46 protein-coding genes (2 of these 46 running past the window's edge) are annotated in these 56,765 nt (G+C 72.6%); 23 read left to right on the top strand and 23 right to left on the bottom strand.

Annotated elements, in window-relative coordinates; genetic code table 11:
- Positions 1-319, bottom strand: the 5' end (the start) of a protein-coding gene (locus tag WMF29_RS15430; protein ID WP_437329557.1) for a polyamine aminopropyltransferase. Its footprint begins 1,286 nt before the window's first position; only the first 319 of its 1,605 coding nucleotides appear in the window; its start codon is at positions 317-319; its stop codon lies beyond the left edge, outside the window.
- On the opposite strand from WMF29_RS15430, the gene WMF29_RS15435 reads away from it, so the two are divergent.
- The 7 genes from WMF29_RS15435 (at position 309) to WMF29_RS15465 (ending at position 10,052) form a co-directional block, all read left to right on the top strand.
- Complete coding sequence (locus WMF29_RS15435) at positions 309-506, top strand: hypothetical protein (protein WP_437329558.1); 198 nt, start codon at positions 309-311, stop codon at positions 504-506. The two genes, WMF29_RS15430 and WMF29_RS15435, sit on opposite strands and share 11 nt — an antisense overlap.
- Before the next feature lie 44 nt (positions 507-550).
- Entirely contained in the window at positions 551-2,023 is a 1,473-nt protein-coding gene (locus WMF29_RS15440; RefSeq protein ID WP_437329559.1) for a DUF4178 domain-containing protein, read from the top strand.
- Between the two features lie 310 nt (positions 2,024-2,333).
- Entirely contained in the window at positions 2,334-2,642 is a 309-nt protein-coding gene (locus tag WMF29_RS15445; protein WP_272097998.1) for a hypothetical protein, read from the top strand.
- A gap of 156 nt (positions 2,643-2,798) precedes the next feature.
- Positions 2,799-3,911: a hypothetical protein gene (locus WMF29_RS15450; RefSeq protein ID WP_437329560.1), complete on the top strand. Its 1,113-nt coding sequence runs from the start codon at positions 2,799-2,801 to the stop codon at positions 3,909-3,911.
- Positions 3,908-5,878 carry a S8/S53 family peptidase gene (locus WMF29_RS15455; RefSeq protein WP_437329561.1) on the top strand — a complete coding sequence of 657 codons (1,971 nt, stop codon included), beginning with the start codon at positions 3,908-3,910 and terminating at the stop codon, positions 5,876-5,878. The genes WMF29_RS15450 and WMF29_RS15455 overlap by 4 nt, the downstream gene beginning before the upstream one ends.
- Before the next feature lie 209 nt (positions 5,879-6,087).
- Entirely contained in the window at positions 6,088-8,445 is a 2,358-nt protein-coding gene (locus tag WMF29_RS15460; protein WP_437329562.1) for an ATP-binding protein, read from the top strand.
- Entirely contained in the window at positions 8,442-10,052 is a 1,611-nt protein-coding gene (locus tag WMF29_RS15465; protein WP_437329563.1) for a sigma-54-dependent transcriptional regulator, read from the top strand. Before WMF29_RS15460 ends, WMF29_RS15465 begins: the two co-directional genes overlap by 4 nt.
- Before the next feature lie 44 nt (positions 10,053-10,096).
- Here the strand turns inward: WMF29_RS15465 and WMF29_RS15470 are convergent, their stop codons facing one another.
- The 6 genes from WMF29_RS15470 to WMF29_RS15495 form a co-directional block, all read right to left on the bottom strand.
- Positions 10,097-11,398 carry a UDP-glucose dehydrogenase family protein gene (locus WMF29_RS15470; RefSeq protein WP_437329564.1) on the bottom strand — a complete coding sequence of 434 codons (1,302 nt, stop codon included), beginning with the start codon at positions 11,396-11,398 and terminating at the stop codon, positions 10,097-10,099.
- A 179-nt stretch (positions 11,399-11,577) separates the two neighbouring features.
- Positions 11,578-13,269 carry a L,D-transpeptidase gene (locus WMF29_RS15475; protein ID WP_437329565.1) on the bottom strand — a complete coding sequence of 564 codons (1,692 nt, stop codon included), beginning with the start codon at positions 13,267-13,269 and terminating at the stop codon, positions 11,578-11,580.
- 77 nt (positions 13,270-13,346) lie between these two features.
- Entirely contained in the window at positions 13,347-14,744 is a 1,398-nt protein-coding gene (locus tag WMF29_RS15480; protein ID WP_437329566.1) for a hypothetical protein, read from the bottom strand.
- Between the two features lie 144 nt (positions 14,745-14,888).
- Positions 14,889-15,293 carry a hypothetical protein gene (locus tag WMF29_RS15485; protein ID WP_437329567.1) on the bottom strand — a complete coding sequence of 135 codons (405 nt, stop codon included), beginning with the start codon at positions 15,291-15,293 and terminating at the stop codon, positions 14,889-14,891.
- A 153-nt stretch (positions 15,294-15,446) separates the two neighbouring features.
- The gene (locus WMF29_RS15490; protein WP_437329568.1) at positions 15,447-16,205 is read right to left on the bottom strand and encodes a CDP-alcohol phosphatidyltransferase family protein; all 759 of its coding nucleotides are present in this window, start codon (positions 16,203-16,205) and stop codon (positions 15,447-15,449) included.
- Between the two features lie 85 nt (positions 16,206-16,290).
- Entirely contained in the window at positions 16,291-17,478 is a 1,188-nt protein-coding gene (locus WMF29_RS15495; RefSeq protein WP_437329569.1) for a serine/threonine-protein kinase, read from the bottom strand.
- A gap of 75 nt (positions 17,479-17,553) precedes the next feature.
- On the opposite strand from WMF29_RS15495, the gene WMF29_RS15500 reads away from it, so the two are divergent.
- Positions 17,554-18,291, top strand: a complete 738-nt coding sequence (locus WMF29_RS15500) for a 2TM domain-containing protein (RefSeq protein WP_437329570.1) — start codon at positions 17,554-17,556, stop codon at positions 18,289-18,291.
- 33 nt (positions 18,292-18,324) lie between these two features.
- Here WMF29_RS15500 and WMF29_RS15505 read toward each other — a convergent pair whose 3' ends face one another.
- Positions 18,325-19,455 carry a helix-turn-helix transcriptional regulator gene (locus tag WMF29_RS15505; protein WP_437329571.1) on the bottom strand — a complete coding sequence of 377 codons (1,131 nt, stop codon included), beginning with the start codon at positions 19,453-19,455 and terminating at the stop codon, positions 18,325-18,327.
- Here WMF29_RS15505 and WMF29_RS15510 point away from each other — a divergent pair.
- Positions 19,439-19,861 (top strand): hypothetical protein, encoded by a 423-nt coding sequence (locus WMF29_RS15510; RefSeq protein ID WP_437329572.1) that lies wholly within the window; start codon positions 19,439-19,441, stop codon positions 19,859-19,861. The two genes, WMF29_RS15505 and WMF29_RS15510, sit on opposite strands and share 17 nt — an antisense overlap.
- Positions 19,862-19,940: 79 nt before the next feature.
- Here WMF29_RS15510 and WMF29_RS15515 read toward each other — a convergent pair whose 3' ends face one another.
- Positions 19,941-20,342, bottom strand: coding sequence for a LysR family transcriptional regulator (locus tag WMF29_RS15515; protein ID WP_437329573.1), 402 nt, complete (start codon positions 20,340-20,342; stop codon positions 19,941-19,943).
- 13 nt (positions 20,343-20,355) lie between these two features.
- Complete coding sequence (locus WMF29_RS15520; protein WP_437329574.1) at positions 20,356-21,597, bottom strand: hypothetical protein; 1,242 nt, start codon at positions 21,595-21,597, stop codon at positions 20,356-20,358.
- A 267-nt stretch (positions 21,598-21,864) separates the two neighbouring features.
- Here WMF29_RS15520 and WMF29_RS15525 point away from each other — a divergent pair, with 267 nt between their 5' ends.
- The 4 genes from WMF29_RS15525 to WMF29_RS15540 all read left to right on the top strand — a co-directional run bounded on the left by WMF29_RS15525 (position 21,865) and on the right by WMF29_RS15540 (position 32,533).
- On the top strand, positions 21,865-26,325 hold the full coding sequence (locus tag WMF29_RS15525; RefSeq protein ID WP_437329575.1) for a DEAD/DEAH box helicase: 4,461 nt from the start codon (positions 21,865-21,867) through the stop codon (positions 26,323-26,325).
- Between the two features lie 375 nt (positions 26,326-26,700).
- Positions 26,701-27,579, top strand: coding sequence for a hypothetical protein (locus WMF29_RS15530; RefSeq protein ID WP_437329576.1), 879 nt, complete (start codon positions 26,701-26,703; stop codon positions 27,577-27,579).
- 372 nt (positions 27,580-27,951) lie between these two features.
- Positions 27,952-29,220, top strand: a complete 1,269-nt coding sequence (locus tag WMF29_RS15535; protein WP_437329577.1) for an efflux RND transporter periplasmic adaptor subunit — start codon at positions 27,952-27,954, stop codon at positions 29,218-29,220.
- A 1-nt stretch (position 29,221) separates the two neighbouring features.
- Positions 29,222-32,533, top strand: a complete 3,312-nt coding sequence (locus WMF29_RS15540) for an efflux RND transporter permease subunit (protein WP_437329578.1) — start codon at positions 29,222-29,224, stop codon at positions 32,531-32,533.
- A gap of 27 nt (positions 32,534-32,560) precedes the next feature.
- Here the strand turns inward: WMF29_RS15540 and WMF29_RS15545 are convergent, their stop codons facing one another.
- From WMF29_RS15545 to epmA, 3 genes are all read right to left on the bottom strand, one after another.
- Positions 32,561-32,953 carry a DUF423 domain-containing protein gene (locus WMF29_RS15545; RefSeq protein WP_437329579.1) on the bottom strand — a complete coding sequence of 131 codons (393 nt, stop codon included), beginning with the start codon at positions 32,951-32,953 and terminating at the stop codon, positions 32,561-32,563.
- 68 nt (positions 32,954-33,021) lie between these two features.
- A complete protein-coding gene (locus WMF29_RS15550; protein WP_437329580.1) occupies positions 33,022-33,573 on the bottom strand; it encodes a hypothetical protein in 552 nt (183 codons plus the stop codon).
- The gene (gene epmA, locus WMF29_RS15555) at positions 33,570-34,751 is read right to left on the bottom strand and encodes an EF-P lysine aminoacylase EpmA (RefSeq protein WP_437329581.1); all 1,182 of its coding nucleotides are present in this window, start codon (positions 34,749-34,751) and stop codon (positions 33,570-33,572) included. The genes WMF29_RS15550 and epmA overlap by 4 nt, the downstream gene beginning before the upstream one ends.
- Before the next feature lie 391 nt (positions 34,752-35,142).
- On the opposite strand from epmA, the gene WMF29_RS15560 reads away from it, so the two are divergent.
- Positions 35,143-37,374 (top strand): MYXO-CTERM sorting domain-containing protein, encoded by a 2,232-nt coding sequence (locus WMF29_RS15560; RefSeq protein ID WP_437329582.1) that lies wholly within the window; start codon positions 35,143-35,145, stop codon positions 37,372-37,374.
- A 164-nt stretch (positions 37,375-37,538) separates the two neighbouring features.
- Here WMF29_RS15560 and WMF29_RS15565 read toward each other — a convergent pair whose 3' ends face one another.
- From WMF29_RS15565 to WMF29_RS15595, 7 genes are all read right to left on the bottom strand, one after another.
- The gene (locus tag WMF29_RS15565) at positions 37,539-38,003 is read right to left on the bottom strand and encodes a hypothetical protein (protein ID WP_437329583.1); all 465 of its coding nucleotides are present in this window, start codon (positions 38,001-38,003) and stop codon (positions 37,539-37,541) included.
- A 44-nt stretch (positions 38,004-38,047) separates the two neighbouring features.
- Positions 38,048-38,704, bottom strand: coding sequence for a CDP-diacylglycerol--glycerol-3-phosphate 3-phosphatidyltransferase (pgsA, locus tag WMF29_RS15570; protein WP_437299845.1), 657 nt, complete (start codon positions 38,702-38,704; stop codon positions 38,048-38,050).
- Positions 38,694-40,376 (bottom strand): tetratricopeptide repeat protein, encoded by a 1,683-nt coding sequence (locus WMF29_RS15575; RefSeq protein ID WP_437329584.1) that lies wholly within the window; start codon positions 40,374-40,376, stop codon positions 38,694-38,696. The genes pgsA and WMF29_RS15575 overlap by 11 nt, the downstream gene beginning before the upstream one ends.
- 37 nt (positions 40,377-40,413) lie before the next feature.
- Positions 40,414-41,139, bottom strand: a complete 726-nt coding sequence (gene hisA, locus WMF29_RS15580) for a 1-(5-phosphoribosyl)-5-[(5-phosphoribosylamino)methylideneamino]imidazole-4-carboxamide isomerase (protein ID WP_437329585.1) — start codon at positions 41,137-41,139, stop codon at positions 40,414-40,416.
- Between the two features lie 74 nt (positions 41,140-41,213).
- Positions 41,214-42,209: a hypothetical protein gene (locus tag WMF29_RS15585; RefSeq protein WP_437329586.1), complete on the bottom strand. Its 996-nt coding sequence runs from the start codon at positions 42,207-42,209 to the stop codon at positions 41,214-41,216.
- Positions 42,210-42,285: 76 nt separating this feature from the next.
- Entirely contained in the window at positions 42,286-43,833 is a 1,548-nt protein-coding gene (locus WMF29_RS15590) for a protein kinase domain-containing protein (RefSeq protein WP_437329587.1), read from the bottom strand.
- 113 nt (positions 43,834-43,946) lie between these two features.
- Positions 43,947-45,065 (bottom strand): formylglycine-generating enzyme family protein, encoded by a 1,119-nt coding sequence (locus WMF29_RS15595; protein WP_437329588.1) that lies wholly within the window; start codon positions 45,063-45,065, stop codon positions 43,947-43,949.
- 323 nt (positions 45,066-45,388) lie between these two features.
- Here WMF29_RS15595 and WMF29_RS15600 point away from each other — a divergent pair, with 323 nt between their 5' ends.
- The 4 genes from WMF29_RS15600 to WMF29_RS15615 all read left to right on the top strand — a co-directional run bounded on the left by WMF29_RS15600 (position 45,389) and on the right by WMF29_RS15615 (position 48,960).
- Entirely contained in the window at positions 45,389-46,231 is an 843-nt protein-coding gene (locus tag WMF29_RS15600) for an SIR2 family NAD-dependent protein deacylase (RefSeq protein ID WP_437329589.1), read from the top strand.
- Between the two features lie 11 nt (positions 46,232-46,242).
- Entirely contained in the window at positions 46,243-46,785 is a 543-nt protein-coding gene (locus WMF29_RS15605) for a non-canonical purine NTP pyrophosphatase (RefSeq protein ID WP_272098028.1), read from the top strand.
- 288 nt (positions 46,786-47,073) lie between these two features.
- Positions 47,074-48,111, top strand: a complete 1,038-nt coding sequence (locus WMF29_RS15610; RefSeq protein ID WP_437329590.1) for an aldo/keto reductase — start codon at positions 47,074-47,076, stop codon at positions 48,109-48,111.
- 96 nt (positions 48,112-48,207) lie between these two features.
- On the top strand, positions 48,208-48,960 hold the full coding sequence (locus WMF29_RS15615; protein WP_437329591.1) for an HAD-IB family phosphatase: 753 nt from the start codon (positions 48,208-48,210) through the stop codon (positions 48,958-48,960).
- A gap of 81 nt (positions 48,961-49,041) precedes the next feature.
- Here the strand turns inward: WMF29_RS15615 and WMF29_RS15620 are convergent, their stop codons facing one another.
- On the bottom strand, positions 49,042-49,518 hold the full coding sequence (locus tag WMF29_RS15620; RefSeq protein ID WP_437329592.1) for a pyridoxamine 5'-phosphate oxidase family protein: 477 nt from the start codon (positions 49,516-49,518) through the stop codon (positions 49,042-49,044).
- Between the two features lie 380 nt (positions 49,519-49,898).
- On the opposite strand from WMF29_RS15620, the gene WMF29_RS15625 reads away from it, so the two are divergent.
- A complete protein-coding gene (locus WMF29_RS15625; protein WP_437329593.1) occupies positions 49,899-50,828 on the top strand; it encodes a sensor histidine kinase in 930 nt (309 codons plus the stop codon).
- A 10-nt stretch (positions 50,829-50,838) separates the two neighbouring features.
- Here the strand turns inward: WMF29_RS15625 and hisH are convergent, their stop codons facing one another.
- Both hisH and hisB read right to left on the bottom strand, forming a co-directional pair.
- On the bottom strand, positions 50,839-51,516 hold the full coding sequence (gene hisH, locus WMF29_RS15630; RefSeq protein WP_437329594.1) for an imidazole glycerol phosphate synthase subunit HisH: 678 nt from the start codon (positions 51,514-51,516) through the stop codon (positions 50,839-50,841).
- Between the two features lie 3 nt (positions 51,517-51,519).
- A complete protein-coding gene (hisB, locus tag WMF29_RS15635; protein ID WP_044964903.1) occupies positions 51,520-52,107 on the bottom strand; it encodes an imidazoleglycerol-phosphate dehydratase HisB in 588 nt (195 codons plus the stop codon).
- A gap of 178 nt (positions 52,108-52,285) precedes the next feature.
- Between hisB and WMF29_RS15640 the strand changes: the two genes are divergently transcribed.
- The 4 genes from WMF29_RS15640 to WMF29_RS15655 form a co-directional block, all read left to right on the top strand.
- Entirely contained in the window at positions 52,286-53,893 is a 1,608-nt protein-coding gene (locus tag WMF29_RS15640; RefSeq protein WP_437329595.1) for a serine/threonine-protein kinase, read from the top strand.
- Entirely contained in the window at positions 53,890-55,041 is a 1,152-nt protein-coding gene (locus WMF29_RS15645; RefSeq protein ID WP_437329596.1) for a PEGA domain-containing protein, read from the top strand. Before WMF29_RS15640 ends, WMF29_RS15645 begins: the two co-directional genes overlap by 4 nt.
- Positions 55,038-55,946, top strand: a complete 909-nt coding sequence (locus WMF29_RS15650; protein WP_437329597.1) for a hypothetical protein — start codon at positions 55,038-55,040, stop codon at positions 55,944-55,946. Before WMF29_RS15645 ends, WMF29_RS15650 begins: the two co-directional genes overlap by 4 nt.
- A 625-nt stretch (positions 55,947-56,571) precedes the next feature.
- On the top strand, positions 56,572-56,765 hold the 5' portion of the coding sequence (locus WMF29_RS15655; RefSeq protein WP_437329598.1) for a transcriptional regulator. 145 nt of this gene lie beyond the right edge of the window; the window shows 194 of its 339 coding nt (coding positions 1-194); its start codon is at positions 56,572-56,574; its stop codon lies off the right edge, out of view.

Consider the following 56,765-nt stretch of genomic DNA (forward strand, 5'->3'; position numbering starts at 1 on the left):
CGAGGCCGAGCTCGATCTCGACGAAGCGCTCGAGGAGCCGGCTCTCGATGTACTGCGAGAGGTACGAGCCGATCCCCATCGCGAACAGGTAAAGGCCGATGACGAAGCTGAACTGCGTCACCGAGTCGCCGAGGACGTAGCTCGCGAGCGTGCCGGTGATGAGCTCGTAGACGAGCCCCGACGTGGCGATGACGAACACGCTCGCGAGGAGCGCCGGGTGCACGAGCCGGGGCAGCGGCTGCGCCGCAGGAAAGGGCGCCGGAGCGTCCCCGGGAGGGGCGCCCCGAGCTCCCGCAGGGCTCTCCTCGGTGGCCGGCATCGGCGCGGTCCTAGCACCGCTCGCGCTGGACCACAGCCTGTTCGGGCTCGCCGGCGCGCCGGTGAGCTCTGGCGAGCGTCCGCGCGCTGACGAGCTGCCGTGTGCGGCGTGCGGCGTGCGGCGCGCGGCCACGCGCGGCATGCACGACGTGCTGCGTGCGACGTGCCACGTCGACGAGTGCACCTGAAACGCTTCCTCTTCCGTCGTCGAGGCTTCTAGTATGGTGCTCGCGTGAGCACGCCCTTCGACCGAGCAGCCGCGTGCCCCTCCTGCGGCGCGCCGATCACGTTTCGCTTCGCGGGCGCGATGGCGCAGGTGTGCAAGCACTGCAAGTTCGTCATCGCGCGCACCGATCGGGACCTCCGCGCCGTCGGGCGCGTCGCCGACTTGGTCGAGATCCCCACGCCCCTCCAGCTCGGGGTCACCGGGCGCTGGGGCAACGAGCCGTTCGTCGTCGACGGCCGCGTCCAGCTCGATCGGGCCAGCGCGCCGGGCGCGCCCTGGCAGGAGATCTTCATCGCGTTCCCGGCCAGCGGCCGCTGGACGTGGGTCGCCTTCGCTCAGGGGCGCTGGTACGCCACCACCGAGGCGCCGCTCCCGCTGAACGGGCTGCCGCAGTGGAGCTCCCTCCAGCCGGGCGGCCGTGTCCACCTCGAGGGGCACGGCATGTTCACCGTCGTCGAGGTCGGCAGCCGGCGCGTGATCTCGGCCGAAGGAGAGATGCCCCACGTCGCCGCGCCGGGCGTGGTGACCGGCTTCGTCGACATCGCGGGGCCGAGGGGCGAGTTCGGGACGCTCGACTACGGCGACGGGCGGATGATCCCGCCCAAGCTCTACCTGGGCCGGCAGATCGACCCGGCCGTGATGAAGCTCGACACCGGCGCCCCTGTGGACCAGCCCACAGCGCAGGTGTCGGCCGTCGCGTGCCCGAACTGCGGCGGCAACCTTCCGCTCGCCGCGCCTGGCACCACGGAGCGCATCGTCTGCCGGTACTGCGGCACGGCGAGCGACCTCACGAAGGGCGCGCTCGTCGCGCTCGGCCAGGTCCCACGGCCGCCCATGGAGCCGTACGTCCCGCTCGGCGCCGAGGGCCAGCTCCGCGGCACGCGCGTGCTCTGCATCGGCTTCGTCATCCGGGGCTGCACGGTGGAGGGCGAGCGCTACCGCTGGCGGGAGTACCTGCTCTACGGCGGGCCGAGCGTCGGCTACCTGTGGCTCATGGAAGAGGACGGCGCGTGGCAGCTCGTGACGCCTCTCTCACCCGGCGAGGTCCAGCCGATGGGCTCGACGGCGAGCTATCAAGGGCGGACGTATGCGCTCAAGCAGAGCGTCCACGCCGAGGTGGAATACGTCATCGGCGAGTTCTACTGGAAGGTCGAGATCGGCGAGGCGGTGCAGGCCACGGAGTACGAGGGCGAAGGCGGCAAGGTCAGCATCGAGCAGGCCCCGACCGAGGTGAGCGTGTCATTCTGCTCACCGCTTCCAGGGAAGGAGCTCGCCGCCGCCTTCCACCTGCCGCCACCGCCGAGCCCCTCGTTCGGCGGCGGGACGGGCGCCAGCGCCGGCACGGTCGTCGTCATCGTCGTGGTCCTGATCGTCGTCCTCCTCATTCTCATCGCGCTCAGCGACTGCGGTGGGGGCGGCGGCGGCGTCATCTTCATTCCGAGCGGTGGGGGCAGCCCGAGCTTCGGCGGTGGGAAGTGATCCAGCTTCACTGATCGATTCGGTTGTGTATGAAATAAACGGCCTGCGCCGGAGCGTCTTTTGCGATCCCGGCTGGTGTCGTGTCGGGCACGAGCAGCACTGGACATGTCTATGTCCACCTCCGTGGAAAGGCGACATCGCGTCGAGCGGAGCGGTCGGATTCGGGCAGATGATGGTCGGTTTCGGGTATCGACCGCCGCCGGCCGCCGCTGGCGATCGAATGATTTCAATGGCTTACGCGCTGGTCACCGGCGGCCCGTGACGTGCAATGTGCCGTCCGACGCCGGCGGTGGGCCGGCGGCGGAGGCCCATGCAAACCGTGAATTCGATCGACCCGCACGCACAGCTGCGTGCGCTCTACATCTCGCTGCTCCGAAACCAGGAGTACTTCGACGAGTTCAAGCAGCTGCTCGCCCTCTACGTCGTCGCGCCCGAGGCAGACGAGGAGCCGGTGGACGCGGCCAGGATCCGCGCGCAGCTCAACGGCCGCATCCGCTCCTGGATCGGCGGCTTCTTTGATGGGCTGAGCGCCTCCCAGGTGCTCCAGTGGCGCGCGATCGTGGTCGAGGAGCGCTTCAACGTGTGCCTGTCGCCCTGGAAGGAGTCGAACGTCTATTGATGCTGCGGCGCAGGCGACAGGCGGGGTTGCACCGCCATCGGCGTACGTCTCACCGGCGCGGCTCTGCCCCGGTGCCATCTACCGGCGCCCGGAGCGCGCCGCGCACCGCGAGCGCCGAGCCCGGCGCGGCGCGCCGGGCGATGGAGGTGCCCGCGCATGGATGACGCCCTCTGGGTGGACGAGCTCTACAAGGCGTTCTGGCGGACCCTCCCCGGGATGCTGCACGCCGACGCGCAGGGGCTGGCCTACACGCTCGGCCTGTCCCCGTCGCGCGACGTGCCCTGGAGCGCCGTGTTCAGCAACGAGATCACGCTGGCCGCGCCCGCGCTGCTCGCGGAGGCCATGCCGGGCGTCCGCGGGGCCACGGTGCAGGACGCGCTGCTGGCGCACCTGCTCGCCGTCATCGAGGCGTTCGGCACCGATCGCATCAAGGACAAGCAGGTCCGCCCGACGTGGCAGCTCGAGGCCATCCTGGCGCACGCTCGGCGGGCGCGCGACGACGCGCTCCGCCGCGTCGCGCCAGGCGTCGACGACCCGGCCATCGATTTCGCGCGCGCGGACGACGCGACGCTGTTCGCGATCGAGACCGAGCGCAGCCTCCTGGCGAGCGGCGGGCCCGCCGGCTTCAGCCGCTATTACGCGCTCTCCCTCGGCAAGCAGAGCGTCGGCTTCCCGGCGTCGATCGCCCTCGCGCACGCCGCCGGCTGGAACGCCGAGCGGCGCGAGGTGCTCGCGCGGCTGCTGTCGTCGGTGTGGCTCGGGCTGCAGCTCCACGACGACGTCATGGACTGGCAGGACGACTACCAGCGAGGCGGCGCCTGGGCCGTCGTCCTGGCCTCGGAGCTCCGATCGCGCGCGCACGGAGAGCCCCGGGCCGAAGAGCGCGAAGAGCGCGATCGGGAGCGCGCCTCGGAGCCGCGCCACCGCGGCGCCGCCGCGTACGGGCCGCTCGGCACGCCGCCCTGGGGGATCGCGGTGACGCCGAAGGCGCAGAGCGAGCCGCCGATCCCCGACGCGCCCTCGTCCCTGCTCCCCGTCCGCCGGATCGTCCTCGAGTCCGGCGTCCTCGCGGCGATGCTCGACGGTGAGCGCCGGTGCTTCCGCGCCGCGCGGCGGCGGGCCGCCGTGCTCGGTGCTCGCCGCGTCGCGGCCTGGGCGGAGGGGAGGGAGGGGCAAGCCCAGGAGCTCGCGCGGTGCGAGGCCGAGAGCCCCGGCTTCGCCAACCGCGCCCACGCGCTCAACGCCTGGGCCAAGGCCGTGCTGGCATGAGCCGCGGCCGCGGCGCGGCCGCGCGAGGGGGGGCGGGCTCTCCGGAGGAGGGGTCCGCGCGCGCGCGTCCGGCGCCCGGCCGCAAGAGCGCGCCGCCCCCCGCGTCGTCGGCCGCGCCCAGGACGCGCCCGCGGCGCCCGCCGTGGGACTTCGGCTATGCCCCGGTCCCCACCGCCGCCGGCGACGACGACGGTGGTCCCCTCGACATCGTCGTCGCCTCGCGGTGCCCCGTCGCGCCCGACGCGGTCGCCGAGGCGCTCGGGGAGCGCTGGTCTGGCGTCGCGGTCGAGCGCGTCATCGAGCGGACGCCCATCTTCTGGCTCCGCGTCCGATCCCCCGATCGCGGGCGGCGCGCGGACGTCGCCGCGGCGCTCTCGGCCGCGGCGCTGCCGGTGCGCTACGTCGCGTCGGCCCGGCGCCCGAGCGCCGCCGTCGCCCCGCGCTTCGACGCGGCCGCCGGCGCCGCGGCGCGCCCCGAGGGGTGGAAAGCGCGCGGCGCGTCGGTCGAGGACGAGCCCGTCACCCCTGGCCGCTGGTTCCTGCGCGACGAGGGCGGCGGGATCGGCGTCGATCGCCGCCGCTGCGGGGGCGGCGCCGGGATGCGCCTCGGGGTCATCGACGACGACGCCTGGACGGCCGACGAGCTCGGCCTCGAGCGCGAGGTGCTCGTCATGATGGAGCAGCCGCCGCGCAGCCAGGCGCACGGCGCGTTCATGGTCGCGTGGGCCGTCGGGGGCCGTCGCCCCGGCGGGTTCCGCGGCGTCGCGCCGGACGCGTCGCCCCGGCTCTACCTGATCCCGAAGCCTGGATCGTGCGTCCTCGCCCTGCCGGTCGCGATCGTCCAGGCGGTCAGCGACGGCGCCGACGTCGTGGTGTGCGCCGCGTACGTCGAGGGCTCGACGACGCCCATGCTCGACGACGCGCTCGAGTTCGCCGCCCGCCTCGGGCGCCGCGGCCGGGGCTGCCCCGTCGTGTTTCCCACCGGCCGCGAGGCCTCGAGCCCTCCCGAGTCGCTGCACGCGAGCTTCTCGCTCGGGTTCGGCGAGCCCGCGAGCGACCCGCGCGTGTTCTGCGTCGGCCCGGGCGCCCGCGGCGAGGGGTGGTTCCTCTGGCGGGACCGCCGGGGGCGGAGCCGCCCTTTCGCCAACCGCGGCCCGGCGGTGCGGTGGCTCGCGCCAGGGGACGATCTCGCCTGCCCGCTGCCGTCCGCGTCCAGCGCGACCCCCGCGCTCGAGCGGCTCTGCCACGCCGAGTCGAGCGGGGCCTCGGCGCTAGCCGCGGGCTCGCTGCTCCTCATCCTGTCGCAGAACCCGTCGCTCCGCCTGCCCGAGCTCGACGCCCTTGTGATGCGCACGCTCGCCCCGGTGCCTCCCGCGGCGCCCGCGTCGGCCGAGCCGATCGCCGACCCGTGGGACGTGCTCCCCGACGGGCGCGATCGCGACGGCCACAACGCCAAGCACGGCTACGGCCGCATCGACGCCGGTCGAGCTTGCCTCGCCGCCGGAGATCCGATCGCGCTCGCGCTGGTGCTCATCGGCGAGGACGGCGCCGCGCGCATCTGGCACGACGCCCGCGCCGAGGGCCCGCTCCTCCGCCGCCTGTACTCGCGCCGCCTCGCGCGCTGGGCCGTCCGGGCGCTGCTCGCCGACCCGAGCCTCTGCCACGGCGTCTGCGCGCTGGTGCGCCACGCCCGCCTCACCGCGGGCGACCCCCGGCGCCGGCGCGCCCACGGCGCCGGCGCCGTGCTGCGGCAGCTCTCGCTCCTCGTCCGCGCCCTCGCCGCGAGCCGCGCGGCGCCGCCGCCCTCGCCGCGCGTGCGGGACGAGATCACCGCCGTGCTCGACCGGCTCGAGCGATCGGCGACCGACGCCGCCGCGGTAGCCGAGGTCGAGTCGCGCTTCGGGGCGCTGGCCGACGTCGTGTTCGCGGATGCCACGGACGGCGACGCGCACGAGGGCGCCGCCTGAGCGCGTTGCCGTCCCGCCGTGGGGTGATCCCGCTCTCATCTCCGCGGGAAAACGTAATAATAATTGCGTAGTAGCGCTGCTGGGGCGCCAGGATCGCGGGTGCCGGGCGCGTTGCACGCCGTCCGGCGCGCGAGGCCCGTTGGTTCACCCGGAGTTCCAGCGTATCGTGAGTGGCTGGCGGCGCAATTTGCGCGCCGTCGGCTCTCCCGATGCCCGCTATCGAGAATCGGCGTTGGCTCCTCGCGGTGGTCGTCCTCGCGGCGCTCGTGCTGGGCGGCTCGGGGATGAGGAGCGCTCTGAGCTGGTACGAGCGCCCGTTCCCCGGCGTGCTCGTCGATCCGGACGGCGTGGTCTCGAGCGTGGGCCTGCCGTCCTGGGAGGGCTTCCAGAAGGGCCTCCGGTACCCGGATCGCGTCGTCGAGGTCGACGGCTGGCGCCTCGAGAGCACCGCGGGGCGCTACCGCGCCGGCGCCTGGGATGCGGCGGTCGAGAGGGCGGCGCGCGAGGGGCATCGCTCGGTGCAGGCCCGCGTCGAGACGGCGGAGGGGCTGCGCGACGTCGAGCTCTCCCTCGTCCCCTTCGACGCGCTCGCCTGGTGGTTCTACGCCGGCGGGCTGATGGTCGTCGCCTCGCTCTACGTGGGCGCCGCGCTCATCGCCCTCAGCGCGAGCCCTCACGGCAAGCTCGCCCGCGCCTTCGCGAGCGCCGCGCTGTTCGCCGCGCTCTTCCAGTTCGCGCTGTTCGACTACCACAGCTCGCGCCACCTCGTCCCGTTCTTCCACGTCGCCTACGCGCTCGTCCCGATGAGCTTCTTCACGCTGGCGCTGCGGCTGCCGGACGACGTCCCGCTCATCGCGCGCTACCCCGTCTTCGCGCGGATCGCGCACGGGCTCGGCGGCCTGCTCGCCGCCGCCCTGCTCGCCTCGCACGCCATGGGCTGGACCACCGTCGCGCTCCGGAGCGTCTGCGCGATCCTGTTCGTGGCGTCGTTCTTCTTCTTCGCGACCACGCTGATCCTCCGCTTCGCCGCGGCGGAGGGCGACCGCCGCCGCACGCTGCGCGCGCTGCTCCTCGCGATGGCGCCGCCGCACGTGGTGATCGCCCTGGGCTTCATGCTGGCCATGCTCGGCGCCCCGGCGTCGACGCTCGCGTGGTTCGCGATCCCCGCGCTCGCCCTCACGCCCGTCTCGAGCGTCGTCGCGTTCATCCGCTACGACCTCTGGGGGAGCCGCGCGCTCCTGTCGCGCCCGCTCACGCGCGTCATCATCGCCTGCATGATGGTCGCGCTCACGGTGATCCTCTGCTCCGCGTGCGCGGGGTACGCCGGCCTCCCGCTGCTCGGCGCGATCAAGGTCGCGGCGCCGGCGGCCGTCGTCAGCGCGGCGCTCGTCGTGTTCGCGCTCGGCGCCGGCGATCGGAAGCTCTTCCCGGCGCGCGCGGAGTACAAGCCCACCGTCGAGCAGCTCAGCGAGGAGCTGACGCTCGTCGCCGATCCCGACGAGGTCGCCTTCGCGGTCGAGCGCACGGTGGCGCGCTGGCTCTCCTGCGAGCGGGTCACCTTCCGTCGCATCGCGGTCGACGCGGCCGACGGCGCGAGCGCTGGCAACGCCGGCGCCGCGCCGGGCGAGCCGGCGCCGAGGGCGGACGAGTCGAGCGGCGAGCGGGTCATCGAGGTCGAGCCGCCCGACGCGAGCGCGAGCGAGCTCTCGCTGACGGTCATGTTCCGCGGCCGGCTGCTCGGCGTCCTCGAGGTGGGCAAGAAGCGCGGCGGCGCCCTGTTCACGAGCGAGGATCTCGACCTGCTCCGCACGATCGGCAACCAGGCCGCGCTCGCCATGGCGCACGCCCACAGCTACGCGGAGCTGGAGCGGCGGCGGCGGGAGCAGGCCGCCGCGTGGCGCGACGAGCGCGCGGCGCTCATCGAGACGCTCGCGGCCGAGATCACCCACGAGGTGCGCTACCCGATCAACTTCTTCCGCTCCGTGTTCAAGCGCGGATCGAGCAACCAGAGCCTGGACGCCGAGGAGGTCGAGATCGGCTGCGAGGAGGTCGAGCGCCTCGAGCGCCTCGTGATGGGGCTGCGCCGGGTGACGCACAGGAAGCTCGAGCGCCGCCGCCTCGCGGTCGAGGAGCTCGTCAGCCGGGCGGAGATGCTCCTGCGCGATCAGCTCGGCAAGCGGCGGATCGAGGCGCGCGTGAGCGCCGGATCGAGGCTCCGCTGCGATCCCGATCAGGCCACGCAGGTGCTCGTGAACCTCCTCTCGAACGGCCTCGACGCGGCCGGCGACAAGGGGACGATCGGCGTCGTCTGGCAGACCACCGAGAGCGGCGCCGAGCTCGTCGTGTGGGACACGGGGCCCGGCATCTCGGGGGACGCGTCGCGCCTCTTCGCGCCCTGGTACACGACGAAGCCGCGCGGGACCGGGCTCGGGCTCGCCATCACGCACCGCATCGTCCGGGCCCACGGGTGGTTGATCGAGCCGGAGCGGCGCGACGGCACGACGCGGTTCGTGATCTCGATCCCCGCCGCCGACGTCTCCATGACCGCGGAGGACGAGGTCGCGTGAAGATCCTGATCGTCGATGATCAGCGGAGCGGCCGCCGCACGCTCCGGCAGATCCTGGCCACGCTCGACGAGGTCGAGGTGATCGAGGCGGTCGGCCTGGACGACGCGATGGCCGCCGTGGAGCGGAGCGCGCCGGACCTCCTGCTCCTCGACGTGCGCCTGTCGGACGATCCGCGCGACCGCGGCGGCCTGGAGATCCTGCGGCGCGTGCGGGCCTCGGGGCGGAGCACGCCCGCGCTGATGGTCACGTCGGTCAGCGAGCTCTCCGAGATCCGGGAGGCCATGCGGCTCGGCGCGCAGGACTACGTGCTGAAGGACGAGCTCTGCCCGGAGATGCTCCTGCCGATCATCGAGGGCCAGCGCGAGCGGCTGCTCCTGAAGGGCGAGGTGGTGCGGCTCCGCGAGCGGGTCGACCGCACGTTCGGCACGAAGGCGCTCCTCGGCTCGTCCGCGGGGATGGAGCGCGTCCGCCGGATCATCGAGCGGGTCGCCGAGTCGAACAAGACGGTGCTCATCCGCGGCGAGACCGGCAGCGGCAAGGAGATGGTCGCCCGCGCGCTGCACGAGATGAGCTCGCGCCGCGGCGAGCCGTTCGTCGCGGTCAACTGCTCTGCGCTGCCGGGGACGCTCATCGAGTCGCTCATCTTCGGGCACGAGCGCGGCGCCTTCACCGGCGCCGAGAAGCGCATGCGCGGCCAGCTCGAGCTCGCGGGCGCCGGCACCATCCTGCTCGACGAGATCGCCGAGATGCCCGGCGAGCTGCAGGCGAAGCTCCTCCGCGTCGTCGAGGATCGCCGCTTCCGCCCCCTCGGCGCCGAGTCGGAGATCCCGCTGCGCGCCCGCGTCCTCGCCGCGACCCACGTCGACCTGGAGAAGCGCATCAGCGAGGGGCGCTTCCGGGAGGACCTCTTCTACAGGCTCAACGTCGTCACGGTGCACGTCCCGTCGCTCGCCGAGCGCGACGCCGATCTCATCGAGCTCCTGCTCGCGTTCAGCGCGGAGCTCCCGCGCAAGCTGCGCTACACCGACGACGCGATCGCGTGGCTTGTCCGGCGGCCCTGGCCCGGCAACGTGCGCGAGCTCCGGAACGTCGTCGAGCGGCTCGGGCTGCTCGCGGACGACGACCTCATCGACGTCCCCACGCTCGAGGAGCTCGCGCGCGAGCGGCCGGTCGTGGACGCCACCGCGGAGATCGATCGGCTGGCGCGCGCCCTGCTCGCGCTGCCCGAGCGGCTGGGATCGAAGCTCCGCGTGATCGAGCGCGCCGTCCTGCACCACGCGATCGAGAGCTGCGGCGGCAACAAGGCGGCCGCGGCGCGCCTCATCGGCGTCGATCGGAAGATGCTCGAGCGGCGCTGGGACCGGCACACCGGCGAGGAGCCGCCGAGCAGCCGGCGGATGTCGATGCCGACGCCGCTCGCCGCGCGGCACCTCGGCGAGGAGCCGCCGAGCAGCCGGCGGCACACGCCCGCCAACGGGACGCGGCACCTGGGCGAGGAGCTGTCGGGCAACCGCAACCAGACGCCCGCGAACTTGCCGCGGTACGTCGGCGAGGAAGCGCCGACCACCCGCCGCCAGGTGCTGCCGCCAGGCCACGACGACGCCTGAGCGGCGCGGCGCCGCCGGCGCGCCGCGCTATCGGTTTGGGCGCGCTACTTCCTGCCGATGCCCGTGTAAACGAACCCCATGCCGCGGAGCTCGTCCGGCTCCCAGATGTTGCGCCCGTCGAAGAGCGTCGGGGAGCTCAGGATGCGCTTCAGCCGATGGAAGTCCGGGCGCCGGTACTCGTGCCACTCGGTGACGACGACCAGCGCGTCCGCGCCCTCGGCCGCGCCGTACATGCCGTCGCTCAGGAGGATGCGGCTCCCGTAGATGGCGCGCACGTTCGGCATCGCCTGCGGGTCGTGCGCCTGGACCGTCGCGCCCGCCTCGAGCAGCGCGTCGATGAGCGTGAGCGCCGGCGCCTCGCGGATGTCGTCCGTCTGCGGCTTGAACGCGAGCCCCCAGACCGCGATCGTCTTCCCCTTCAGCGCGCCGTCGAAGTGGGCGCTCACCTTGCTGGCGAGCAGCCGCTTCTGCCGCGCGTTGATCCGCTCCGTCGCCCGGACGATCTCCAGATCGTGCCCGACGGTGCCCGCGGTGTAGAGGATGGCCGAGAGGTCCTTGGGGAAGCACGAGCCGCCGAACCCCGGGCCGGCGAACAGGAACTTCGTGCCGATGCGCGGGTCGGCCCCGACGCCCTTGCGCACGAGCTCGATGTCCGCGCCGACTTTCTCCGCGAGCACGGCCAGGTCGTTCATGAACGAGATGCGCGACGCGAGCAGCGCGTTCGCGGCGTACTTGGTGAGCTCGGCCGAGCGCGCATCCATGAGCTGGATGCGGTCGCTCGCCCGCACGAACGGGTTGTAGAGGTGGCGCAGGATCTCGCGGGCCTTCGGGTCGTCCGAGCCGATGATCACGCGGTCGGGCTTCATGAAGTCGTTCACCGCGTCGCCCTCCTTGAGGAACTCCGGGTTCGACGCGACAGCGAACGGCTGGGTGGCGTTCGCACCGATGATCTGCCGGAGCCGGTCCGCCGTCCCGACGGGGACCGTGCTCTTCGTGGCGATCACCTTGAAATTGTTCAGGTTCTTGCCGATCGTCTCGCCGACGGCCTCGACGGCGGAGAGGTCGGCGGAGCCGTCGTCCGCCTGGGGCGTCCCGACGGCGATGAAGACGATCTCGGCGTCGCGGATGGCGCTGGCGACGTCGGTGGAGAACCGGAGCCTGCCGTCGCGCGTGTTCTTCGCGATCAGCACGTCGAGGCCGGGCTCGTAGATCGGCACCTCTCCGCGCTTCAGCATCTCGATCTTGGCAGCGGACACGTCGACGCACGCCACGTCATTCCCGAAATCCGCGAACCCCGCGCCGGCGACGAGGCCGACATACCCTGTTCCCACGACGGCAAGCTGCATGGGCGGGACGCTACCACGACCCCGGCGCCGTTCGAGCCGGCAGTCGCACGGACTGTGACCCTCGATCGATCTGTCCTACTCCTCTCGCGTGCGCGCGCGCGCCGAGCGTTCGTGCTGCCCTTGCCCTCCCTGAGCAGAGGGGGGCTGCCGGGCGCTCCACGGCAGAGGCGCCGCGCGGCTCAGGGGTGGACGAACACCACGGTGCCGGTCAGCGAGCGCGCTGCGCCGTGCCATCCCGGCGGGACGGCCGGCTCGGTCCAGAAGAACAGGCGGCGGGCGTCCTCTGGAGACAGGTTGATGCAGCCGTGGCTCTTGGGCCGGCCGAACTTGTCGTGCCAGTACGCGCCGTGCAGCGCATACCCCTCCTCGAAGTACTGCACATAGGGCACGTCGCGCAGCTCGAACTCCTCGCCGACGGTGTCCGAGTCCATGGTGCTCGTGACGAACTTCGTGTGGATACGGAAGATCCCGCGCTTGGTCGCCGTGCTGGACTCGTGGTCATCGAGCCCTGCCTCTCCGCTCGAGATCAGCGTCGCATAGACGGGCTTCGTGCCCTCGTAGGCGACGAGCACCTGCTTCGTGATGTTGACGTCGAGCCACTTCTCGCCGTTCTTGCCCCAGGCAGGCATCTTCTTGGCAGGGTCGATGCGGCCGGCGTGGCGGTCGTCGACCCAGTCGCCGTCCTTCGTCTCGTAGTGCAGCTTGCCGCCGAAGAACTGCTGCTTGCCGGTGAGCGGCACGGCGGATCGCCACTCGAGCTCTCCGCCGTCGACGAGCTTCTTGCCCACGAGGCGCCACCGCTTGCCCCCGGCGCGGCGCACGAGCGCGAACGGGAAGTCGACGTCCTTGCCGATCTCGACGCCGTGGAACTCGGAGCCGCGGATGGGGCGGAACCTGTCGGCCGGGATGACGCGCAGATCGGTGGTGACGTTGTAGCGCCGCCCCTCGTGGAGGAACGACTCGAGGAAGGCCATCCCGTTGCGCCGCGAGACCTCGTCGATCTTCACGGCGTCGCTGGTCTTGATGAGGCCGGAGAGGTTGGGGGCGCGCCGGCCGTCGCGCAGGTACCAGGGGATCTCGCGATCGGTGATGCGCTGCGCGAGCGCGTCGAGCGCGGGCGGGGCGGGCTCGGCGCTCCATTTGAGCCAGACGTCGAGGCCGTAGGTGGCGCCGCTCTCCTCGTCCTTGGCCCAGCGATCGAGGTGCTTCTTGAGGTTGGGCTCGAAGCGCGCGAGATCGTCCTCGGTCGGGATGCGCGCGTAGGCGGGGCCGCCGCGCGTGACGGTCCCGTACATGTACGGGAGCTTGTGGGTGACGTCGGGGCGGCGGGCCGCAGCGCGGACGATCTCGTCGTCGAGGTCGAGCGTCGCATCGGGGCCGACGCACACGTAGCCGAACGGCTTGATCTTGCGGAAGCCCCCGGGGCACCCGGACGTGCCGGCGGGCTCGGGATCCATCTCCACGACCGCGCCGGCGCGCAGGAAGCCGACGGGCTTCGCGTCGGTGCTGGGCCGCGCATAGACGCGTGTGAGCATCGAGGTGCTGGCGAGCCGCGGGCGGCCCTCGGGGATCGGCGCCGGCGGGGTGGCGACGCCGCCGAGCGAGACGATCGGCGGGCCCTCGGGCAGGCCGGGCGGCGGCTCGTCCTCGGCCGGGGCGGACGAGGCGACGGCCGCAGGGGAGGCGAGGGCGGCGGCGGAGGCGCCCTGGGCCTTCTGGCTTCCGGCGGCCCCGGGGAGCTCGATGGGCGCGTCGGCGGCGCCCCCGGAGCGGCCGCAGGCCGAGAGGGACGCGGCGAGCGCGAGGAGGGCGAGCGCATGGCGGCTCGCCGCGAGCGTGGCTGCGGCGCGCGTTCGAGGCGGCGTGTCCATGGCGCGCCGACCGTAGTGCACAGGAGGGGGAGGAGGGCCAGTTTTCGGCAGGCGGATGGAGGTGGGCTCTCGGCGCCTCACCTCGGATCGGGCGTCGCGAGCCGCCCTCGAAGCGCCTCGACGTCGGCGACGGCGGCCGCGTCGTGGTGCACGATCAGGGTGAACGGATACCGCTCTTCACCTCTCGTATCGGGATCGTAGGTCCCGGTAGGCAGCGCGGTCACCACGAGCGTTCGTTTCCCGTCCGCTCCGAGCTTCAGCTCCGCGGAGCCGAGCGACAGATCCAGGATCTCGCCGTCCGAGTCGGGCGTCAGACCGGGGACGGCCTGGACGACGAAGCGGCGCCTCGCGTCGTCGGGCGCCTCGAGCGACACCCGGAGCGATCGAGGCGTGTCCACTCCTGCCGAGAGCTCGATATAGCTGGTGCCGAGCAACATCGGCGCGCGCTCGCGGATGTCGATCCTGCCCGGCCTCGCCTCGACCTGGGCCGCCAGCGAGAGCTTGGCCGCCGCGAGGTTCTCCAGGCCGCCCGCGAAGTGCCGGAAATGGCGATCGTCGATGTGATCGCCCGTGTACCAGCGCCAGCGCGCGAGCTCGGGGACGGCCTCGACATAGCTTATGCCCGCCGCCTCTCGGAGCATCGCATCGAGCGCATCGACGAAGTCAGGCTCGTTGGGCTGCGCGCCGTCGCCTGGGCCGGCAGCGTCGCGCGACCCGAGCCACATGCGCGAGACGAACCGCGGATCGCCGTCGAAGAACCGATCCTTGAGGTAGAGCAGCACCATGGAGGCGCCGTACATGGACCACGTCTCGTAATGGTCGTTGTGGTCGATGGCCCAGTCCGGGTGCCTCTGGAAATCGGCCAGGCTCTCGCCCGCGTAGTGATCCGCGCGGACCTGGTCGAGGAACAACGCCGACATCTCGAAGACGACGGGGCTCTCGCTCCAGTCGTCGGCGGCCTGCGAGGCGTGCGCCATCTCGTGCACCACGGTCTCCTCGAGCGCGGAGCCGCCGTAAGGCCCCCACGGATCGACGATCATGTAGGGATGCCGGTCGTCCCACGAGGTCGACGGCTCGCCTCCGAGGACGTCGACGAGGCAGCTGCGGTGGCCTCTCCACACGAACACGTCGAACGCGTCGTCCGGTCCGCACTCTCCACCATCGCCGATCGGCGGGCGCATGCCGATCTGGTTCACATGATAGTCCCAGCCCTCCTCGACGAACGCGAGGACCTGGCGCGCGGCGTCGCGCTCTTCCGCCTTGTAATGATGGACGAGCACCGGGAGCGTCGAGGATCGAAGGGAGAAAGGAAACATCTCCTCGAAGTCTGCTCGCCCACAGATGCTCTCGCCTTCCGGCAAAGGGTGCTTGTACTCCGCAGGTGTGGCCGGGGTCGTGTCATCTCCCTCTGTGCCGCAGCCGACAGGCCCGAGGCCGAGGGTGAAGCAAGCCAGCCAGGGAAGGGATCTCCGCATCGAGGCGCTTTAACCGAGCCTCCGGGGAGCTTGCAAGGATGCAAGGATGCAAGGAGCGGCTGCCAGCATGGCCGCGTGGCGCGAGGGAGCAGCACCCGGCTGCGTGCGTGCCAAAGGTGCTGCCCTCTAACCGCGGCTGTAGTGCTAGGCAGACTGGTCGAGCTCTCGCACCGTGTCGCGGAGCGCCTGGGCCTCGGCACGCTCGAGGATTACGGGCGCTGACAAGGGCGTGGGCGCGTGGTCGCGAAACTCCACGGGCTGGAAGGCGGCGAGCGCACCGGACGCGGTGTAGGCGAGATCCAGGCGCACCGCGGAGGTGTCCGGGTCGCCGTCCTCGTCGAGGGCGAAGGGGAGCTTCGCGATGGCGGCGAAGTCCCGCCTCTCCAGGGCGGTGGTGAGCGCTCCGATCGGGCAGGTGAAGTAGCGGAAGCCTTCTTCCACCTTCTCACCCGTGGAAGTGTACACGAACTCGCTCAGGATCAGCCATTTGCGACGGGTGGTGAAGCGAGGATCGGCGCGCAGGAAGTCGGAAAGCTCTTGGATCTCCATCGTGCGTTCATACCGCAACCGGGCTCAAGATATCCATCGGTCCGTCAAGGCGGGTCACGCTGCTCGGTCATCCCGCACACGAACGCGGGCGGGGTGGGTCGCCTCGATGCATTGATCCTATGACATGGCCCTACGGCGGGGGGCGATGAGGGACTACGACCGTCCGAACCTGAGCAGCAGCCCGAGCCAGCCCTTCGCGAGGTAGAGGAGGTTGATCAGCACATACATCCAGAAGAACACGTCGAGCCGGTCCGCGAGCGCGAACGCCCAGATGTGGCTCGGGTAGTGGTTCAGGAAGCGCAGGAACGTCATCACGAGCGCCGCCGCCCGGGCGGCGGGCGACCGGGGCCGCTCCTCCGTGGCGGTCTCGTAATAGGCGGAGACCGACGTCTCCTTGCCGCTGATCTCGGGGCGGCGGACGAAGTTCGTCAGCGAGATCGCCGAGGCGATCACCGCGACCCCGACGACGCCGGCGAGCAGGAAGCGCGGGTCTCCGCCGGGCCAGCGCCCGCCGTCGAGCCCGAGGCCGCCGGCGCTGAAGAGGCGCATCGAGAGGGCCCCCGAGAGGAGCACCGCCTTGAGCTCGTCCGTGAAGAAGTCGAAGAGGTGGCCCTCCTTCGACGCGAGTTGCTTGTGCCGCGCCAGCATCCCGTCGGCGCAGTCGAGCAGGTAGCTCAGCTCGAGCACGGCGATGGCGACGAGGCCCCCCGCAGCCGTGGGCAGCGCGACGAGCAGCGCCGCCGCGACCACGAACACGGCGAGGTTGAGCAGCGTCACCTGGTTCGGCGTGATCGAGGTCCGCGCGAGCAGCGCGACCACGCCGCCGGCGAGCGGGCGCATCAGGTACGTGTTGAAGAGCTGATCGTGCTTCTTCCGCGTGGCCAGGTAGATCCGCTTCGCTTCGCCGAGCATGGCCGGCGCATCCTAGCCGAGCGGCTCGCGTCTTGCTCGGGCGGCGGCGCCTTCGCTGCCGGCTGACGGACCGCCCGCCGCCCGGTCAGCGCCGCGCCGGGCGCGAGGCGGGCGCGGCCGCGTCGAGCGGCTCGTCGCTCCAGTCGACTGCGATCGAGTCCTCCTTGGCGGCGTCGGGGCGCACCCACTCCTTGGTGATGGAGCCGCCGCTCACGGGAGGCTCGTCGCTCCAGTCGACGGCGATGGAGGTCGAGACGCTCGCGGGGTGCACCGCGATCGTGGCGGGCCCGCCCTCGTCCGCGGCGCCCCGGGGCGACGGCTGCTCTCGCAGCGTGATCGCGTCCGGAGCGAGCGCGTGCGCGAACCGCGACGCGCACGGCGGCGGCTCGCTGCGCAGGAGGGCGCGCACGTCCTCCAGCATCTGGCGCGCGTCGGGGTAGCGCTGATCGCGGTCGAATGCGAGCGCGCGATCGACGACGAGGCACACGTCGCGCGGCGCGTACGGCGCGCGCTGCGCGAGCGGCGGCGCCGGCTCCCTGCCCATCTTCAGCAGGAGGTCGAAGTCGGTGCTCGCCTCGTGGACGTGGCGGCCGGCGATCAGCCGGAACATGGTGGCGCCGACCGCGAACAGGTCGGCGCGGGCGTCGATGTCGCGGCCCTTGGCCTGCTCCGGCGGCATGTACGGCGTCGTGCCGAGCACCAGGCCCATCCGCGTGAGCTCCCCCTGGAGGCTCGAGTCCTGGCGGATCCGCGCGAGCCCGAAATCGAGGACCTTGATGCGCGGGCCGCCGCCGTGCGCGGGCGTGTCCCCCGCGCCGTCGCCGACGACGTACAGGTTGGGCGGCTTGATGTCGCGGTGGATGATCCCCTGCGCGTGCGCCGCGGCGAGCGTGTCGAGCACCTGCGCGGTGAAGCGGAGCACCTCGGCCAGCGGGAGGCCGCCGAGGCGGCGCTCGCGCTGGGCGAGCGACTCGCCCTCGAGCAGCTCCATCACCAGGAACGGCGCCCCGTCCTCGGCGACGTCGATGTCGCGGATCTCGACGGCGCCCGGGTGGCGGAAGCGGTTCGCGGCCTGGGCCTCGCGCTCGAACCGGTCGCAGATCTCCTTCGACTGCGCGGCCTGCGGGTGCAGGATCTTGAGCGCGTCCCGGCGGCCGATCCGGTGGACGCCGACGTAGACGGCGGCCATGCCGCCGGCGCCGAGCAGCCGCTCCAGCGTCCACTTGTTGCGGATCGTGGTCCCCACGCGGTGTGAGGCGGTTTCGCTGCTCATGGGGTCCTTGCGTTCATGGAAGCGGCGCGGCCGCACGCGGTCAAGCGTATGCTCCGCGCGGTCGCGAGGAGAGCGATGACGAGACCGGGCAAGCAGAGCGGGCGGCAGTACACAGAGGCCGAGGTGCGGGCCATCCTGGAGCGCGCCCTCCGGGACACGCAGGCGCGCGGCGTGAGCCATGACGAGCTGGTCGCGGCGGCCGACGAGATCGGCATCTCGCGGGGCGCCATCGAGGCCGCGTCGCGCGACATCGAGCATGTCCGGGGCGAGGAGGCGGCGCGCGAGGCCATCCTCGCGCGCCGGCGCAAGGGTTTCCGCACGCACCTGTTCTCGTTCCTCCTCGTGAACGCGTTCCTCTTCGCTGTGAACGCGCTCACGGACGGGCCGTGGTGGTTCTTCTGGCCGCTGCTCGGGTGCGGCCTGGGGCTCGCCTTCCACGCGCTCGCCGCGCTCTCCAGCGAGGTGTCCCCGCGGCAGATCCGCCGGGAGCTCGAGCGCAGCGCCGCGCAGGCGCGGAAAGAGCAGCACCGGCGGCTGAAGGAGCAGCGCAGGGCCGAGCGCCTCGAGCGCAAGCAGCGCCTTGAGCAGAGCGCGGAAGATTTCGGGCACGCCGTCGAGGAGGGGGTCGCGACGCTGCTCTCGCGGGTCGCGCAGGAGATCCGCGGGAGCGCTCCGCCGCCGGCGCCGGCGCCGGTCGAAGACGCGCCGCGGAGGCGGCGGATCGCGCCGCTCGACGCGGAGGAGGCCGGATCGGAGGAGCTCGACGAGGAAGAGGCGGATCGCGCGGCCCGGCGAGGCCGCGGCGGGCGCTGACGGCGCGGCGCAGTCTCCGGGAGCGGCGCGTGGCTATCGCTCGACCACCGCGAGCGGCGCGTAGCCACGGCGGGCGACGCGGGCGAAGGCGCCGGGCGTGATCCCGAAGGCGCGCCGGAAATGGCCGTGCAGCTGGCTCTGATCGCAGAAGCCGAGCGCGCTCGCCACATCGCTCACCGGCCTGCCCGCCGCCAGCCACGCGTACGCGCGCGCCATGCGCATGCGCAGCACGTAGGTGTACGGCGGGATCCCATGCTCGGCGCGAAACGCGCGGCACAGCTGGTAGCGATCGAGCCCGGCCGCAGCCGCCAGCTCGTCGAGCGAGAGGGCCTCGCCGAGGCGCGCGTGGATGAGCTCGACGGCGCGCCCGAGGCGGCCGCGCGCCGCGGTGGCGTGCGGCCACGCATCGGCGCCGTCGAGCTGGCGCACCAGCGCGTCGAGCGCCTCGGCCACGACGACCTGCCGCGTGAGCGGATCGGGCCGCCCGCGGTACGCGCGGTGGAGGGCGAGCAACGGCCGGCGATCGGGATGGCGCCGCTCGAGCAGCGGCACCCGCAGCGCCAGGCTCGGCCGCAGGCCGCGGCGCTCGGCCTGCTCGCGCACCAGCGCCACGTCGAAAGTCACGATCTGGAAGCGCGCCGGCCCGTCGCGCCGCAGATCTTTGTGGACGCTCGTCGGCGCGTCGAAGTGCAGGTCGCCCGGCGCGCTGGCCACGCCGCCGCGGCGCGACCAGAACTCCGCGCGCCCGCGATGGATCAGCGCCACCGCGTACGTCTCCTTCACCGCGCACCACAGCCGCTCGTCGGCGTCGACGAGCAGCGAGCGCACCCCGGGCACGTCGGCGTAGGCGCGCAGCTCGGTGCGCACGGGCGCGGCGTCTCTCGGCATCCACCGAGAGTAAACCGACGCCAGCGGTCGCGCTCGCCGAAGTCTGCGCACGAACGCTCGAGAACGACGCTGGAAATCGCGCGCGCGCGCCAAAGTTGGCGCAATGGCGCAATGGCGCAAGGAAGCCCAAGACGACGCCGCGGTCGCGCCGCATCCTCGCGCTCGATAGCGAGGAGCCCACGCAATGAAGGAATCGTCCGCCGCCCCATGCTCGCCGCGCGTCGCCGCCAGCGCCGCGTTCTTGTGCTTCGCCCCCGTCATGGTCAGCTTCGCCATCGCCCCCGGCGCGCGGTGGCCCGAGTACCCGGGGCTCGCCTTCCACCTCGCGGTCTTCGCGCTGGTCCCGAGCCTGCGCGCGCCGGAGTGGGCGCGGATGGCCGGCTACGGCTGGCTGTTCCTCGACGTGACCACCGGCGTGATGGCGCTCAACCACGTGCCCCACGCCGTCGCCGATCCGGTGCGGCTCGGCGCCCACATCTTCGCCGGCATCTGGATCGTGATGGCGTCGCGCGCCGCCTCGCTGCCGGTGAAGCTCGTCGGCGTCCCCGCCGGCGCCTGGCTCTTCGCCTACAGCTTCGTCTCGCCCTTCTTGCCCCCGACGGTGCTGGCGCCGGCGTCGATCTTGATGATGGTCTGGTTCGCGCTCATCGCCTGGCAGAACGGCAGCCAGCGGCGCGCGTGACGCAGCCGCGCGTCAGAGCTTGGGGAGATCCGGTACCCTGTGGGTAGGGGGTCCAAACGCCTTTGCGGCGGGTAGGGGGTTAAACGCCTTTGCGAAGGCAAGTGCCCACTCCGAGGACGTGCCGGACCATGCCGGTCGCCGCCGTGAGCCGCACGATCCCGCCGTCGCCGCGATCGGACGCGTGCGCGGCCGTCCCGGCGAAGGCCTCCGCCGCGCGCACGGCCTCGCGCGCGGGCTCGAGCAGCGCCTCGCCGGCGTCGGTGAGGGAGATCGCATGCTTCGAGCGATGGAGGAGCCTCACGCCGGCGCCGTCCTCGAGCCGCGTGATCGCCTTCGAGACGCTCGCGGCGGACATCCCGAGCCTGCGCCCGGCCTCGGCGACCGAGCCGGCGTCCACGACCGCGAGGAAGCACCGCAGCTGAGGGACGGACACCTCGAAGTCGATCGCGGCCATGCCGCGCGACGATGCGCGCGTCCGCATCGCCTCGATCGGATCAGGAGCGCTCGCGAAGGGTGAACTGCCCGCACAGCATCCCTTTCTTGAAGCTCAGCTCGTCCAGGCCGACGGCCACGTCCAGGCCGGCCGACTTCGCGAGCTTGTTCATGTCGAACGCGACGAGCTGGATGTTGGAGGCGAAGCGCGCCACCTGGTCGAGCACGGCGTCCAGCAGGGCGTCGATGGTCTTGTTGAGCGACTTGCGGGCGAAGTCGAGCGCGCCCCAGCTCCCCTCGAGCTCGACGTCGATGTCCGAGCGCTTCACGTCGAGGTTGATCGCCGCCTTCGCGTCCCCGTCCAGGCGCTCCAGCCGCACGACGGGCTTGAGCACGCACTCTCCCTCCAGCTTGATGGACTCGCCGATGCCGGCCACTTTCCCCGACACCTTCGCATACGCCTTGACGCGAAGCGTGCATGTCGCCTTGCCGTCGGAGATCTCGAGGTTGGGGGAATAGACGGTCGCCTTCACCTCGGCCTCGCCCGAAAAGACCGAGTAGCTGGCCTTCTCCTTCTCCTTCCAGGAGGGATCCTGGACCAGCCCCTCGAAGGCCACGTTGATGGCGTCCTCGCGGACGACGAGCCGCACGCGCCCGGCCCCCTCGATCGGCGTGAGGTCCGTGCGCGGGATCGCCGCGCCTGGCGCCGTGGCCTGGTTCCCGCCGAAGACCCGTGCATATCCGTTGATCTGATCGTCCTCCACCTGGGCGCTGATCAAGGTCGCCCGGATGTCGCCGAGCCCCTGCGTCAGCTCGGGGATCAGGAGGCGTTCAAGCCACTTGACCAGGGCCGGCACCACCACCTTGTCGAGCACCTGAGTCGCGACCGGATCCACCTGGCCCTGCGTGGTGGCCACGGCCTTGTCCACCTTCAGGATCAGCCGCGGCCCGGCGACAGCGCACGTCGCGAGGATGTCGGCTCGGGCGATGAACTCCACCTTGCGGTCCGGGAAGGTGAGGGCGAGGTGGATCGTGTCCACCGTGCAGAGCGTGTTGGACCTGCCGGCCTGGACCTGGGGCGGCAGCGGCGCGAGGTTGAGCTTCGGCGACGTCGGGATGGAGTACAGGTAGCTCACGCCGAGGTCCGGGAGCGTGCCCTCCTGCTCGAAGTACTCGTCATAACGCCGGTAGTAGTAGTCGACAACGAACTGCATCAGCGACTCGTCGGCCGCGAGGTACACGGCCTCGGTGCGCTGCGGCTGAATGTTGGGGAGCTTCACTTCGGCGGTGGTGGGGGTAGGCATTGAGGTTCTCCTCTCGGGGTTGGAGAGAGGCGTTGTGTGAGCCTCGCTCCGGCAGCATGAGCGGTCTCGGGGTGCGTCTCACCCCGCCCTCCGCGCTTCACTCCTTCATCCGGAAGGCCAGAGAAGAACCCGACAGGCATCTGTCGATTTCTTTCGTCGAGCGCTCGCCCAGGTCGCCGCGGGCCTTCGCGCAGCGCCGCTCCCCCCACGCCAACCGCCCGCCCCTCTCGCTTCCGCCTCTCCCCCCGGCGGGCTACCCTCGACGGGATGTTTCACCCCGTCGTCGACCGGTGGTTTCGTGACCGCTTCGGCGCCCCCGCCCCGGCGCAGGAGCGCGCCTGGCCGGTGATCGCCGCAGGCCGCGACGCGCTGATCAGCGCGCCGACCGGCGCCGGCAAGACGCTCGCGGCCTTCCTCTTCTGCCTCGACCGGCTCGTCCGCGACGCGGCGCGAGGCGCCCTCGAGGACCGCACTGATGTCCTCTACATCTCTCCGCTGAAGGCGCTCTCCCACGACGTCCACCGCAACCTCGAGCAGCCGATCGCCGAGATCTCGGCGGCCATGGAGGCGGCGGGCCTGCCCGCGCCGGGCATCCGGGCCGTCGTGCGGACCGGCGACAGCCCCGCGCAGGAGCGGCGCGCCACGGCGGCCCGGCCGCCGCACGTGCTCGTCACCACGCCGGAGTCCGCGTTCATCCTGCTGACCAGCGCGTCGGGGCGTCGCGCGCTCTCCGGGGTGCGCACCGTGATCCTCGACGAGGTCCACGCGATCGCCGGCGACAAGCGCGGCGCCCACCTCGCGCTCTCGCTCGAGCGGCTCGAGGACCTCGTGGTCGGCCAGGGCGGCGCCCGCCCGCAGCGCGTCGGCCTCAGCGCCACGGTCCGCCCCATCGAGATCGCCGCCCGGCTCGTCGCCGGCGCGCGCGAGCTGCCCCAGATCGTCGACGTCGGGCAGCGGCGGGACCTCGATCTCGCCATCGAGGTGCCCCGCGACGAGCTCGGCGCGGTCTGTACGCACGAGCAGTGGACCGAGATCTACGACCGCATCGCGGCGCTCGCGGAGGGCGCGCGGTCGACCCTGGTGTTCGTCAACACGCGCCGCCTCGTCGAGCGGGTCGCGCACGCGCTCGGCGCGCGGCTCGGCGAGGACGTCGTGGCGGCCCACCACGGCAGCCTCTCGCGGGCCCGGCGGCTCTCGGCCGAGCGGCGCCTCAAGGCCGGGGAGCTCCGCGTCGTCGTCGCGACCGCGTCGCTGGAGCTCGGCATCGACGTCGGCGCGGTCGACCTCGCCTGCCTCGTCGGCTCGCCGCGGTCGATCAACGTCGCCCTCCAGCGCATCGGCCGCTCGGGCCACGCCCTCGCCGCGACGCCGCGCGGGCGGCTCTTCCCGCTGACGCGCGACCAGCTCGTCGAGTGCGCGGCGATCGTGCGCGCAGCGCGCCGCGGCGAGCTCGATCGGATGACGTCGCGCGAGGGCCCGCTCGACGTGCTCGCGCAGCAGATCATCGCCGCGTGCGCGTGCGAGGAGCGGGACGAGGAGGGCCTCTACGCGCTCGTCCGCCGGGCCGCGCCTTACGAAGGCCTCTCGCGCCGCGACTTCGACGCGGTGGTGGCCATGGTCTCGGGCGGCGCCGCGGGCGCGGCGGACGACGGCGCGTCCGCGGCCCGTGGCGCGCGGCAGCGGGCCGGGTCGCTCGTTTATCGCGACGCGATCGGCGGCCGGCTGCGCGGGCGGCGCGGCGCGCGGCTCGCGGCGCTCACGTCGGGCGGTGCGATCCCCGACATCGCGGCCGTCGACGTGGTGCTCCAGCCCGACGGCACCAAGGTCGGCACGCTCGACGAGGATTTCGCGATCGAGTCGTCCGGGGGCGACGTCTTCCTGCTGGGCAATACCTCCTGGCGGGTGCTCCGGCTGGAGGGCGGGCAGATGTGGGTCGAGGACGCCCACGGCGCCGCGCCGACGGTGCCGTTCTGGCTAGGGGAGGCGCCGGCGCGCACGCCGGAGCTCTCCGCCGAGGTCGCGGCGCTCCGCGCCGAGGTCGCCGCGCGCCTCGACGAGGAGCGGGCCGATGGCGCGCGGCCGGCGGCCGAGCGGGGCCAGGGCGGCGAGGAGGCGCGGGCGGCGCGGTCCCGGGCGGCGCGCTGGCTCATGGAGGCGTGCGCGCTCGACGCGCGCGGGGCGCTGCTCGTGCGCGACTACATCGAGGCGGGGCGCGCGGCGCTCGGCGCGGTCCCGGGCGGCGCGACCGTCGTGGTCGAGCGCTTCTTCGACGAGGCCGGGGGGCAGCAGATCGTCGTCCACACGCCGCTCGGCGGCCGCGTGAACCGCGCGCTCGGGCTCGCGCTGCGCAAGCGCTTCTGCCGGTCGTTCGACTTCGAGCTCCAGGCGGCGGCGACCGACGACGGCGTGCTGCTCTCGCTGTCGGCGGAGCACGGGATCCCGATCGACGAGGTGCTCGATCTGGTCCGCCCCGAGGGCCTCGAGGAGGTGCTCGTCCAGGCCGCTCTCCAGGGCCCGATGTTCCGCACGCGCTTCCGCTGGGCCGCGTCCCGCGCGCTCGCGCTGCTCCGGTTCCGCGGGGGCCGGCGGGTGCCGCCGGCGCTCCAGCGCATGCGCGCCGACGACCTCCTGCTGTCGATCTTCCCCGAGCAGCAGGGCTGCCAGGACAACCATGGGCTCTTCGCGCACGTCGAGCCGCCGGATCACCCGCTCGTCCGCGAGGCGCTGCGCGACTGCCTGACCGAGCTGATGGATGTCGAGGGGCTGCGCGCGCTGCTCGTCGGCCTGCGCAGCGGGGCGATCCGGGTCGTCGCGCTCGACACGCCGGAGCCGAGCGTCTTCTCGCACGAGATCCTGAACGCGAACCCCTATGCGTTCCTCGACGACGCCCCGCTGGAGGAGCGCCGCGCGAGGGCGGTCCGCGTGCGCCGCGGGCTCCCGGCGGAGGTCGCCGAGCGGCTGGGCGGGCTCGATCCGGCGGTCGTCGCCGAGGTGGTCGCCGAGGCGCGGCCGGACGTGCGCGACGCGGACGAGCTGCACGAGCTCCTGCTCGACCGGGTCGCGCTCCCCGCGGAGGAGGGGATCCGGAGCGGCCTCGCGAGGCACTTCGGGGCGCTCTGCGCCGCGGGGCGCGCGGCCGAGGTGGGCGCCGCTCCGGGCGCGAGCGCCGGCGCGCCGCGCGCGCCGCGCTGGGTGGCGACCGAGCGGCGGCCGCTTGTCGAGGTGATCTGGCCGGAGGCGGTGTTTGCGCCCGACGTCGCGGTGCCGCCCGCGGTGCGCGGGGCCGCCGGGGCGGTCGATCGCGGCGCCGCGATCACGGCGCTCGTCCGCGGCTTCCTGAGCGCCGTGGGGCCGATCTCGACCGAGGATCTCGCGTCGCGGCTCGACGTGCCCGCGTACGAGGCGCTGTCCGCCCTCGCGCGGATCGAGCTCGCCGGCGGCGCGCTGCGCGGGCGCTTCCTGCCGAGCGCGCCGTCGCGGCCGGCGCAGGCCGCCGCGGGCCCGAGCGACCCGTCGATCGAGTGGTGCGACCGCCATCTCCTCGCCCGCATCCACCGCCGCACCGTCACCGGCCTGCGCAAGGCGATCGAGCCCGCGACGGCGGCGGAGCTCCTCCGGTTCCTCCTTGCGTGGCAGGGCGTGCGGCCGGGCACGCAGGCGCGCGGGCCGGGGGGCCTCGGGCGGGTGATCGAGCAGCTGCAGGGCTTCGAGCTCGCCGCCGGCGCGTGGGAGCAGGCGGTGCTGCCCGCGCGCGTGGCCGGCTACGACGAGGGGCTGCTCGACGCGCTCTGCCTGTCCGGCGAGGTGGCGTGGGGCCGCGTGGTCCCGCGCGACGCGGCGGCGCCCACGCGCGCGGCGCCGATCACGCTGGCGCTGCGCCGCGATCTCCCGTGGCTCCTCGCGCCGCGGGAGGCCGAGGGCGCGCCGCCGCCAGCGTCGCTCTCCGAGGCGGCGCAGGGCGTGCTGTCGTTCCTGACGCGCGCGGGCGCGTCGTTCTTCGACGACCTCGTTGTCGGCGCGGGCGGCGTGGGCGGCGCGGGCCGCTCCCGGGACGAGGTCGAGGAGGCGCTCTGGGAGCTCGTCGCCGCGGGGCTCGTGACCGGCGACGGGTTCGCGGCGCTGCGCTCGCTGCTCGGCGGCGGCGGCGCGCCCGTCGCGCTGGGCGCGGGCCGCCTGCGCGGCGGGGCGCGCCGGGGCGGCCCCGTCGCGTCGGGCAGGTGGTCGCTCCTTCGATCGCGCCCGGACGCGTTCGCGCCCGCTGCCGGCGACGCCGGCGAGGGGGCCGAGGGCCCCGACGCCGTCGAGGCGCTCGCGCACCAGTACCTGCGCCGCTACGGCGTGGTCTGTCGCGAGCTGCTCGCGCGCGAGCCGCGGCCGCCCGCGTGGCGCGACCTCCTCCGGGTCTACCGGCGGCTCGAGATGGCGGGCCAGCTCCGGGGCGGGCACCTCGTCGCCGGCTTCGTGGGGGAGCATTTCGCGCTGCCCGAGGCGCTCGACGCGCTCCGCGCCGTCCGGCGAGAGCCCCTGTCCGGCGAGATCGTGCAGCTCTCGGCGTGCGACCCGCTGAACCTGGTCGGCATCGTCACGCCGGGGCCCCGGGTGCCGGCCGCGCTCGGGAACGTGGTCATCTACCGCGACGGCGTGCCGCTCCTGCCCGTGGCCGCGGCCGCGGCCGCGCCGGGCGGGCTGGGACAGGCGATGGTCGCTGCCCCGGGAGCAGCGATGTGAGGGCGACCCAGTCCTGTCGTCTCGGTCGAGGAAGCCTGGGATGGACTCGAGATTGACGCAGACGATCAACGCGTTCGTCTTCGATGGTCTGGCCCTGGGCTGGGCGATCGGTTGAGAGAGGGTGGCTGACGCGGAGCGCATATCGGCGCTCCTCCGCGGGCTCGTGCCCGAGGGCGAATCGCTGGTTGCGGGGCAGCTCGTTCACCTCTCGATCGACGACGCCAGGGAACTCCCTTCTATCCGGACCAGCCACCGCTACCGCGCGAGGCCGGCGGCGAAGAGAACCGCCATGACACCAAGGGCCCCAAAGGCCGCCGGGCCGCAGGCGTCCTTGACGCTCGACCGCATGGCGCGAGCTGCCGTACTCTCACGCCGATGACCAGAGAAAAGAAGAAGAAATCACGAACCGAGGCCGCCTCGGACACGGACACGCAGGGCGAGAAGCCCTCTGCCGAGCCGCCGCGCGGCGGCAAGAAGAAAGCGGCCCTCACGGCTGCCCAGCGGCAGCAGCTGCTCGATCTCGATCCCGCCTATGAGGCGCCGCTCGACCACCCCGTCGCCGATACGTTGCAGGAGGCGCGGGAGCTCGAGGCCGCCTTGAGCAAGCTCGGCAAGGAGATCTACAAGAAGAGCAGGCTCTCGAAGGAGGTCGGCGCCTCGATCTCTGCCCGGCGCGACCTGCTCGCCGCCGCCGAGTCCGCCTGGACCGAGGTCCGCACGCTCCCGCTCTCCTCCGACCTGCGCGCGCGGCGCAAGGACGCGGAGGCCCTCAAGCGCGACGCCATCGCGGCGCTCCGCTACTTTCTCGCGGCGGACGAGGACGTGGAGAAGCGTGTCGACGGGATCGTCCTCGGGGCTGGCGTCGCCGATCTGGTGAGCGATCTGAACCAGCTCGCCGAGCTCCTCGAGCAGCACCGCGACGCGCTGGCCAGGGCCGATCTTCCGAAGCGCGCCCCGGAGCGCGCCCGGGAGCTCGCCGAGGCGCTCGGCAAAGGCTCGGCGGAGCGCGCCGTCGATCCCGAGGGCAACGCCGCGATGGCGCTGCGCAACCGCGCCTTCTGGTGGCTGCGCGAGGCCATGGACGAGATCCGCGCCGCAGGCCGCTATGTCTACCGCGATGAGCGCAAGGTGCTCGCGCTCTTCCGCGCCTCGGGGGCGCGTGCCCGCGCGCGTCAGCGCGCAGTGAAGCGGGATGAGGCTGAGACGAGTGGCTCAAACGCGACACCGGCAGCGCCTGAGCCGGAATCGACCTGACGGCAGAGCGATCCGACATGGCGGCAGAGCGATCCGACATGGCGGCAGAGCGATCCGACATGGCGGGAGCGGATCCGAGTTGACGGCAGAGCGATCCGACATGGCGGCAGAGCGATCCGACATGGCGGCAGAGCGATCCGACATGGCGGGAGCGGATCCGAGTTGACGGCAGAGCGATCCGACATGGCGGGAGCGGATCCGAGTTGACGGCAGAGCGATCCGACACGTCGAGAGCCCTATCCCAGCCGATTTCGTGAAGCGGACGCCGCCGCGGCGTGCCCACGCGCACGTTGCGCTCCAACCCTGATGCGTCAATATCGTGCGGCGAACACGCGCTCGGGGGGGCGTTCCTGGTCATCTGAGGCCGCCGTCATGTGGACTGTCCTTCCCGAGCTTCGCCAGCCTGCCAACTCCCGTCACCGCGCCTCCGGCCCGCCAAGGGTGCTCTGGACATTGCCGGTCGCGTTCGCGGCCGCTCTGCAGTGCCTCGCATGCAACCAGGGAGCGTCTCAGCCAGGCGGCGCGAAGGCGGAGAAGCCCGCGGCCAGCGTCAAGGAGGTGACGCTCGCCCCCGTGACGGAGCTCGTCATGGAACAGGCCGTCGACATCTCGGGGACCCTCGACGCCGACGAGCAGGTGACGCTGGGGGCCAAGGTGGCCGGACGCCTCGCCTCGATCTCGGTCGACCTGGCGAGCCCGGTCCAGCGAGAACAGGTCATCGCTCAGCTGGAGGCGCGGGATTACGAGCTGCGTATCGAGCAGGCCACGGCCGCGCTGGCGCAGAGCCGCGCCCAGCTCGGCTTGCCCCCGGACGGGCCTGACAGCGAGCTCGATATCGAGGGCACGGCGATCGTGAGGCAGGCCCTCGCGACGTTCAAGGAAGCGCAGGCCAACCAGGTCCGGGCGCGGGGGCTCGCCAGGGAAGGGCTGATGTCGGGCATGGACCTCGACGCGGCCGAGGCGGCGGCGGTCCGCGCGGAGACCGCCGTGCAGTCGGCGCGGGAGGAGGTGCGCATCCGCGAGGCCGCGGTCCGCCAGCGGCGCTCCGAGCTGCGCATGGCGCGGCAGCAGCTCACCGACACGATGGTGCGCTCGCCGCTCGATGGCGTCGTCCAGGTGCGGCGAGCGAACGTCGGCCAGTACCTCGCCGCGGGGGCGCCGATCGTGGATGTCGTCCGGATCGACCCGCTGCGGCTGCGCGTGGCCATCCCCGAGCTCGAGGCGGCGGGCGTGCGCGCGGGCCAGCCCGTGCGCGTGACCCTCCAGGGAGACGGCGCCACCTATCCGGGGACGGTCGCGCGCCTCGCGCCCGCGCTCGACCCGCAGAGCCGCACCCTGCTCGTGGAGAGCGACATCAAGAACCCCGGCCACCTGCGGCCCGGCAGCCTCGTCAGCGCGCAGATCGTCGTGAGCTCGAGGCCGGTGCCGACCGTGCCGGCGACCGCCGTCGTCCGGTTCGCCGGCCTCGCGAAGGTCATCACGGTCGAGGACGGCAAGGCGAAGGAGAAGCAGGTCACCACCGGCAGGACGTCGGGGGATCGGGTCGAGATCGTGTCCGGCGTCGCGGTGGGGGAGTCCGTCGTCGCCCGGCCCGGGTCGCTCCAGCAAGGGCAGCCGGTCCGCGTGGTGGAAGGGGGCTAGGGTGCAAGCGCTCGCCAGGATCTGCATCCAGCGGCCCGTGTTCGCCGCCATGCTCACGCTCGCCCTCGTGGTGGTCGGCGCCGTGGCGTACTTCAAGCTGGGCGTGGATCGCTTCCCCGCCGTGGACCTGCCGACGGTCTCGGTCCGCACCTCGCTCCCCGGCGGCGCGCCCGAGGACGTCGAGTCGGAGATCTCCGAGGAGATCGAGGAGGCGGTCAACACCGTCGAGGGGATCACAGAGCTCCGCTCGATCTCGACGAGCGGCACCTCCGTCGTCGTCGCCACGTTCAACCTCGACCGGGACATCGACTCGGCGGCGCAGGACGTCCGCGATCGCGTGCAGGCGGCGCTGCGCCGCCTCCCCGTGGGCACCGAGCCGCCCGTCATCGCGAAGCAGGACAACGACTCGACCCCGGTGATGTCGATCGCCCTCTCGGCCGATCGCTCGATCCGGGAGCTCACCGAGGTGGCCGACAAGCTCGTGCGGGTGCAGCTCGAGCGCTCGTCGGGCGTCGGCGAGGTGCGCGTCGTGGGGGGGCAGGAGCGCGCCATCAAGATCTGGCTGAACGCCGATCGCCTCGCCGCGTACGGCCTCCCGATCACCGCCGTCCGCGACGCGATCGTGCAGCAGAACGCGAACATCCCCGCGGGGAACGTCACGGGGAAGGAGGAGGAGCGGACGCTGCGCACGATGGGCCGCATCGAGGACGCGGGCGCGTTCAACGATCTGGTCGTCGCCACGGTCGACGGGCGCCCCGTCCGGGTGCGCGACATCGGCCGCGCCGAGGACGGCACCTACGAGCAGCGCTCGCTGGCCCGCCTCGACGGCAAGCCCACCGTCGTCCTCGACGTCGTGCGGCAGTCGGGCGCCAACACCGTCGCGGTGATCGAGGCCGTGAAGGCCAACCTGGCGAAGCTCTCCGAGCAGATGCCCGGGGACGTGCGGCTCGAGGTGATCCGCGACCAGTCGGGCTACATCTACACGGCGCTGCACGAGATCAACGTGCACCTCGTCCTCGGCAGCATCCTCGCGTGCGCGGTCGTCCTGCTCTTCATGCGGTCGTGGCGGTCCACGATCATCGCGGGCGTCGCCATCCCGACGTCGGTCGTCGCGACGTTCGGCATGATGTGGCTGCTCGACTTCACGCTGAACAGCGTGACGATGCTGGCGCTCGTGCTCATGGTGGGCATCGTCATCGACGACGCCATCGTCGTCCTCGAGAACATCTTCCGCTTCGTCGAGGAGAAGAAGATGGACTCCTTCGAGGCGGCCAGGGCGGCGACGCAGGAGATCGGGCTCGCCGTGCTCGCGACGACGCTGTCGCTCGTCGTCATCTTCGTCCCCGTGTCGTTCATGTCGTCGATCTCGGGGCGGTTCCTGTTCCAGTTCGGGATCACGGCCACGGTCGCGATCCTCGTGAGCCTGCTCGTCAGCTTCACGCTGACCCCGATGATGAGCGCGCGCCTGCTCCGCGAGGAGAGCGCCCGCGCGCACGCGGCGGGCGCGCACGGCGGCGGGGGCGAGGCGGCGACGCGAGAGGGCTTCTACGGGAGGCTCGAGGCCAGGTACACGCGCGCCCTCGCGTTCGCGATGCGGCACCGGGCGCTCGTCGCCGTCTCGGGGGCGTTCGTGATGGCGTCGGCCGTGCCGCTCTACGGGCTCGTGAAGCAGGAGTACATCCCCTCGGGCGCGGACGACGCGGAGTTCGAGATCCGCGTCACGGCCCCGCTCAGCGCGAGCATCGGCGCGATGGACGACGTGATGCGGCAGATCAGCGATGACGTCCGCGGGGTGCGCGGGGTGCGGAGCGTGCTCGCCACCGCGGGCGGCGGCTTCGTGGGCGGCGTCAGCGCGGGCGAGGCCTTCGTGCGGATCGCCCCGCACGACGAGCGCACGTTCTCCCTGACGCGGCTGCTCCGGGAGACGCTCTCCGCCCATCCATGGCGCGCCTTCAAGGACAACTACTCGCAGAAGGACGTGATGCAGGAGGTGCGGCGCAAGCTGCGCAAGTACTCCGATCTCCGGATCTCGGTGCGCAACGTGCCGTCGTTCAACATCGGCGGCGGGAACTTCGAGATCGACTTCGCGATCCAGGGCCCCGACATCGAGCAGCTCGAGCGTTATGCGAACGAGCTCCGCGACCGCTCCGCGCACCTCGGCGGCATCGTGGACGCCGACGTGACGCTGAAGATCGACCGGCCGGAGCTCCGGGTGCTCATCGAGCGCGATCGCGCGGCGCAGCTCGGGGTCCGGACGCAGGACATCGCGACCGCGCTGCGGCTGATGGTGGGCGGAGATCAGGCGGTCTCGCGCTTCCGGGACGAGGCCGAGAACGAGAACTACGACGTGCAGCTGCGCCTCATCGAGGAGGATCGCGATCGGGTGGCGGCCGTCCGCCGCCTGTACGTGCCCCGGACGGCGCGCGCGTCGGCCGCGCCGTCGCCGGGCGGCGCCGGCGGCGCGACGGCGCCCTCCGCCGGGACGCCGCTGCTCCGGGGCGACCTTGTGCGCCTCGACAACCTTGTGCGCATCGAGGAGGCGAGGAGCCCGTCGCGCATCGACCGGCTCGATCGCCAGCGGGTGTCGAGCCTGCGCGCCGGCGTCGCCCCGGGCTATGCGCTGGCCGACCGGTTGGAGGCGCTGCGCGGCGCCGCCCGGGAGATGGACATGCCCGCGGCGTACACGACGAGCGTGCGCGGCCGCGGCGCGGAGCTCGAGCGCACGTTCGGCGAGTTCATCTGGGCGTTCCTCCTGTCGATCGTGCTCATGTACATGATCCTGGCGTCGCAGTTCGAGAGCCTTGTGCACCCGGTGACGATCCTGCTCTCGCTGCCGCTGTCGGTGCCGTTCGCGCTGCTCAGCCTGTGGGCGACCGGGAACACCCTGAACCTGTACTCTGCGCTCGGCTTCCTCGTGCTGTTCGGCGTGGTGAAGAAGAACTCGATCCTCCAGGTCGACCACATGAACAAGCTGCGGAGCGAGGGCGTGCCGCGCGAGGAGGCGATCCTCCAGGCGAACCGCGATCGGCTGCGGCCCATCCTGATGACCACGCTGGCCCTGGTCGCGGGCATGCTCCCGCTCTGGCTGGGCACGGGGCCCGGGGCCGAGGAGCGTCAGACGATCGCCGTCGTGGTCATCGGCGGCCAGTCGTTGAGCTTGCTGCTCACCCTGATCGTCACGCCGGTCTCGTACTCGCTGCTCGACGATCTCGCGCGCAGCGAGCGCTGGGGGCGGGTCCGGTCCCGCGTGGCCTCCCTCCGAGAGCGCGCGTCCGCGCGGTTCGGCCGGCTCTTCGCGCGCAGGACGACCTAGGCGCGGCGGCGCCCGCTGCCGCGCGCCTCAGCCCTTCGCCATCCCGAGCGCGGCGACGGCCACCGCGCCCCAGCCCGCGAGCAGGAGCAGCCCGCCGAACGGCGTGACCGCGCCGAGGACGCGGACGCCGGTCAGGGTCATCGCATAGAGGCTGCCGGAGAAGAGGAGCACGCCGCCCGCGAAGCAGAAGCCGGCGACCGTCGCCGCAACGCCGCCGGTGCGCGCGGCGAGGTGGGCGGCGAGCGCCAGCGCGAGCGCGTGGGCGAGGTGGTACTGGGCGCCCGTTTGCCACCAGGAGAGGCGCAGCGCGCCGTCCGCCTGTGCGTCGAGCGTCGACTTGAGCCCGTGGGCGCCGAACGCGCCGAGCGCCACCGCGAGGAACCCGTAAACGCCCGAGAGCAGGAAGAAGAGACGTTCCATCGGGCGCGGAGCTTAGTCCATGCCCGGAGCTCGTCACGGGGGGGCGCTTGGCTGGGGTGCGCCACGCGTCAGCCTCCCTCCGCCCGCCGCCGCGGGAAGATCGTCCCCCGGATCTCCGCCATCGACGCGCCGAACGTCGCCGCGAGCCGGCCGAGGACGAGGCGGTTCAGCCGGCCGTCCGGCGGCGCCTTGACCGCGATCACGAACGCGGCGTCGATCGGCGTGCCGGCGTGCCTCGCCGCCCGCTCCGCGAGCGCCGCCGCGGCGGCGTCGGACAGCTCCTCTCGCCGTGCCACGCGGATCTTCACGTAGAGCGCCGCCCGCATCAACGTGTGGTAGCCGTGCATCCACGCCATCCAGCGCTCCTCCGGGCCCCCGGCGAGGGCCCGTGAGAGCGCGTCGTGGCGCCGCTCGATCTCGTCGAAGGGCAGGTTGTCGAGCTCGTTCAGCGCGCCGGGGAACTCCCCCGCGAGCGCGCGGAACACCTCCTTGCCGGGGATCGGCTCCCCGGCCGCCCGCGCGCGCCGGAGCTCGGCGAGCGTGAGGTACTTGCGGGCGAGCTGCGACAGGACCTCCGGTGAGAGGCGCGTGTCGCCGTCGGGCTCCACCGCGCCGGTCACAGCCAGCCGTGGGGGAACGCGAGGACGTCGCCGATCGACGCGGCGCCGAGGCACAGCGCGACGAGGCGATCGACCCCGAGCGCGTTTCCCGCCGCGGGCGGCATGCCCTCCTCGAGCGCGTCGAGGAAGCGCTCGTCGATCGGATAGACCGGCTTGCCCTGGGCGGCCCGCGCCGCCTGATCGGCGAGGAGCCGCGCGCGCTGCTCGACCGGGTCGGTCAGCTCGCCGAAGCCATTGCAGAGCTCGACGCCCGCGACATACAGCTCGAACCTCTCGCAGACCCGCGGATCGCTCGGCTTGAGCCGCGCGAGCGACGCGAGCGGCGCGGGGAAATCGACGAGGAACACCGGGTGGCGCAGCGCGGCGATCGCCGGCTCCACCGCGTCCACGAGCAGGCGGAAGAACCGCTCCTCGTCGCTCGACGCGAGCGCGATCGCGTCGTCCGCGGGCACGCCCGCCCAGCGCGCGAACGCCTCGCCGATCGAGATCCGCGGGAACGGCCGCTCCAAACGTACCTGCTTGCCCGACGTCGAGATCGTGCCATCCGCGCCGAGCGCGCCCGCGACGCGCTGCACGATCGCCTCGGTGTCGGCCATCACCTCGTCCACGCCGGCGAAGGCGCGGTACCATTCGAGCATCGTGAACTCCGGGTTGTGCCTGTCCCCGAGCTCCCCGCGCCGGAAGCAACGCGCGAGCTGGAAGCAGCGCGGGACGCCTCCCGAGAGCAGCCGCTTCATCTGGTACTCCGGGCTCGTGATCAGGAACGTCGGGCGCGCCGCCTGCACCGCGAACGCGTCGAGGTGCAGGTCGAGCCCGGGGGAGGGGACCATGCTCGGCGTCTCCACCTCGAGGAAGCCGCGCTCGGCGAACAGCGCCCGCACCGCGGCGAGCGCCGCCGCGCGCTGCGCGAGCGCCGCGCCGCGCCCGCGATGGATCGCGCGCTCCGTCTCGCTCGACGGCGGCGCCGCGGCGCCCGCGCGCGCCCGCGGCGGCTTCCGGGGCGCGATCCGCTCGACGATCCGCGCGGACGCGAGCGCGCAGTCGGTCGGCGCCGGCGCGCCCTCGACGATCGCGAGATCGCCGACCTCGAGCGGCGGCGCGGGCGCGCCCTCGAGCGCGACGCGCAGCGCGCTGAACGCGTCGCCGAGGACGACCGCGCCCTCCGCGACCTCGAGCACGCGGCCGCCGACGCGAACCCTTCCGGGCAGCGGCGCACCGGCGGGACACGGGGAACAGGCGGAGACGATGTCGCTCGGGGCGAACGTCGCCGGGAATCCAATGGAGGTGTTTGTTTCAGAGAGAGCCACGGGAGCCTGCGTTGAAGGTGCCGGAGACATACCACGCAGGTTGACCAGGGAGGTCACGTAACGAGGCAATCGCGGCCACAACTCCTTGATTTTCCGCGAGGACGCCGCGTCGCTTCTCCTTGATGAGCCAACGCAACTCGTTACGTTGGTCGCGCTCGTCGGTCCGGCCCTGCCGCGCCTCACGCGAGCGCTGCTTGCAGAAAGCCAGCAGAAATCCAGCCGGAGAGAAGAACCCATGAGACGACTGCCGCTCTTGCTTCCGTTGACCGCACTCGCAGCCTTGGCCGCTGCGGGGCCCGCCGCCGCGTCCGAGTGGCACACGCTGCGGAAGGGCTCGCCGGCAGCGGACCTGTCCCTCCGCGGCGCGGACGGCGCGCGGGGCGCGGCGGAGGCGGCCCTGAAGCACGCCGCTTCAGAGCTCCGCCTCCAGGGCGTCTCGCTGCGTTACCAGAGCGAGCTCGTCGATGGAGATCACCGCACCGTCCGGTTTGCGCAGGTCCACGTCGGACTGCCCGTGCTCGGCGCCGCCGTGGCGATCGACGTCACTCGGGACAACCGCGCCGAGGTCGTGGTGCTCGACGTGGCGCGGGACGTGTCGGTCGCGACGACGCCGACTCACGGGGAGGAGGCCGCGCGGCGCGCGGTGGAGGCGACGTATGGGATGACGCTCTCGGAGCGGCCGAACGCGGCGCTCGCGGTGTTTCCCGAGGCCGAGACGGGCGGCAAGCTCGTCTGGGTGGTCGATGTCCGGTCGGATCGCGGCGGGGAGCGCTACCTCGTCGACGCGCACACAGGCAAGCTCGTCCACAGGCGCTCGCTGGCCGTGCACGCGCGAGGGCGCGTTTACCCCATCAGCTCGGCGGTCACGCCCGAGGTCCAGGATCTCGAGCTCACCAGCCTCGACGCGGCGGATCCGCAGACCTTGAGCGGCTGGGACGGCAACTTCAAGGTGGTGAATTACGTGGATGGCGACCTCGCCGCCGGCGTCCCGCTCACCCTGGAGCAGAGCGTCGGGCCGAACGCAGGGGAGGACTTCCTCTATGACCCGCCCACGAGCGCGGAGGACGCGCACGACCAGTTCGCGCAGGTCGGCATCTATTACCACCTCACCCGGATGCGCGATTACTTCGTGTCGACCCACCACATCGACATGGGGGCGCCTGGCTGGAAGCTCGTCGCGGTCGCCAACATGCTGGAGGCGGGCCGGCCGATGGACAACGCGTTCTTCTCGGGAGAGGGGGTGGGCGAGCCCTTCCGCGCGCCGAACCTCATCGCCATCGGCCAGGGCTCGTTCTTCGATTTCTCGGACGACTCCGACGTGTTCCTCCACGAGTTCACCCATTACGTCTCCGCCAACGCGGTCGGCTACAATGGGGGCCAGTTCGCGATCAACGAATACGGGCTCTCCCCCTGGGCCGGCAGCATCGATGAGGGCATCGCGGACTATTTCGCCTGCACCGTGAACGGCGACTCCACGCTCGGCGAGGCGACGCTGGCGCCCTTCGGCATGGCGCGCGACCTCGCGAAGGACACCAAGACGTGCCCCGGCGATCTGGTGGGCGAGGTGCACGAGGACGGCGAGCTGATCGGCAGCCTCGCGTGGTCCTTGCGCGAGAAATTCGGGGCCAAGGTGGGCGACAGGCTCGTCTGGGGCGCGGTGACGCTGCTGACCCCCAACGCCTCGTTCGGCGATTTCGCCAAGGCGCTGAAGAGGGCGGCCGGCAAGCTGGTGACCGCCGGTGAGCTCACGGAGGCGGACGCCGGCGCCGTCGACGCGCTGATCGAGAGCCGGGGCCTGAACGACTGCGAGGAGGTGCTCGATCTGACCGGGGGCAAGTCGCAGACGACGAACATGCTCGGGATCGACTCGCTGGTCTTCGGCACCGGGGCGTCGTGCGCGGATTACCGCTCGCAGCTCAGCCTGCAGAGCCTCTTCCACTTCAAGAGCAAGCCGGATCGGGCCGCGAAGGGCGTCCGCTTCACCGTGCAGGTCGATCCCGACCGCGGCCACGACGTCGAGTGGAGCATCTATGTGAGGACCGGCCGGCACGTCGGCTTCACCCTGGGCGAGCTCCTGCCGGAGGCCACGAACTACGATTACAGCGTCGAGGGGATCACGGAGACGAGCGGTGAGCTCGTCATCGACGAGAGCTCCGATCCGCCGTTCGATCCCACGCAGACGTACTACCTGGTGATCGGTCACAAGAACTGCCCGTCCTCGTCCGTGACGGTGGAGAGCGAAGATCTCGGGGTGGAGCCGCCGGTCGATCCGACGGATCCCGTCGAGCCGGAGCCCGCCGGCTCCACGGGCGGCGCGACGCCGGACCCGACCGATCCGATCGAGGATCCCGAACCGGAGACGGTCGTGGGGTGCGCTTGCCGCGCCGCCGAGCCGAGCGCGCCCGTCGCGCCGTGGACGGCGCTCGCCGGGGTCGCGCTCGCCGGAGCTGCCGTGCTGAGGCGGCGTGCGCGGGCGCGTCGCGCGCTGGGCTGAAGTGAAGGCCTGAGGGGCTGAGGCCGCTGGCGCCATGCGGCGGGCGACGCATCGACGCGCGCCGCCGTGGCGCCTGCCCTCGCCTGCCCTCTACGCGAGCGCGAGGCTCGGAGCGCTCGCGCGTGTCGCTGCTCTGAGTCGGATACGGGGCCGCTTTCGCTGCGCTAGCGCCCGCCCGCGCCGCCTGTGCCACCCGCGCCGCCGGTACCGCCCGCACCGCCGGCGCCACCCGTGCCACCGGCGCCACCCGCACCGCCGGCGCCACCCGTACCACCGGCGCCACCCGTACCGCCGCCGCTTCCGCCCTCGCCCGCACCGCCGCCTCCGGCCGTCCCGTTGCCGCCGGTGCCACCGCCGCTGCCGCTCGTGCTGCCCGTCGTCGGGTTCTGGTTCGGATCGCAGACCTGCGTGGTCACATCCGGTCTGCAGCAACGATGTTGTTGCTGCTGCTGACCGATGCCCATGCACTCGAGGCCATCGGCGCAGTCATCGTTGCCGTTCGCGATTTCGCAGGGCTCGCCCTCTTGCTGCCGGCTGCAGCTCGCGGCGGAGGCGACGATCGCCGCGGCGAGCGCGGCCAGGAGGAGCGCGGGGCGCAAGGCGTTGCGCGATGTCTTCGGGGCTTTCACGCGCGCTGGTCTAGCAGAACCACGCGGGCTTGCCTATTGCCCATCTACTGCGGAGGGGTAGGCCGGTTCTTGGCGTCGATGGCGTCGATGAACAGGCCCATGTACTGCGCGGCGCTCGTGATCGAGAAGACGAGCGATAGATAGATGAGCAGCCGTCCGACGTGCACCACGTCGACCTCTCCGAAGTCGACGCCGAGGTGGATGTGGTACGGGTAGCCGAGGATCAGGCAGACGATCCCGATCATCTGCAGCGCTGTCTTGATCTTCCCGCCGTCGCCCGCCGCGATGACGAGCCCCTCGGTCGAGGCGATCGAGCGGAGCGCCGTGATCGTGATCTCGCGCGAGATGAGCAGCACCACCGCCCACGCCGGGATCCGGCCCATCGGCACGAGCCACACGAGCGTGGCGGCGACGATGAGCTTGTCGGCGAGCGGATCGAGGAACTTGCCGAGCACGCTCACGAGGCCCTGCCGCCGCGCCAGGTAGCCGTCGAGCATGTCCGTGATCGCCGCGAGCGAGTAGACGCCCGCGGCCCAGAAGCAGTCGCGCGGCGCGCCCCTCGACAGCAGCAAGAGGACGGCCGGGATCATGAGGATCCGGGCGAACGTGAGCAGGTTCGGGAGGTTCCGCGCGTCTTCCCAGAGCGTGCGCCGCCGCTGCGCCTTGATGCCCCGCAGGGACGTGCCCGCGCTAGCGACCATCGACGAGGACCATCCCCTCTCCGCCGAACGTCACGAAGCCCTGCATCCCTCCAGGCGCCTCGGAGGCAGGAAGCGTGCGCGGCAGGAGCCGGCCCATCCACCCGAGCACCGCGGTCGCGCGCGTCGACGTCGGCCGCGACGGGGTGATCTCCAGCGCTGCGGCGCGCTCGGGGATCGACAGGACCATGTGGCCGCGGCCGCGGAGCTGCACCATCGCGACCGCCTCGCCCTCGCCGGCCGGCAGGCGGCCGTTCTCGTAGCCGATCGGCAGATCGAAGCCGACGAGGACGTCCTCGCGCAGGTAGATCGGCTCTTCCCCGAGCGTCACCGGGTGGAGCCGCCGCCCCTCCGGCGCGCCGAGCACGAGCTCGCAGCGCCCGCCGATCTCGACGAAGGGCGTGCTCGGCCCGCCGAGCGGCTCGTCGAAGATGCGCCCGCGCGCCTGCCGCTTCAGCACGTGCGTGGCGGTCCCGGAGTGCACGCTCATCGTGCGCAGCGCGTCGAGCCGGGCGACGAAGCCCTTCGCTGCCTGCACGAGCACGACGCCGGTCGGGTGCCGCGTGACCGCGGCCTCGCGCGGGAAGACGAGCAGCCGCTCGCGCGCGAGCGCCGAGAGCGTCTCCAGCGGCTGCGCCGCCGACGGCGTCGCGGCCGGCGGCGGCGCGGCGGGCGCCGCCGTGGGAGGCGGCAGCGAGGACGACGACGGTCGCCCCGCCGCCTTCCTGCTCGCCGCCGCCGCGTCCGCCGCCGCGGGGACGGCGATCGCGAAGCGGCCCGTCGCGGAGGGCTCCTCGGGCGCCATCGTGCTGCGGCGCACGGTCGGGGCCACGCTCCCTCCGGGCGGCGCCTGCACGGCGGGCATCGACGGGACCGTCGGCGCCGCGCCGACCCTCGGACCGGGAGCCCTGCTCGCGCCGGGCGCGCTCGTCGCGCCTCCCGCGCGGTCCGCCCCGAGGCTCTTGAACGACGGCGGCGCCGGGATGGTCGGCATCATCTCGCGGCCAGGCTCGATGGCCGACCATGTCCCCGACGGGATGCGCGGCAGATCCGAGTCGTGCCGGAAGCCCGCGCCCGCGCGATCGAGCGCCTGCACCGCCTCGCCTGCGGCGCGCTGCACCTCGGCCTTGGCCTCGATCGGCGGCTGATCCTCGGTGTCGGGCGGCTCCATCGAGTAGCGGCCCGTGGCGCCGCTCGTCATGTCGAGCAGGCGGCGCGCCATCGCGTCGTGGCCGCCCGCCGCGAACGCGTGGCTCGCGCGCTCGTAGTCGCCCATGCGCTGGAACGCGAGCCCCAGGTAGCCCCACGCGCGCTGGTGCTTCGGGTTCTGCTCGAGCGCCTTCTCGAGCTCGGACCGCGCCTGCGCCGGCTGTCCGGTCTTGAGGTACGAGAGCGCGAGGTTGATGCGCGGCTCGACCGCCTCCGGGTGGGCCTGGATCAGCCGCTCATAGATCGCGATCGCCCGCGGGTAGAGCCCCAGCCGGAAGTAGACGATCCCGAGCAGGTCTTGCCCCTTGGGATCGCTCGGCTGGAGCGACAGCGCGCGCTCGAGCTCCGCCTTCGCGGCGTGGACCCGGTTGTCCTGCAGGAGCTCGCTGCCCCGGTGCAGGTGGAACAGGAACTCCTCCGCCGCGACTTCGCGTGTGGAGGGCCGTGGGTCGTCGCGCTCGTGCATCGTCGGATGGATCGTACACGAAAACGCACACACGCCGTCAGGCGCTCGCCGCCTCGATCGCCTCGGCGAGCGTGAAGGCCCCCTCGTAGAGCGCGCGGCCCACGATGACGCCGCTGACGCCGGGGATCTGGGCGAGCGCGCGCAGGTGAGCGAGCGCTCCGACTCCGCCGGAGGCCAGGACGGGGAAGCCGCAGGAGGCGGCGAGCTCACGGGTGGCTTCCAGGTTGGGGCCCACCTGCGTGCCGTCGCGGGACACGTCGGTGTAGAGGAGCGCCGCGACCGGGGCGCCGGCGAGCGCGCGGGCGACGTCGAGGGCGGTGACGGAGGAGACCTGCTCCCAGCCCTGCACGGCCACGCGCCCGTCCTTGGCGTCGACGGCGACCACCACGCGCCCCGGGAAGCGGCCGGCGAGGTCGCGCACGAGCGCGGGATCGTTCACAGCGGCGGTCCCGAGCACGATGCGATCGGCGCCCAGCGCGAGGTAGCTCTCGGCCGCGGCCGCGGAGCGGATGCCGCCGCCCACCTGCACGCTGCCGCCCTCCACGCCGAAGGCCGCGATGACGGCGCGGACGGCGTCGGCCTGGACGGGCAGGCCGGCGCGGGCCCCTTCCAGGTCGACCACGTGCAGCCGAGCGCAGGCACGGCGGAGGCGAGCGGCGAGCGCCGCCGGGTCCTTGTCGTAGACGGTGACCTGATCGTAGCGCCCTTGATGGAGGCGCACGGCCTGGCCTCCGAGGAGATCGATGGCGGGGATGAGCTGCACGCGGCGGGTCTAGCGCGCCTCTGCGCCGGCGGGTAGAGGCGGCGAAGGCCGCGGAGGTCCGCGGCGCCGCCGCGTCACCACGACCCGCTCGCCCCGAGCACGACCCCTTCCGGGCCTGCCGCGAGCACCCCTGCACGGATCCGCCTTGACGTCGCGCCGGCGGTCATGTCGCTCTGCGTCGGCTCGGTCAGGTAGAGGATCGCCGCCGCCCCGAGCCCGGCCAGCCCCACGCCGAAGCCGATCGTGCTCACGAGCCCGGTGGTGCTCGCGCTCTCCGCCGCGTCCAGGCCCGTCTGGTCGCAGGCCGTCGGGTCGCTCAGGCCGATCCCGCTGCCGCAGTGCTCGCGGACGACGCTCTTCTTGCCGAGCGTGAGCGCGCCCGTCACCCCGCCGAGCACGAGCCCCGCGACGCCGACGCCGCCGGCCACGTACACGGCCGCCCGCCGGCCCGGAGGGCTGCTGTCGGCGGGCGGCGCCGCGGCGCCGCTCACCTGCAGCTCGACGCGCTTCTTCTCGCCGTGAGCGAGGTGGATCCGCGTCTCCTGGACAGGCCCTCCCGGCGCCTGCGTCGACACGACGTGCTCTCCCGGATCCACCGGCACGCTCGCGCCGAGCGCGGCGCTGTCCACCGCGCGACCGTCGCGCTTCACCACCGTCCCTGCGGGGGCCCCCGGCGGGAGGGAGAGCGCGAGCTCCGGCACGAGCGGGGCCAGCTTCTCGCGCTCCTCCCTGGCGACCTTGGGCCGCTCTCCTTGCCGGCGCTTCTGCTCCGGCGTCAGCTGCTCGTGGAGCGCGAGGTACTCCCCGAAGTGCGCGAACGCGGTCGCGACGTGGCCCCACCTCGACTCGCAGATGGCCAGCGTGAAGAGCGCCCCCGGCTTGGGCTCGATCCGGTGGCTCTCGGCGATCGCGTTGCAGCCCGCCTCGTACCGGCCTGCCTCCATCTCGGCGAGGCCCCGGTTGAACAGGGCTTCCGCGGTCGCGCTGTCCTGCGCCGCGGCGGGCGTCGAGGCGGCGAGCGGCCAGAGGACGAGAGCGAGAGGGGCCAACCGGCGCAGGCGACGTGTCATGTTCTGGGGCATCCACGAGAGAAGGTGTCGAGCGGTGTCGGCGAGGATCGGACCGGCAGCCTGGCGGACATCGGCCTCAATCTCGTCCGAGCAAAGGGACTTTGGGGCGAGCGGGGGAGCCTCTTCGCTCGCTCGAAGCGGGCCTCGGCGTCGCCTTCGGGGCAGCGCCCGCCGCCCCGCGCGGGGCCGGCCCCGCGCTGGCGCTCGCGCTGGGCGCGGGCTGGGCCGCGGCGATCGCCGGCGCGGAGGCGCTGGGCGCCGGCGCCGACGGCTCTGCCGGCGTCGTCGCGCTCGGCGCGGCGGTGGCGGCGGCGCTCGACGAGCCGGCGTCCAGCGCAGGGCTCTCCGACGGCGCGGCCGCCGCGGGCTCGGCCTGGGATCCGGCGCGGATCAGGAGCCAGGTCCCTGCGCCAAGCACCCCGAGCCCGAGGACGACCGCGGCGGCGACGAGCGGGGCTCGGTTCGGCGCTATCGGTGCGATGTTCCCCGAGGGGACGGACGTCACCGACGTCTCCATCGTCGCCGCGAGGGGCGCGGCCGGAGCGCGAGACGGGTGCTCGGGCCCCATCGGGCCGATGCTCGTCGCCACCGGCGGCATCATCGCGGGCGCGGTGATCGCGGGCGCGGTGATCGCGGATGCGCTGATCGCGGGCGCCGGCGTGGCGAGCGCGTGCGCCGAGGGGTTCGCCATGGCCCAGGGCGGCGTGGTCGGGCGGGGGGAACGCCCGCTGCTGGCCGGCGCGAGGCCGAGCAGCTCGGAGAGCGCCTGCGCCGCCTCGCTCGCCAGGCGGAACCGCGCCGCCGGATCGACGGCCGTGGCCCGGGCGAACCAGCCATCGAAGCTCGGCGGCAGCACCACCCGCTGCGACATCGCCCGGTGGACCGGCGGCTCCTGCGGCCCGTGGACGACCACGAGCGCGAACGCGATCACGTCGTTCGCGCTGAGCGCCTCCGGGCTCCAGTACGGCGTCCCCACGAGCAGCGTGTACGCGATCATCCCGAGCGCGTAGATGTCCACGGCGCTGGTGAGCTTCGTGTCGGTGCGGAACTGCTCGGGCGCCATGTAGATGGGCGTCCCGAGGCTCCGCGTGATGCCGGCCGCCGTCCCGCCCTCGGCGAGCAGCTTCGCCACGCCGAAATCGAGGATCTTCATGCGGGGCGTCCCGTCGTCCCGCTGCGTGACGAACAGGTTCTCGGGCTTGAGATCCCGGTGGATGATGGACGCCGCGTGGGTCCGGTCGAGGGCCGACGCTGTCTGCTGGAGGTACGTCGCGACCTCGCCGGGAGGCAGCCTGCCGAGGCGCTTGAGGCGCTGGCCGAGCTCCTCGCCGCGGAGCAGCTCCATCACGAGGAACGGCATGCCGGTCGGCTCGTCGATGCCCGCGTCGAAGACGTCGACGATGTACTCGCTCTCGATGTCCGCCGTGATCTGCGCCTCGCGCTTGAAGCGGCTGCGCATCTCCTCGCTCTGGAAGAGGTACGCGTGCATCACCTTCAGCGCCCGGCGGCGGTTCGTCTCGATGTGCACCACCTCGTAGACGGACCCCATCGCGCCCACGGCGAGGAGGCGCGCCACGCGATAGCGGTGCGCGAAGATCGTTCCGTCCGCGAGCGTGCCCGACACGGCGGGAGGGTCGCGCGCGGCGGCTGTCGCGTCAAGGATCCCGGGACCCCGCCAAGGACGGCGCGCGCTGCGCGGAGCGGCGGCCGCGACGCGTGACCGCGCGACCGCGCGCATCACCGCGCTCGCGCGCACCGCAGCCCCGCGCCGGCGAAGTGGCCGGCCGGCGAGCGCTCCTGGAAGGCCGAGGTGAGCAATGTAGCCTCCTCGCTGCGCCAGCCCCCGCCCCAGATCATGTGGTTCGTGTCGGGCGTGATGACGGCGCAATCCTCGCAGTCGAGCGGGAGCGCGTCGTTCGTCGCGAACGAATCCAGCACCCACTCCCACACGTTTCCCCCCAGGTCCGCCTGTCCCCACCGCCCGTCTCCCCGCGGCGACCTCGACCCGCCCGGCTGGAGGTCCGCGATCTCGCACGACCCATCGAGGCCGCACCCGTACACCGCGTAGCTCTCGTCGGGCTCCGGGGCGCTCTCCGGGCCCGACCATGGATACGTGCGCTGCTCGTCCCCGCCGGCGGCCGCGTACCGCCGCTCCGCTGCCGTGGGCAGCCGACCGCCGTCCCACGCGCAGAACGCGAACGCGACGTACCAGCTCACGCAGGCCACGGGCAGGAGCTCGTGCTCGCCCACCTCGTCGGTCCATGAAAAATAGGGATCCTCGCAGTGCAGCGACGCCGACAGCGCCGCCCGGTCCACGGGCAGGTTGGCGTCCCACGCAGCGCGCCACCCGCTGTCCGGAATCTTCGGGTGCGCTCCTGCCCCCACCGCCGGCCAGCTCGCCGGGTACTCCGACAGGAACGCCCGGAACCGCCCCACCGTCACCTCGAATCGATCCAGCCGGAAGTCGCTCACCGTCGCCAGGCGCGGCTCGGCGTCGCCCCGATCGAACGTGCCTCCGGGCACCACGGGGCTCCCGCAGCAGCCCTCGTCTCCGCGCGGCCCGCAGATCGCGTCCATCTTCTCGCAGCTCCGAGGGACGGCGCAGCGCCCGTCATCACACGAGGGCGCCTCCGCCGGGCACTCGGCTTCGTCCTGCCACGCTCCGGCTTCGTTGCACGTCTGCGGCCTGTTCTGCGCGCACCGCACCTCGTCCGGCGTGCACGTCTCGACGTCCCCACCGCCGCTTCCGCCGCCCGCCAGGTGGTACGGCTTGTCCACACCCACGATCGCCGTGCAGCCCCCGATCACGAGGCATGCCCCCGTCCACATCGCCACCCCAGCCGCCGCGATCTGCATCAGCGCCGCGCTCCGAGGCGCTCGACCGGCGCGGACCGCACCGCGCGCAGCGGCCGCCGAGCCACCGTCCCAAGAATCGCCATGCGCAGGATTCTACTGACATTTCGGCTCGCGAGAGGGCCCGCTCGACGCCGCTCTGCCGCCGTGGGGAGCGAGGTGCGACCGGCGCCCTCCTCCGCAGCGCCGGGCTCTGCCGCGTGTGTCCTGGCTCATCGCGGCTTCTGTCCTTGCGCGCCGGCCGACGTCCGCTCGGGGCGAGTCGTTCCAGCCCGGCGGGCGCTGGTTGCGCGAGGTCGGCGGGCGGATACCATCGCTCGCTGAAGATGGCTGTACTGACGCTCGAGCAAGCGGCGATCCCGCTCCGACAGGCGTACCGGGAAGGCCGCCTCATTCCCTTTCTGGGCGCGGGCTTCTCTGCCCCGCTCCAGCTCCCGATGTGGAAGGAGCTGGTGGGGTGGATGGGCGCCGCGCTCGGCTTCGAGCCAGCGCTCTTCGAGCTGCACGGCCTGCCCCCGCAGCTCGCCGGCTTCTTCGCCCGGGAGTGCGCGGGCGGCCTCGACAGCTTCATCGCCGAGATGCGCGCGCGCTTCCACGCGCGGGAGGTCGACGAGCGGCGCAGGAGCTCGTGCCAGCACAAGGCCCTGGCGCGCCGCGAATTCTCGACCATCTACACGACCAACTTCGAGCACCACATCGAGGAGGCGCTGCGGGACGCGGGCAAGGAGGCCGTGGCGCTCGCCAGGTTCGACGACTTCGCGCGGTGCCCGGCGCAGGGGGCGTGCCACGTCATCAAGTTCCATGGCGATCTCGACTGGCCCGAGACGGTGGTGCTCACCGAATCCCAGTACTTCAGCCGCCTCCGGCTCGAGGCGGCGCCCGATCAGCGCCTGCGGGCCGATCTGCTCAGCAACAGCTTCCTCTTCCTCGGCTACAGCTTCGGCGACGTCGACATCCGGTACATCTGGTACCGCATGGAGCAGATGCGCATCGAGGGCAGCCCGCAGCTCGCGAAGCGCGCGTCGAACCGCCGCGGCTACTGGGCGACCTTCGGCGCCGGGCTCGTCCAGCCCGCGCTGCTCGAGGACTGGCATATCGACGTCATCGAGCTCGACCCGAACGACAAGACGAAGAGCGTTGTGGACTTGCTCGATTCGCTGGGCGGGTGAGGGCGGTGGTCATGGTCTATTTCGTCTCCTCGAACCACCGCAAGCTCGCGGACATGACGTATATATGGAAGGACGCCCCGACGCCGCTCCGCGTCCTCCGGCTCGACGTGCCCCAGATCCTCTCGTCGGATCTCGACACCGTCGTACGCGAGGAGGCCCTCGCCGCCTACCGGCTCTCCCTCGTTCCGCTCTTCGTCGAGCACGGCGGGCTCTTCATCGAGCACCTGAACGGCTTTCCGGGCCCGCTCGTGATGCCGTTCTGGGAGCGGCTGCAGGACCGGATTTGCTCCCTCATCCCTCCTGGGCAGTCGCGCGCAGCGCACGTCGTCCAGAAGGTGTGTTATTGCGACGGCCGGACGCTCCGTGTCTACACGGGCAGCGTCCTCGGCGAGATCGCCTGCGAGCGGCGGGGAGACGAGGGCATCCACTGGGAGCCGATGTTCATCCCGGCCGGGCACACGCGCACGCTCGGGCAGATGCCTCGTGACGAGCGTCTCCGGTGCTCTGCGAGCGCGGAGGCGCTGCGGGCGTTCCGGTTCGATCTCGGGCTGTGATCGCGGAGCGCGGCGCTCGCGCTCGCCGAGACGCGCGCGGCCGTGACGCCGCCTCCCGCGGCGCCGGCTCCTCCTCACGTCGCCGGGACCTCGCGCCGGACGGGCCGTGCTGGCAGGCCGCCGCGGCGCGCCCTGCACCGCCGTGTGCTGGACGCGGCGGGGCTTGACTTCCGGATCGCTTTGGAGTTCCTAACCGTCCACGACCGCGGCAAGGGGGCGAGATCCTGGTGTCCGGCGCTCCGCTCCCCCGCGCTCAGAGGTTGTCCCCATTTGGCGCGGAGGCGATTCATGGAGTTCAGACAGCTCGGCGGGTCAGGGTTCAAGGTACCGGTGCTGAGTCTCGGGACGGGGACGTTCGGTGGCTCCAACGAGTTCTTCCGGGGGTGGGGCGCGAGCGACGTGGCCGAGGCGACTCGGCTGGTCGACGTCTCGCTCGAGGCCGGGATGAACATGTTCGACTCGGCCGACATCTACTCCGACGGGATGGCCGAGGAGATCCTCGGCCATGCGATCAAGGGCAGGCGCGACAAGGTCATCATCTCCACCAAGGCGACGTTCCGGAGCGGCCCGGGCCCCAACGACGTCGGCTCGTCGCGGTATCACCTGATCCGGTCGATCGAGGGGAGCCTGCGCCGGCTGCAGACGGATTATATCGATCTCTTTCAGCTGCACGGCTTCGACGCGGTCACGCCGCTCGAGGAGACGCTCGGCACGCTGGACGATCTCGTGCGAGCGGGGAAGATCCGCTACCTCGGCTGTTCGAATTTCTCCGGCTGGCACCTGATGAAGTCGCTCGCGGTGTCGGAGAAGTATGGCCTCTCTCGGTACGTGGCGCACCAGGCGTATTATTCGCTGGTGGCGCGCGACTACGAGTGGGAGCTGATGCCGCTGGCGCTCGATCAGAAGGTCGGCGCGGTGGTCTGGAGCCCGCTGGGCTGGGGGCGGCTCACGGGGAAGATCCGGCGCGGGCAGCCGTTGCCGGAGGTCAGCCGGCTCCGGAACAAGCTGTCTGTCGAGGGGGGGCCGCAGATCGACGACGAGTACCTCTATGGTGTCGTCGACGCGCTCGACGCGGTGGCGAAGGAGACGGGCAAGACCGTCCCGCAGATCGCGCTCAACTGGCTGCTGCAGCGGCCGAGCGTCGCGAACGTGATCATCGGCGCTCGCAACGAGGAGCAGCTCCGGCAGAACCTCGGGGCCGTCGGCTGGACCCTCGCGCCAGAGCACATCGCGAAGCTGGACGCTGCGAGCAAGACGAAGCTGCCGTATCCCTACTTCCACCAGGCCGGCTTCAACGAGCGCAATCCGTTCCCTGTCGCGCTGTGACGGTCGCGCCCCGGCCACGACCGGCACCTGACGGCGCCTGATCCTGCGCGGAGGCCCGGCACGGGGCGGCCAACCCTCGCCGTGGAAGGCGATCCCGTGGCGAGGGCAGGTCAGGGCAGCGCGGCGGTGGCGTCCGGCGCGGCGGCGTGCAAATCAGCGGTCGTGCTCATTCTTTGCGACTTCGACGGGACCATCACCCGCGACGACCTGACGAACCGGGTCTGGGACGCCCACCTTCGTTATGACTGGCGGCAAGTGCTGCTCGCGCCTGCCGTCGGCGGGGAGCTCACGCCGTTCGAGCTCCTTCGCCGCGGCTACGCCGACGTGGATCGCCCGGCCGCCGAGCTCCTGGCCGAGCTGCGCCCGCACGCCGGGCTGCGGTCGGGCTTCGAGGATCTCCTGGCCCTGTGCGCCCACCGGGCGTGGGTGTTCCACGTGATCAGCCACGGCCTGCCGTTCTACATCCGCGAGTTCCTGCCGCCGGGCACCGCGTTCTCCTGCTTCGATGCCGTCTTCGATGGGCGCTGGCGCGTGACCGTGCCGGAGGCGGTGCCGCTCGGGCCCGGCGAGGACTTCAAGATCCGCGTGCTCGATCAGCTGAAGGCGGCCACCGGCGAGACCTCCACGGTCTACATCGGCGACGGCCGGCTGGACTACCCCGCGGCGCGGTGCTGCGATCACGTGTTCGCGGTGCGGGACAGCGCCCTCGACGTGCTCTGCGCCCGCGACGGGATACCGTACACCCCCTTCGACAGCTTCGCCGAGATCTGCGCGGCGCTCGAGGGCGGCGGCACCCCCGATGGGGAGCGCGCACGGCGCGCGGCCGGCGCCACGCCGACAGCCGGCTGATCCATCCGGGGTTCATCCAGCCCAGGGGCCATCTCGCCTCGGGTCACGCCACCTCGATCGCCGCCGCAGGGGCGGCGCGGCTCAGATGTGCTTCGGCGGGTTCAGCTTGTCTTCCGCCGATCTCCGCTGGACGAGCGCCTTGGCCTTCTCGTAGAGGACCCGCAGCCGGCCGCCCTCGGGCTCCCAGTACTCGGCGCGCTCGACGTAGAGCTTCAGGAAGGCGGCGTGAGGGTGGGTGGGGCCGGCCGGCAGCCACGCCTTCCACGAGGGCTTCCAGAGGCTCCGGATCTTCTCCTCGTTCCTCTCGACCGTCGCGCGCGCCGAGATCGAGATGTACGCCCGGTCCCGCGGCCTGTAGCAGCAGACCGCCACATGGTGCTCGCGGGTGATCTCGCCTGTCTTCGCCGCCTCGTCCTCCGTCACGAACCAGAGATCGCAATCCATCAGCTCGGCCGGCTCCTGGATCTCCATGGGCCGCCCGCGCATCAGCCCCTCCGGGGTCATCGTGACGAGCATGGCAGTGTCGAACTCCCTGAGGAGCGCGTGCAGCTCGCTCATCGACCCACGGACCTGAGCCTTGGCACTCGGCTCCACACTCCGGTGTTGCTCTTCACTCTGGTGTTGCATGCGGACAAAGCTGCTCCGCGGACCCTGGCCCGCAAGCAGGGGTGCGCCCTTACCCGTGTACCGCTGCAGCCTGGCGGCGCTCCGGCGCGACCCGAGGCGCTGCCCCTGGCTCACGGTCCAGGCGGCTCGGCTCGCCTCGCGGGGTTTTGCGCAGTGGACGGCGCAATGCGACGCCATGACGCGCGTCCGCTCGGCAGACGTGGCGTTCTCCTGCCGCCGGAAGTGCCAATCCGCGAGCCCAGCGGGGGTGGCACACTCCATGCGTTTGCCGGCGCGGGGGCACTCCACAACACCGCCCAGCAGGCTCTGCCATGACCGCGTTTTTGGACGACTTCGACCCTCGTATCCCCGCCGTCCCGATCCGGGACGACACCGCCCGGATCCGGGAGGACTTCCTCGTGCTCGCCGCGCACGAGATCAGGACGCCCGTGACCTCGCTCCTCCTGCAGCTCCAGCTGACGAAGCGGATGAGCGAGCAGGAGCCCGAGAAGACCCCGGCGTGGGCGGCGGCGATGCTGGCCGTCTTCGACCGTCAGCTCGGCCGCCTCGCCCGGCTCTGCGACGACATGTTCCAGGCGAGGCACGGCGGCCTGGCCCACGGCGCCCCGGCCCGCCAGCCGCTCGATCTCGTCGGGCTCATCCGCGAGGTGGTCGCGACGGCGGTCGCGCATCGGCCGGCCGCGTGCGGCGCCATCTCGGTCGCGGCCGAGGGCTCGGTGATCGGCTGGTGGGACCGGTCCCAGATCGAGCGCATGACGTTCCACCTGATCAAGAACGCGATCACCTTCGGCGAGGGCAAGCCGATCGCGATCGAGGTGCGCGCCACGCGCGCGCGGGCGCGGCTCATCGTGCGCGACCACGGCATGGGGATCGCCCGGGAGGACCACGAGCGGATCTTCGCGCGCTTCGAGCGGGCCGTCCCGGTGGAGCGCTTCGGCGGCCTGGGGCTCGGCCTGTACATCGCGCACGTCGCGGCGCGCGCGCACGGCGGCGCGATCCGCGTCGAGAGCGAGCTCGGCTGCGGCGCTGCGTTCATCGTCGATCTCCCGCTCGCCCCGCGGCGGTCGCAGCGGGTGAGGGCGGCGCGGCGCTCCTCGTCCTCCTCTCCGATTCCCCCCTCACGCCCGGCGCGGGCGCGGCGCGGCGCGGGCGCGGCGCGCGCGCCCGAGCTTCCCCGGGGGGCGCGCCTCAAGCTCGCGCAGGTCAAGCAGGTGCACCAGCGCCTGCTGCGCCCGCACTGACGCGCGCCGGTCAGCCGTGGAGGAAGCGGGCGAGCAGGCGCAGGCCGGCGGCCTGGCTCTTCTCGGGGTGGAACTGCGTCGCGGTGACGTTGTCCCGCTCGATCGCGGCGGTGATGCGGTGCGGGCCGTGCTCCGTCGTCGCCGCGACCAGCGCGGGGTCGAGCGGGACGGCGTGGTAGCTGTGGACGAAGTAGACGAAGGGGCGCTCGCCCGCGAACACGCCGAGCGGGCCCGCCACCTCGCGCGCGAACGCGATGCGGTTCCAGCCCATGTGGGGGATCTTGATCCCGACCCACGGCTGGCCGGCGACCGCGTCCGCCTCGGCCGCGCTCGGCTGAGGCGTGAGGCGCTTGACGGTGCCGGGGAACACGCCGAGCCCGCGCGCGCCCTCCGCCTCCTCGCTCCCGTCGAAGAGCGCCTGCATGCCGAGGCAGATGCCGAGGTAGGGCGTCCCCTTGCGGATCTGGGCGCGCAGCGCCTCGCCGATGCCGCTCTGCAGCGCCGCGGCGCAGTCGCGGAAGGCGCCCTGGCCGGGCACCACCACCTTGTCGGCCCGGCCGATGATCTCCGGGTCGCCCGTGCGCGTCACCGCGCACGGCGCGCCGGAGTCCTCGGCGGCCTGGAGGAGCGCCCGCTCCACGGAGCGCAGGTTGCCCATCCCGAAATCGACGAGCGCGATGGCTTGCATGGCTCAGAGGCTCCCCTTGGTGGACGGGATGCCGGCGACGCGCGGCTCGATCCGGGTCGCCTTCATCAGCGCCTTGGCGAACGACTTGAAGCAGATCTCGACGATGTGGTGCAGGTTGTCCCCCTCGATGAGGCGGACGTGGAGGTTCGCGCCGACGCCGCGCGCGAAGCCCTCGAAGAACACAGGGGCCAGCTCGACGTCCCAGGTGCCGAGCTTCGCCTTGGGCAGCGGCACGCGCCAGACGAAGTACGGCCTGCCGGAGAGGTCCAGCGCGCACTGCGCGAGCGCCTCATCCATGGGGAGCGTCGCCTCGCCGTAGCGGGCGATGCCCGCCTTGTCGCCGAGCGCCTTCTGCACGGCCGTGCCCAGGGTGATGCCGCAGTCCTCGGTCGTGTGGTGGCCGTCGATCTCGACGTCGCCCTCGGCGTGGATGGTGAGGTCGAACAGGCCGTGGCGGGCGATCTGATCGAGCATGTGCGTGAGGAAGGGGAGCGGCGTCTTGATCTCCGAGCGGCCCTGGCCGTCGAGATCGATCTCGATGCGGATGTCGGTCTCGCGCGTCTTGCGCTCGACGTTGGCGATGCGGGGCATGGCGCGTAGGGTAGTCGCGCTTGGCGGCAAGGGAAGCGGCGTGATCCCGATGACTCCCGATGACGCGGCAGGTAACGCGGCAATGGCCTTGGATGCGAGCGTCGGATCGCATAAGGTGGCCCCCTGAATAACGTGGCGGTGGTGGCGCCCTGAAGGCAGCCCCAGCGCAGGAGCGTCCGTGAGCTCACCGGTCACCGAAGGTCAAATTCTATCGGGAAAATACCGGGTCGAGCGCATCCTCGGGCAAGGGGGCATGGGCGTCGTCGTCGCCGCGCTGCACGAGCAGCTCCACCAGCGGGTCGCCATCAAGCTGCTCCACCCCGGCGCCAACGACGAGATGGTGGAGCGCTTCGTGCGCGAGGCGCGCGCGGCGGTGCGCCTGAAGAGCGAGCACGTCGCGCGCGTGCTCGACGTCGGGACGCTCGACACGGGCGCGCCGTTCATGGTGATGGAGTACCTGGAGGGCAGCGACCTCCAGGAGACGCTGCGGCGGAGCGGCCCGCTCGAGCTGGAGGAGGCCGTGGGCTACGTGCTCGAGGCCTGCGAGGCCATCGCCGAGGCGCACGCGGCCGGCATCATCCACCGCGATCTCAAGCCGGCGAACCTCTTCCTCACGCGCGCGGCGGACGGCAGCGGCATGGTGAAGGTGCTCGATTTCGGCATCTCCAAGGCGCTGGCGGACCCGTCGACGGCCGGGGCCGAGCCGGAGCTCGGGCTGACGAAGACGTCGATGGTGCTCGGCTCGCCGCTCTACATGGCGCCCGAGCAGATGCGCTCGGCGCGCTCGGTCGACGCGCGCGCGGACATCTGGTCGCTCGGCGCCATCCTCTACCAGCTGCTCACCGCGCGTGTCCCCTTCGACGCGAGCTCGCTGTCCGAGCTCATCCTGATGATCAACACCGAGCCGCCGCCGCCCCCGACCACGTTCCGGCGCGACCTGCCGCCGGGCCTCGAGGCGGCGATCCTGCGCTGCCTCGAGAGGGACGTCGCGAAGCGCTTCAAGTCGGTCGCCGAGCTCGCGGGCGCCATCGTCGATTTCGGGCCTCCGCTCGCGCTGGCCTCGCTGGAGCGGATCGAGCGGACGCTGGGGCTCGTCCCCGCGGTCTCGTTCCGGGACCGGGCGAGCTCCGTGCGCGAGCGCATGAGCACGCCGCCCGCCTGGCAGACGTCGCAGGACCGCGCGAGCGGCGTCCCCGCGGCGACAGCGCGGCACAGCGCGGCGCCGCCTGCCGGCGCGACGGCGGGCGGCGCGGCCGGCCACACGGCAGGCCCGGCGGGCACCGCGCCCGGCTGGGCGGCCGGGGGCGCCGCGCCCGGGGCGCGCTCGCGGAGCGGCGTCGTGCTCGCGCTGGCCGTGGTGGGCGCCGCCGTGGTGATCGGCGGGGTCCTGCGCTTCGTCACGTTCCATGGCGGCGCGGACGCTCCTCCCGCCGACCCGTCGGCCGTGGCGGCGACCGCCTCCGCCGAGCCCTCCGCGCCCGCGACGCCGGCTCCCCCTCCTGTCGCACCTCCGGAGGTGACCGCGGAGCCGCAGCCGCCGGCGACCGCGGCGCCGTCGGCGACCGTGTCCCCGGTGGCGACCGCCGCGCCGGTGGCCACCGCTGCGCCGCTGTCGACCGCTGGGCCGAAGGCGCCGGCGAGCGCGACGCCGGTCGCCACGGGGCCTCGGCCGAAGCCCACCGCCGCGCCCTCGGCCGCGCCGGCCGCGACCGCCGCGCCGACCGCGACCGCCGCGCAGCCGGGGAGCATCTTCGATGTGCTGAACGACAAAGGTAAGCCCAGATGAGTTGGCCAGGAAGCGAACGGCTCCCGCTGTGGAGCAGCAGGAGCCTGCGCGTCGGCGCCGCGGTCGCGCTCGGCGGCGCCGTGCTGACGGCCCTCGCGCCCGCGGGAGCGCAGCCGGCGCCCGCGGGAGCGCAGCCGGCGCCTGCGGCGGCGAAGCCGGCGCCGGCGGGAGCGCAGCCGGCGCCGGTGGCGGCGCAGCCCGCTCCTGCCGCTGGCGCGCCGGCCGCGGCCGCTCCTGCTGTCCAGGGGCCGCTGTCCGCGACGCTCACCGGCGAGGCGAAGGCCGAGTACGAGGCCGCGCGGATCCTCTTCAACGACGGCGACTACCGCAACGCCATCATCAAGTTCGAGCGTTCCTTCGAGCTCTCCGGCGACCCGCGGCTGCTCTGGAACATCGCCCTCTGCCAGAAGAACCTGAAGCGCTACGCGCGCCTCCTCGGGACGGTCGAGAAGCTCCTCAGGGACGCCGGCCCCCAGCTCGGGGAGCAGGATCGCAAGGACGCCGCCGCGCTCATCGAGGCGACGAAGGCCTACGTGAGCCGGCTCGATCTGAAGGCCAGCGAGGCGGGGGCCACGGTCTTCGTCGACGGCGAGGAGGTCGGCCAGACGCCGCTGAGCGAGCCCGTGCTGCTCGACGTCGGCACCCGGAAGATCCGGGTGACCAAGAAGGGCTTCAAGGACGTCGAGGTCTCCCAGCAGGTGACGGGCGGCGGTGACGTCACGGTCACGGCCACGCTGGAGAAGGAGGTCCACCAGGGGCGCCTCATCGTCACGGCGGCGCCGGACGCGGTCATCTCCATCGACGGCCGCGTGGTCGGCCGCGGCGGCTACGACGGGCCCGTGCCGAGCGGCGGTCACGCGCTCCGCGTCACGGCGTCCGGGATGGTGTCGCACCAGTCCGAGGTGATGATCCAGGACGACCAGACGCGCCGCGTGCAGGTCACGCTGGTGCCGCAGCCCAAGCAAGGGAACGTCGAGACCTGGCTCTGGATCGGCGGCGGTGTGCTGGTGGCCGCGGGCGCGGTCCTCGTCGCCACGGGGGTCTTCGGGCCGGAGCCGCCGGTCGAGGGCCGCACGTCGCCCGGCTCGGTCGCCCTGTCCCGGAAGGGCGTCGCCACGTTCACGATCCCCTTCGGAGGTGGCCGATGAGCGCCGTCGCCCGGGCGGCGCTCGCCGCGCTCGTCGCTGTCGCGGCCTGTGGGTGCTCTCCGCCGGACGAGATCATGCTCGCCGTCTCGACGGATCTCGCCATGCCCGACGACTTCAGCGCCCTCCAGGTGCAGGTGTTCGAGGGCGGCACGCCCAAGTTCTCGGCGTCCTACGAGCGGCTCGGCGAGTCCGACGCCGCCGCGCGCCTGCCGGCGACGATCGGCTTCTTCTCCGCGAGCGGCGGCGGCGACTCGATCCGGATCAAGGTCAGCGCCCGCATCGGGGACGAGCTCGGCGCGGTGCGCGTCCTGCGCGAGGCGGTCACGAGGGTCCCGAAGAACCGCGTCGCGCTGCTGACGCTGCCGCTCAACTTCCTCTGCGACGACTCGGGCGAGATCGACGAGAGCGGCGACGTGGTGAACAAGCACTGCTCGGAAGGGCAGACCTGCGTCGCCGGGGCGTGTGTGTCGAGCGAGGTCGATGCGGGCGCGCTCCCCGACTACGCGCCCGGGGACGTCTATGGCGGCGGCGATGGAGACGGCGACGGCGATTGCTTCGACGTGACGGCCTGCTTCCAGGGCACGGCGCCTGCGGAGGTCGACGCGGCGTGCTCGATCGCTGGCGAGGCCGGGGTCCCGCTCAACGTGGCGCTGGAGACCGCCGCGGGCGACGGGATCTGCGATGACGCCGACCGTTGCCTTGTGGCGCTCGACGCCGGCAGCGCCGATGGCTTCCGGGTGGAGGACGACGGGCGGATCCAGCTGCCGACCGCCGTGTGTGAGCACGTGGCCGCGGGAAAGATCGCGGCCGTCGTGACGTCGCCGGTGACGGCCGCGTGCGTCCAGAAGACCGTGGGCCTGCCGACGTGCGGGCCGTGGTCGGCGTCGGGCTCCGCGAAGCCGTGATGATGGAACCGCCAAGTCGCCAAAAGACGCCAAGAAAAACATAAAAATCTTGGCGTCTTTCGGCGTCTGGGGGCGTCTTGGCGGTTCAAGAGACCCCACCTTTGGCCGAAGTACCCCTCCACCCATCCGAGCGCTCGCCGTCCGGCGCTCGGACAGGTCCCGATCTGGGCGAGCGCCCGATATCGACGTGCCGTCGAGAGCGTGACCTGACTTGACGCTCGTCGTCCGGTGTTCCGGCAGGTCGCGATCTGGGAAAGCGGTCGATATCGACGTGCCGTCGAGAGCGTGACCTGAGCTGACGCTCATCGGCCGGCGTTCCGGCAGGTCGCGATCTGGGAGGACGCTTGAACCCGGATGTCCCGTCGAGAACGTGACCTGAGCCGATGCATGTCATCAGGCGCTCGCCCAGATCGCGATCAGCCCGAGCGCCGGAGCTCGACATGCCGGCAAGATCGCGATCTTCCCACGACATTGCCGCGAGGTGGTGGGGTCATTTGACCGAAAGTGGGGTCATTTGACTCCGAGGCTCGCGTGAGCGGCTAGGTTCGGCCGGAAGTAGTGCAGCCCGCGTCGGCGCCAACCGACCGGGCTGCGTGGCCGAACCCCGCGTCAACGAGGTCCGACGATGCAGTTGTACTTGATCCCGCCCGACGGCGGGCAAGGCGAAGGTGCGCCCGCGCGCCGACGTCGCCGATCCGCCTCCTGTAACTCACTCACACCCACCCAGCGCAAGCGCCTCCGGGCAGCGCTGAAGAACCTACGCGTCGCGTACGGGTCGTGGTCCTGCCTCGCCGAGGTCATGGACGTCTCCGTCGCGTG

The organism is Sorangium sp. So ce381, from assembly GCF_051473845.1.
GTDB lineage: Bacteria > Myxococcota_A > Polyangia > Polyangiales > Polyangiaceae > Sorangium > Sorangium atrum.

What these genes read in the sequence shown, in the direction of transcription:
- WMF29_RS15445 (WP_272097998.1), top strand. Translation starts at nt 2,334, where the DNA reads ATGCAAACCGTGAATTCGATCGACCCGCACGCACAGCTGCGTGCGCTC.
- hisB (WP_044964903.1), bottom strand. Translation starts at nt 52,107, where the DNA reads ATGCCCCGCATCGCCAACGTCGAGCGCAAGACGCGCGAGACCGACATC.
- WMF29_RS15500 (WP_437329570.1), top strand. Translation starts at nt 17,554, where the DNA reads ATGACGAGACCGGGCAAGCAGAGCGGGCGGCAGTACACAGAGGCCGAG.
- WMF29_RS15450 (WP_437329560.1), top strand. Translation starts at nt 2,799, where the DNA reads ATGGATGACGCCCTCTGGGTGGACGAGCTCTACAAGGCGTTCTGGCGG.
- WMF29_RS15525 (WP_437329575.1), top strand. Translation starts at nt 21,865, where the DNA reads ATGTTTCACCCCGTCGTCGACCGGTGGTTTCGTGACCGCTTCGGCGCC.
- WMF29_RS15610 (WP_437329590.1), top strand. Translation starts at nt 47,074, where the DNA reads ATGGAGTTCAGACAGCTCGGCGGGTCAGGGTTCAAGGTACCGGTGCTG.
- WMF29_RS15595 (WP_437329588.1), bottom strand. Translation starts at nt 45,065, where the DNA reads ATGCAGATCGCGGCGGCTGGGGTGGCGATGTGGACGGGGGCATGCCTC.
- WMF29_RS15520 (WP_437329574.1), bottom strand. Translation starts at nt 21,597, where the DNA reads ATGCCTACCCCCACCACCGCCGAAGTGAAGCTCCCCAACATTCAGCCG.
- WMF29_RS15455 (WP_437329561.1), top strand. Translation starts at nt 3,908, where the DNA reads ATGAGCCGCGGCCGCGGCGCGGCCGCGCGAGGGGGGGCGGGCTCTCCG.
- WMF29_RS15460 (WP_437329562.1), top strand. Translation starts at nt 6,088, where the DNA reads ATGCCCGCTATCGAGAATCGGCGTTGGCTCCTCGCGGTGGTCGTCCTC.
- WMF29_RS15575 (WP_437329584.1), bottom strand. Translation starts at nt 40,376, where the DNA reads ATGCACGAGCGCGACGACCCACGGCCCTCCACACGCGAAGTCGCGGCG.
- WMF29_RS15535 (WP_437329577.1), top strand. Translation starts at nt 27,952, where the DNA reads ATGTGGACTGTCCTTCCCGAGCTTCGCCAGCCTGCCAACTCCCGTCAC.
- WMF29_RS15585 (WP_437329586.1), bottom strand. Translation starts at nt 42,209, where the DNA reads ATGACACGTCGCCTGCGCCGGTTGGCCCCTCTCGCTCTCGTCCTCTGG.
- hisH (WP_437329594.1), bottom strand. Translation starts at nt 51,516, where the DNA reads ATGCAAGCCATCGCGCTCGTCGATTTCGGGATGGGCAACCTGCGCTCC.
- WMF29_RS15625 (WP_437329593.1), top strand. Translation starts at nt 49,899, where the DNA reads ATGACCGCGTTTTTGGACGACTTCGACCCTCGTATCCCCGCCGTCCCG.
- WMF29_RS15490 (WP_437329568.1), bottom strand. Translation starts at nt 16,205, where the DNA reads ATGCTCGGCGAAGCGAAGCGGATCTACCTGGCCACGCGGAAGAAGCAC.
- WMF29_RS15470 (WP_437329564.1), bottom strand. Translation starts at nt 11,398, where the DNA reads ATGCAGCTTGCCGTCGTGGGAACAGGGTATGTCGGCCTCGTCGCCGGC.
- pgsA (WP_437299845.1), bottom strand. Translation starts at nt 38,704, where the DNA reads ATGGTCGCTAGCGCGGGCACGTCCCTGCGGGGCATCAAGGCGCAGCGG.
- WMF29_RS15515 (WP_437329573.1), bottom strand. Translation starts at nt 20,342, where the DNA reads ATGCGGACGCGCGCATCGTCGCGCGGCATGGCCGCGATCGACTTCGAG.
- WMF29_RS15510 (WP_437329572.1), top strand. Translation starts at nt 19,439, where the DNA reads ATGGTCAGCTTCGCCATCGCCCCCGGCGCGCGGTGGCCCGAGTACCCG.
- WMF29_RS15480 (WP_437329566.1), bottom strand. Translation starts at nt 14,744, where the DNA reads ATGCGGAGATCCCTTCCCTGGCTGGCTTGCTTCACCCTCGGCCTCGGG.
- WMF29_RS15475 (WP_437329565.1), bottom strand. Translation starts at nt 13,269, where the DNA reads ATGGACACGCCGCCTCGAACGCGCGCCGCAGCCACGCTCGCGGCGAGC.
- WMF29_RS15505 (WP_437329571.1), bottom strand. Translation starts at nt 19,455, where the DNA reads ATGGCGAAGCTGACCATGACGGGGGCGAAGCACAAGAACGCGGCGCTG.
- WMF29_RS15545 (WP_437329579.1), bottom strand. Translation starts at nt 32,953, where the DNA reads ATGGAACGTCTCTTCTTCCTGCTCTCGGGCGTTTACGGGTTCCTCGCG.
- WMF29_RS15650 (WP_437329597.1), top strand. Translation starts at nt 55,038, where the DNA reads ATGAGCGCCGTCGCCCGGGCGGCGCTCGCCGCGCTCGTCGCTGTCGCG.
- WMF29_RS15485 (WP_437329567.1), bottom strand. Translation starts at nt 15,293, where the DNA reads ATGGAGATCCAAGAGCTTTCCGACTTCCTGCGCGCCGATCCTCGCTTC.
- WMF29_RS15645 (WP_437329596.1), top strand. Translation starts at nt 53,890, where the DNA reads ATGAGTTGGCCAGGAAGCGAACGGCTCCCGCTGTGGAGCAGCAGGAGC.
- WMF29_RS15530 (WP_437329576.1), top strand. Translation starts at nt 26,701, where the DNA reads ATGACCAGAGAAAAGAAGAAGAAATCACGAACCGAGGCCGCCTCGGAC.
- WMF29_RS15620 (WP_437329592.1), bottom strand. Translation starts at nt 49,518, where the DNA reads ATGAGCGAGCTGCACGCGCTCCTCAGGGAGTTCGACACTGCCATGCTC.
- WMF29_RS15605 (WP_272098028.1), top strand. Translation starts at nt 46,243, where the DNA reads ATGGTCTATTTCGTCTCCTCGAACCACCGCAAGCTCGCGGACATGACG.
- WMF29_RS15600 (WP_437329589.1), top strand. Translation starts at nt 45,389, where the DNA reads ATGGCTGTACTGACGCTCGAGCAAGCGGCGATCCCGCTCCGACAGGCG.
- WMF29_RS15495 (WP_437329569.1), bottom strand. Translation starts at nt 17,478, where the DNA reads ATGAGCAGCGAAACCGCCTCACACCGCGTGGGGACCACGATCCGCAAC.